This window comes from Arthrobacter sp. yr096 (assembly GCF_900108925.1).
GTDB lineage: Bacteria > Actinomycetota > Actinomycetes > Actinomycetales > Micrococcaceae > Arthrobacter.
The window spans coordinates 1-57,671 of sequence record NZ_FNYI01000013.1 but is presented as its reverse complement, the minus strand read 5'-3'; the positions used below and the strand labels follow the sequence as shown (position 1 = coordinate 57,671).

Genomic DNA, 57,671 nt, shown 5'->3' with positions numbered 1-57,671 from the left:
CGCGACACCTTGATTGGCGCCGATTTTGCGTCCGAAGACCGTTCGGCCGTTAGCGTAGGCGACCGCACGGTCAGTGAACCAGTAGCCGTCCCCAATGGCTTCGGATGCGAGCAAAATTCGTTCAGCGTTCCACCCGTCCAGTACGTATCGGAATCCTTGGCCTACCTTGCCAATGACGGCAGAGGAAGGGACCCGCATGCCCTGGTAGTAGACCTGGTTGGTGGCGTAGTTGAACATGGTCCGAACTTTGACCACTTTCAACGTGTCCGGCTGTTCGGCTCGTACTTGCCGAAGGTCGACAAGGAACAGCGTGATGCCTTCTGTCTTCTTTTCAGTTTTCGATGACGTCCGGGCCAGGACCAAAGCCAGGTCCGATTCGTCGATTCTGCTGGTCCAGCTCTTATGTCCGGTGATCACGAAGTCTTCTCCATCGTGAACGGCTTCGGTCTTAATGCTGGTGGTGTCTGAGCCGGCTTCGTCCTCAGTGATGGAGAAGGCCTGCAGCCGCAACTCGCCAGATGCAATTTGTGGGAGGTACTCCTGCTTTTGAGTTTCACTGCCGTGACGGAGAAGGGCGCCCATGGTGTACATCTGCGCGTGGCAGGCAGCAGAATGGCCACCGGACTTATTGATCTCTTCCATGATGACGCTGGCTTCAGTCAGACTCAGACCAAGCCCGCCGTACTCGACCGGAATCAGTACGGAAAGGAGCCCTTCTTTAGTGAGTCGGTCAACAAATTCCTGTGGGTACCGGCGGTTCCGGTCCGTTTCCCGCCAGTATTCATCTGGAAAGTCGGCACAAACGGCGCGGGTTCGTTCCCGTAGCTTTTCAACTTCATTCAGCTCAAGCATGCTGTCGCTCCCTTAGGACTAGGAGGTTGTTCCTCCGTTCTATAATACATAATATATTGCGGTTCTGGCTAGTGCGTTGGCCTAGGTGAAAGTGACCACGGGTCAGTGGGCAGGGACTCCTGCGACACAATATATTTCTCAGTAGAGGCCCTTGGCGCTCCGGGCATTTTGAGGGCGAGGGCTCTTGCGCAGTCGCTTCCGGCGAGGCAAGGATCCGGGCAGAGCTACTGCTCAGGAAGTACAGCGGCTGACAACGCTCAGTCATTTGATATATGTCGGCGTTGGCCAAGGAGAAGGACCCTGTCGTAGTTGTGCGCAAGAGACCAGGCACCCGGGCCGTGGCGTACGCGCACAAAAGAAACAGCCCCGAGGAATGATTCCTCGGGGCTGTTGCTGCAGAGACGATTTACAGTAGGGGTTTGGTGGTCTCACTTCAACGCAGGCACCCTGTTTCCAAGGCGCTGCCAGGTGTCAACTACCGAATCAGGGTTGAGCGATATCGAATCGATGCCTTCCTGCGCCAACCAGTCAGCAAAATCTTCGTGGTCGCTGGGTCCTTGGCCACAAATGCCAACGTATTTTCCGCGTTCGCGGCATGCCCGGATGGCCATCTGCAGCAACTTCCTCACTGCTGGATCGCGCTCGTCGAAACTACCGGCCACGATTGCCGAATCACGATCCAGGCCGAGGGTTAGCTGCGTCATATCGTTCGAGCCGATTGAAAAGCCGTCAAAGTAGTCCAGGAACTCGTTGGCGAGAAGGGCGTTAGCCGGGAGCTCGCACATCATGATGAGCTCAAGTCCGTTCACCCCGCGACGCAAGCCGTTCTCAGAGAGCAGATCAGTGACGCCCTGCGCTTCTGAGATGGTTCGGACGAACGGAACCATGAGCTTGATATTGGTCAGACCCATCTCGTCCCGGACGTATCGCAGGGCTTCGCATTCGAGGTCGAAGCTTTTCCTGAAGGCTGGATCCAAGTATCGCGATGCTCCTCGGAAGCCGATCATGGGGTTCTCCTCGACGGGTTCGTAAGAAGCTCCACCGATCAGGTTTGCGTACTCATTCGATTTGAAATCTGAAAGGCGAACTATCACAGGGGCCGGAGCGAAGGCGGCAGCGATTGTCGACACTCCCTCAGCGAGGCGCTGAATGTAGTACCTCCGAGGGTTCTCATAAGCCGCTATTCGCAGATCAATCTCCGCTTTGATTGCATCCGCTTGCTCGTCGTATGCGAGAAGAGCCTTTGGATGGATGCCGATCTGGCGGTTGATGATGAACTCCAGGCGGGCAAGGCCCACGCCGTGGTTGGGCAGCGCCGCGAAACTGAAGGCTTGTTCTGGTGTACCTACGTTCATCATGATGTTGACAGGCACCTCAGGCATCTGCTCTATTTCCGTGCGCTCCACAGCGAAGTCCAGCAGACCGTCATAAATGAAACCCGTCTCCCCTTCTGCGCAGGAGACGGTCACCTCCATGCCGTCAGACAGAACCGAAGTTGCAGTGCCAACACCTACTACCGCTGGTATGCCGAGTTCGCGGGCAATAATCGCGGCATGGCATGTCCTTCCACCTCTGTTGGTGACGATGGCGCTGGCCCGTTTCATGATGGGCTCCCAATCCGGGTCCGTCATGTCGGCAACTAGCACATCGCCCGGGCGAAATTGGGCCATTTCGCTCAGCTCACGGAGTACCCGAACGCTTCCGGCACCTATGCGTTGACCGATCGCCCGTCCTTCGCAGAGAGTAGGACCCGTTTCGTTGAGCCGGTAGCGATCCAGCTGACTGTGGGTTTTTCGGGATTCGACAGTTTCCGGCCTGGCCTGGAGGATGTAAAGTTCGCCGTCGAAGCCATCCTTGCCCCATTCAATGTCCATGGGACGGTCGTAGTGTTCCTCGATGGCAAGGGCGTACCTGGCGAGAAGTTCTACGTCTGCGTCCGTGATGCTGAATTTGCTTCGGAGTGATTTCGGAACATCGGACAAATCGATGGTTTTCTCACTGTGGTTCTCGGCGTAGACCATCTGGATTGCCTTGTCCCCGAGGTTACGCTTCAAGATGGCTGGACGTCCAGCTCTAAGGGAAGGCTTATATACGTAGAACTCATCGGGATTAACAGCGCCTTGTACCACCGCTTCACCGAGCCCGTAGGAGGCAGTCACGAGCACAGCATCACTGAAGCCCGTTTCTGTATCCATGGTGAACATGACACCGGACGCTCCAACATCAGAGCGCACCATGCGCTGAATACCCGCTGATATTGCCACATCAGCGTGAGCGAAACGATGATGTACCCGATAAGCAATAGCACGGTCATTAAACAGAGAGGCAAACACGTCCCTGACGGAGCGCAGGATGTTATCGATGCCACTTACATTGAGGAATGTCTCTTGTTGGCCGGCGAAGGAGGCATCAGGGAGATCCTCCGCGGTGGCACTGGAGCGAACAGCCCAGGACAATGAGTGATCACCGGAGTGTTTCTCGACGAGAAGGTCATAGGCCTCCCGAATGGAAAGCTCCAAGTCTTGGGGAAACGGCGCCTTTCGAATCATTGCCCGGATGTCGCTTCCCGCCGCAGACAGTGCTGCGACGTCTGCAACGTCCAACCCGTCAAGGCGCGCCTCGATTCGCGCATCAAGCCTTTCTTGAACGACAAAGCGCCTGTAGGCGTCAGCGGTGGTGGCAAATCCATTGGGGACCTTCACCCCGGACCCCGTCAGGTTTTGCAGCATTTCACCCAGCGAGGCGTTCTTGCCGCCTACCTTGTCGATGTCTCCAAGACCGATCTCGGAAAACCAAAGAATGTTATTCGTCATTTTCTGCTCCTTGCAGACGTACTGGAAGGCCCCCCAGGTCCGACCGCGCTGTTGTGGTACCGGCATCCGGGGTAGCCTATGTTGGCCCTGAGCGCATCAGCCTCGAACCGGGCCGCTCAGTGAAACGTAGGTAGAGCCTTCACAGGGTCTGAATCACACTTGTTATGAGCGCCTGTGCAGTTTGCTTTATTGGATTTGGGGCGGGCATGAACCTCGTCCGGTTCCTACGCGCAGCATCGGCCGGCTTTAGAAGATTTCGAGGGGCCGCGGAGGAGAAGAGTTTCGAACTTCCGCCCCGAGAGAATCGTCCGCGCCATTTAGTGGCATGTCGGCGATCAGACGATAGCACCGACGGCAGCCACGAGTCGCTGGAGTCCTGCCGTGAGGCTTTGCAGATCGGTGGCAAACGAGATACGCACATGTCCTTCGCCTGACGGGCCGAATTCGGCGCCTGAACGGACTGATACGCCCGCTGAGGCGAAGTGAGAGACCATCTGCTCCGAAGACAGCTTCGATTCAATTTTTGGGAATGCATAGAATGCCCCTTGCGGTGCCAGGAGGCTGACGCCGGGTACGCTGCTGAGAAGCTCTACGACGATGTCCCGTCGGGATTGATAGGAATCAGTCAGGGACTTCAGATCGTGCGCCGGAGTCTTGAGCGCCTGCACCCCTGCTTCTTGCACGAAGGTGTTGATCGCGCCGTTGATAGACCGGTGAATCAGGTTAATAGCTGCTGCGTGCTCTGGGGATGCAACAACGTAACCAAGTCGCCATCCTGTCATTGCGTAAGTCTTGGAAAATGTGCTGCAGCAAATCACTTGATCTGCAATGGAGTGCAACTGCAGAGATGAGAGAAAGGGGAGATCGTCAAAAACTATGTCAGAGTAGGCTTCGTCCGCCAGCAGCAAAAGCCGGGGGTTAGCTTCCAGGATCCTCGACAAGGCGTGTAACTCGCCAGCGGCATAAACGCGGCCCGTGGGGTTTCCAGGGTTGCACAGAATGACCATGCGCGCCTGAGGTGCCTCCTGCTCAAGTTTCTCGAGGTTAAGGGTGCCATCTGGCAAATTGGGCACCCACACGGCCTGTGCACCGACCATAGCCAAGTGGTCTGCATAGAGGGAATACGTGGGCTCCGGAATCAAGACCTTGTCGCCCGGCTCGATCAGGCTCAGGATAGATGCGGCCAGACCCGCGCTGCCGCCGTGCGTGACGACCACTTGTTGTGCCTCGATCAAACGACCAGATTTTTCGGATAGCGATGCGGCGAGTGCGTCACGTAGTTCCGGCATCCCCGTCAACGCAGAGTAACGGGTGTGACCTGCGCGAAGAGCTGCTATGCCGGCATCTACCACGTCAACAGAAGTGCCGTTGTCGGGCTCCCCCATGGCAAGCGAAATTACACCCTCTTCAACCTTCCCGAGGTTCGCCGGCCGGCGCGAGGCCTTGACGATTCGTTCTACAGCCGTGGACGCAGCCGGGGCGGGCAACGCAGGAAGAATGAGGTTCTTATTCATGATTTCGGTCCAGTTTCTTGTCTCGACTGCATTGTGCGAGAAGACGGATCCACCAGTTGAGTGGCTTGAAGTTGTGAGCAGCAGCAGTTCCACCGACAAGGAAGGAACGGTGACCTGTAAAATCACGGGTAGGCTTCGTGAGCACTAAACAGACAGCAGGCACCATTTCGAGTGGGCGGGCGAAACCGATAACCTGAATCCAGGTCCATGCTGGGTTACCTGGCGGAAGCAATGCCGCTTAGGTGGATATGGAAATGCCTTCGGCCGACCGGTGCCCTCTACGGGCTATCAAGGCCACTGTTGCCGTCCACAGTCGACGAGTTCAAGGACTGCGGGAATGGTTTCATCTCGTTTGGGCGCTCATGGGATGCACTGGTTGCGGTTAGGCCCCGAACGCCAGCGAGCGGCCACAGAGGGTCCCCCCGCAGCGCTTGACTCGGATGCCGGTCCACGTTTCCGTTCTGCACAAGGGCTCTGCTTTTCATGACAACTGCGTTCTTCCTGTGAAAAGAGTTTTGGACTAACTCCTTGAGGTCCCTTGGATCCGACCTCTGAGGTGTTCGTCTCATCTTCCTCTCAGAGCAGTAATGTGTAAAATGCGTGCATTTAGGTTATTGATGCAGGAAGTGCATCAATATGTGCCTGAGCAACGTCCGCTTGCGGGTCTTGGCCTACGACCGACGAGTTAGACCGACACCTGTGCTCGCGGTCGCTCCGTCAGGGCTGCTGCGACACGTTCGTCAAAATGTGTGGCTAGCAGTTCCCCGGCATGGACTATGTGCTCGTGCATGGCTGCGCGAGTCGCGTCGCTGTCCTTCGCCTTGATGCACTCCAACAGCTCTCCATGGTCCTCAACCGTGGCCTTGGGCCAACCTTGGATGGAGGAATAGAAGCGCCTGGGAACATAGCGCGTGATCAAGCCAAGAGTCCAGCTAATTTTTCGTGAGTCAGCCATGATGTTTATTTGGCGGTGGAAGGCATGATTCTTCTCCTCCAGCAGATCATGGTTGTTGCGGGAGGCTGCCGCAATCAATTCGTGGTGAAGAGCTTGAAGTTCGTCGATGTCCTGCGCGGAGGCATTCGCAGCCGCACGTGCAGCCAGTTCTCCTGCAATGAGCGCTTGGGCCAGGAACAAGTCACGGATGTCTTTGCCATTGAGTGGCGCCACAAGAAAACCCCGTCGAGGTACGAGGTCCAAAAAACCCTCGACACGCAGAGCCTGGAGTGCTTCACGGGCAGGCGTTGTGGAGATATTGAGGGCCTCGCCGATCGTTTCGGGGCGAACCGACGTTCCAGGACGTAGCTCACCGGAGATGATCAGACCTCGAACGTAAGCCGACGCTTCATCACTCAGCTGCGGGCGTCGACGACTTGGCTCGGTGCGACTGCTCATGATTTGGGAGTCCTTCCCGTCCTGTCTTTCAAACCTAAGGTACGGCATCACGCATGTGAAGCCGTGGCGGGCCAGGACCTATGCTCAGCGGATTGTTGGTGAACCGCCGCTGTAACGTCAGCATGACTACAGAAACCTAGCTTAGGGCAGGCCGGCGCTCAGAAAACAAGCAATCATGTCCGGTAACTGATCGTAACCCACCATCCCTTGTCTTTATTCTATTCGTCTGACGTCGGGAAGCCGAAACAGAGTGATCGTATGGAAGAAACGAATAGACAAAGAATAGACAAATAATCCGTGAAGTTCGACCATGCATCTGGTCGGCTTGGGGTCGGCGAGCATAATTTCACTCATCTCACATGATGGCCACAAGCGCTGCCCGCTGAGTGTCAGAGCGTTGCCGTGTAGCAGTGCATGTCTGTGTGTCTAACACCGAAATACTACGCCTGTGCTCGGGTCCGTCGCTTGAGACCTTAATCCTACTCGGGGAGCGCTCGGCATGCTCCGTCGTTCAAAGTTTCACCCCGGCCTCGCACCAGCAAGTACTGTGGCAGCGAAAGAGGGAGGACTCCTGGGGAAGTCACCACATAGTCACCGCGGAAGCGGGATGTCCATAGCGTTCATACGAGTCTCATCCCCCTTATACCAAGAAAGGACCTTCACGCGGACACCAACATGTCGACGTGCGCGGTTTCCTCCAAGGTCTCCGTATGGAACTCTGCCGCTGATGACGACAGTGAAGGTCGTATAGCCGGTGCGGGTTACCAGAATGCCGTGTCGGCCCTCTCTGATGGGGTACTGGATTGCCGCGTCGACGGCCTGGTTTAACTCCTCGTCGATGCGACGAGGATCAGTTGCTTCGACGAAAAAGGCCTGTCCTTCGGTGATGACCATGCTCTTATTCTTGACTATATCTGATGCCCGCTTCGGCTACGGATTTGGCCGCACGCAGCTCCCTGCCCCGTAATGCTGCTGCCGGCATTGGCGGAGCGAAAGTACGAGCTTGTCGAATGGTCGCTCTTTTCATTGCCTGCCAAACTGCTGGAGTGGCAGGCAATGAAAATGTCTTGGAACGAGTTCCAACGCGGATGCCTCGGGAGTCAGCCACTCCGGTGAATCTCCCTAGATTAGGGACTCCACACGGATGATGGGTTCGTGCTTTGCCAAGGTTTGTCCAGGTTCAACGTAAATCTCTCGGACAGTGCATTTCGAAGTTGCTAGCACAGGGTGTTCCATCTTCATGATTTCCATGACGGCAACGACGGCCCCTTGTTCCAGAATGTCTCCGGTTGCGACCTCGATGCGGGTGACCGCACCCGCCATTGGTGCCTTAATTGACTCGCCAGCTGCGGACTCCTGTGCATCCGCTTCTTGGACGATAGAACGTGGTGTATTTTCCTCCGTCTGTCTAGGCTGACCAGCCTCCATAGCGAGAAATTCGAGAGGAATCAATACCTCGACCTTCTTGCCGTTAACTATCAGAACCACAGTTTCGGTTTCCCGATATTCGTCCTTGAGCGAAGCATCAGTGTCTTGTGGCGGTAGGGTGTTTACCCACTCGTGGTCAACCCAATTGGTATAAATGCCGTACTTTCCATCGTTCGCCGTAAAGGCAGGCTCTTCCAAGATCGATCGGTGGAAGGGCACAACAGTCGGCACACCGTCTATGACGACTTCAGCCAAGGCTCGGCGTGCCCGTTGCAGGGCATGTTGGCGGTCCCTGCCCGTCACTATGATCTTGGCTTGTAATGAGTCGTAATGGTCACCGATTGTCGATCCCTGTTCAATGCCAGAGTCGATTCGGACGCCCGGCCCTTCAGGAAACACGAGGCGTCGAATCTCCCCCGGATGTGGGAGGAAGCCGGAAGCGGGGTCCTCGCTGTTGATGCGAAATTCTATGGAGTGCCCGCTTGGAATGGGATCTTGCAGCACGGAAAGTGGTTTTCCTTCTGCGATATTGAGCTGCTCATTTACGAGATCAATTCCGGTGGTCTCTTCTGTAACGGGGTGCTCGACCTGCAGCCTGGTGTTCACTTCAAGGAAGGAGACTAGTCCATCTCCTCCGACCAGGAACTCGACGGTGCCAGCGCCGACATATCCGGCGGCTCGTGCGATGTCTCGTGATGCCTGCCGCATGGAAGCTTCCTGGGCGCTGGTGAGAAATGGTGCGGGAGCTTCTTCGACCAACTTTTGAAAACGACGCTGGACTGAACAGTCTCTTGTGCCGACCACGATGACGTTGCCGTGGGAGTCCGCAAGGATTTGTGTCTCTACATGTCTGGGGTGTTCGAGATAGCGTTCAACGAAGCACTCACCACGACCGAATGCCAGTTCAGCTTCGCGGGTTGCTGAACGGAAAAGTTCAGGAATGTCCTCAAACTTGCGCGCAATCTTAATCCCGCGGCCTCCGCCGCCGTATGCGGCCTTAATCGCCAAGGGCAGACCATGCTCTCGGGCGAAGGCCTCTACGTCCTCGTGGCCGTTCACAGGGTTTGGTGTGCCGGGCGCAAGGGGGGCTCCGACCTCGATGGCGATCTTGCGCGCGGTTACTTTGTCCCCCAGAGCACGTATGGCATCGGGCGAAGGCCCGATCCAAGTCAGACCTTCAGCTAGTACGGCTTCAGCGAACGCAGCGTTCTCGGATAAAAAGCCGTATCCCGGGTGCACGGCGTCAGCTCCGCTCGACTTTGCAGCTGCAAGAATGGCATCGATGTTGAGGTACGTCTCCGCCGCTGCTGAACCAGCTAAGGGAACGGTGACATCAGCCAGACGGACGAACTTACTCCCCTCGTCCGGTTCAGAGTAAATCGCGATGCTTGTCACTCCACGGTCGCGCGCGGCGCGTATTATGCGTACTGCGATTTCTCCCCTATTCGCGACTAGCAGTCTACGGATTGGTTCCTGGGGGGTCTTGGTCATTGAGCAGTCTTTCTGAGCGATAAGGGCATGATGTAGGGCAGCATCGATCGGGCCTGGTGCAGTTGCGCGATGTAGGCCGCTGGCGTGCCCCATTCGTGGTCATGGACGGAGCGGGCCGGGTAGCCATCGGTGTTCCACCGGTGTGGTGTGACCTTCGACGCCAGGGTCGGTGCCATTTTTCGCCGTTTGAGTGCCGCGATAACGGCCGCGACAGCGATAAGTTCTTCGGGTTTCAACTGCCCGTCTGCTGACAGAAGAGTCGAAGTGCGGTGGTTGGGCATGTTCATCACTGAACCAGGCCGGGATATTTGCGGGCTGGACCGAGAACCGACGTCTTATGCTCAAGACGAAGGAGTGACTCGATCAGAGAAGCACGTGTGGCGCGAGGGGTAGTCTGTGTTTGCGCGGGACTATTCTCATCTGCTGGGAGCAAATGCAGGATCTCGTCGGCTGCGTTCACGCCCATTGTCAGTGTTCCGTCGTTACTGCTCGGGCGGGCCAGAACTGCAACGAGCGGAACGGTCAGCATTCGGTACTGTGCTGTCAGGGCAGCCATATTCTTCAACAGTTCATAGTCGTTTTCGGCTGCTCCGGGCATCAGCCCTGGAGCGTCTGTGAAAGAGATGACAGGCAGGTTGTACGTATCACAGAGACGGAGAAACCTTGACGTACTGCGCATGCTGGTGCTGTCCAGATGACCGAGGTCGGTGAGAGGGTCGCTTTGAACGATCCCGACAGGACGTCCGGCGATACGCGCAAATCCCACATTCAGTGCGGCGGGTTCTGCGTTCCCGAGAGTCAGTAAATCCTGGAAGTCAACAAAACACCGGACCGTTGCGCTGAGATCATAGGGTTCGTTTTCCAGGGTATTGATCTCGAGCAGGGCTGCGGTGGTTTGACCTGAGGCAGTTTCAGCTTCTTCGTCGTAAGTGTATGGAAGAGCCGGCGGGCGGGTCCGGTTGTTTGACGGGAGATAGGACAGCAAAGCCCGCACTGTTTGTGCGGTTTCCTCGAGGGTTTCACTTGTCAGGTCCAGCCCGTTACGGGACTCTCTGGGGAGCGTCTCTCCATTGATTTTAGCTGCCTCCTCCGTAGCAATTGCAGCGACAGTGGCAGGACCTCCGATGCCGATGCGAAAATCCGACATTTCCAAGAGAAGGGCTTCCGAGCCATTCAGCGGACCGGTTGTAATGCAGATCTGTGGGACCACGCCGGATGCGCGGAGGATGGCCTGCAAGGCAGGTTCCAGATGGGCTGAACGGGGGGTGGAGAATTCGGCTGGGTCGGAGACAGGGCGCGTAGCCTCTTCGATGACCGTAATGACGGGGTGACCGGTCAGGAGTGCTTGATCGATCACGAAAGGTAAAGACCCGCCCGCATGGCGATTCTCAGGGGACCTTATTACATTTAGGTCCAGAACGTGGAAGTACGCCCCGCGACCTCTGATGAAACCGAACCCCAAGGGGCCTGTCTGGCAACGATTGTCATCGCCAGAAGGTAGGAGGTCGCTGAAGGTGCCATCGTCGAAAAGTGCGTCGATCCAAGGGTGGCTTAGCCTCGTACCACTCGGGGATTCGAAGGCAAGCTGAACATTTGCTGTCATGGTGTTGCTTTCATGGAATTCATTGGGCAGTCCACCCCATGGGCCGCCAAAGCAGCTGCCGCCCGCGCACGGATATGTAAGAGCCTGCTGTGGTCGGCCCGCCTTTGTGCAATGGCTATGGCAGTATCTACGAGGCTAAAGGCCACTTCCGCCATTGGACTGGCCTGCGCCAGGATGTCCAGTCCGCGGGAGGTGGCAATAGCAATGATGGGGTATCCAGCCGTTACTCCCCTACCGCGGTGTAGCGCCAGTAGCTCATCACCGGGGGTCACTTCGATCGCGCCGATTGGTGTCCCCGCCGAGAGGATCTCGGCGGTGCTTGCCCGTTCCGGGATGTACCCGCGCAACCGCAGCCCGACATGGTCACTTTGGGCACTCACGGTGTAGCTCGAGCCGTAGAAAGCGTCCAGCGACGAGCTGAAGTCGTCATATTGTGGCCCTGGCGTCACCTCCACTTTTGCCTGACTAGCGTGTACGGCCTGGCTCGGAGCGGCTATCCGTATGAAAGGTCTTTTTGGGGGCGTTATGACAGAAAGAGATTCTCCCGAACCCAACACCTGTCCCAATTGGAGTCCTCGACCGATTCCAACGTAAGCATCCGGTGCGCAGCTTCCCAACACCCTTTGGACGTCGAAGGATCCAAGAACGGCCAGGTAAACCCTCATGCCATCGCGAATGTCCGTTATGGCAAGCTGCTCTCCGCTGCGTACGAACAGAGGTTCCCCTGTCAGATGGTGCCTACCGTCGATTGTCACTGTTGACGTCGCGCCCGTGATCGCCACAACGCAATCCGATAGCACTGTAAACACCGAGTCCATGGCCACCAGTTCGATGACAGCGTCGTCCAAGGAGTTACTGACTAGGGCGTTGGCCAAGCGGGCGGATGCCTGGTCGAGGGCACCGTTACGAGACTGTCCAAGATGCGGTGCGCATCGGCCCATGTCAGTAATCACGCCGAGTCCGGGCTGGTCCACGCGTAAGATCTCAGTCATCGAGGTCTCCGATGGCCATCTTGGCGTAAGAAGACCACTCGTCCTCGGTAATGGGTGCGTACCGAATGATGTCTCCCGGAGCGTAGTTGATAAGTGATGAGAGGTCGTGGTTGATCAGGTTAAGGGGTGTGCGGCCAATCACCTGCCAGCCTGAGGGCGAAGTTGTAGGCAGGATTACAGCCTGAGTGCCCGCGAGCATCACCGAACCTAGCGGCACTCTCGTTCGCGGTTCAGCCCGGCGTTTGACGGGTTTGGGCAGAGGAGGACCGTCAAGCATGATCGATCCGTGCTGGGCCAGACAGCGGATTGGATGTTCCATTCCAACGTGCAGGTTAACGACATCTTTGATGCTTAGGCCTTGCTGTTCTGCGGTGTCAGTCAGGTCAGGTCCTGCATCACCGCCATAGAGAACGGGTACGGTGAATGTTCGACCGGCGGGACGTTGAGTGATCTTTTCTGCTGTTTGCGATGCCAGCCATGACCGGGCGAAGGCGTAGACAGTCGAGTGGTCCGTCGCCAGCGGATCGAATTCCACCAGTACCTTGTCGTAAGTCGGGATGGTGCCCAGCACGCCGGGCGGTCTAAAGGCCAGTAGCCAGTCAGAGAAGTTGTGGACCAACGCCCAGGCAGCTTCCGAGCTAGCCTCGCCCGCGGTGAAGGATACCGCCTGGGTTGTTCCTTCCCTCGTTTCGATATTGGCAGTCAGCAGGGCTGCGGACTCACCGTATTCTGAAAGTGAGAGCATCAGGTTGCAACCTTGGTAGACACCACTTCCGGCAGGGAAGCGATTTGGATATCTGCTGCCTCCAACGCCTTGCGGACCGCCCGGGCGGCTGCAACAGAGCCGGGCTTGTCGCCATGCAACAGCACGCTGTCTGCCTTCACCGGGATGAGCTTGCCGCTAGCGGAGTGCACGTTTCCCTCAAGAACCATCTGCACGGCGCGATCAGCTATCTCGTTGGGGTCGTGGATCAGCGCACCCGGTTCGCTGCGACGAATGAGCTGACCGTCGTCGGCGTATCCTCGGTCCACTACAGCCAGGTGGGCGACTTTCATCCCCAGAGCGGTTGCGGAGCGCGTTAGTTCCCCTTCTTGGCCCACAACGATGAGCGTGGGCTCCAACGAGTAAATCGCTGATGCCACAGCACCGGCATACTGCGAGTGGGTCACCATTAGATTGGCCAGCCTCCCATGCGGGGTCACATGGTTCAGAGGAACGTTCCGGCTCCTACAGAATCCGTCGAGTGCGCCGATTTGATACGTCACGTCCGCGCTGATTTGTTCCGGCGGCAAGTCCATAGCGTAGCGGCCGAATCCGCGCAGATCGGGAAACCCTGGATGAGCCCCAATGGAAACACCATACTTTAGGCAGAGATCGACGGTCTTCTTCATGATCGTGGGATCGCCGGCGTGGAAGCCGCAAGCAATGTTGGCCGAGCTTATGAGCTCTATCATTGCCTCATCGTCCGCGGCCGTGTAGGAGCCGAAGCCCTCTCCGACGTCGGCGATTAGATCGACCATTTTCGTGGTCACGCCGTTTCCCTTCCTTCCAAGACCGGAGTACCGGCACCGGCGGATTCACGTGCCTTGGCCCTCGACTCGAGAATCCGTGGGGCCGTCTCTTTAGTGGCGACGAGGACAAAGAAGGTTACCAATGCCGCTGCGATGATGTAGAAGCTCGGAGAGGCTGTAATGCCGGTGTTTGCAATCAGAAGGGTTACCAAGAAGGGTGCTGTTCCGCCGAACAAGGAGGCTGACAGGTTGTATCCCAGGGAGAATCCGCCGTAACGGACTTCGGTGCTAAACATTTCATTCATTGCAGGTAGGACAGGGCCAAGGAATATGCCCAAGATGATTCCCAATCCAACGTGACCTGCGATTGCCGCGACGCTGCCTTGCTCCATAAGGACGAACAACGGGTAGGCCAAGACAATGGCGGCAACGCAGGAAGTGCCAAGGACCTTCTTGCGTCCTATACGGTCAGAAAGCGCGCCCGTCAACGGGATTACGATGCAGACTGCCACCATTGTGATGACCGAAGAGATGGAGCCAATCTGTGCTCCATATTTGAGGTTGCTCGAGATGTGAGTAGCAAGGAACGTGAGGATGATGTAGACCGCGGCGTTCTGGAACAGGGCAAATCCGCCGACGACGAGCACTGCTTTCCAGTGGTGGGTGATCGTCTGCTTCAGTGGATTCTTGAGCACCTTCCCAGAGCTTCGCAGTGCTTCGAATTCTGGGGTTTCTTCGAGCTTGTTGCGAATGAAGAGCCCAACGAGTCCCATTGGGGCGGCCAGCAGGAACGGAATACGCCATCCCCACTCGAGGAGGTCATGTTGCGAGAGGCTGAAGTTGAGGGTCAACACCACTACAGAGCCCAAGAGGAAACCCGCTATAGCGCCCATCTCGACGAAGCTCACCAGATATCCGCGCCTCTTCGGCGGCGCGTACTCGGCGACAAATGCAGATGCGCCTCCAAGTTCACCGCCGGCCGAAAATCCCTGCAAAAGCCGTAGAAGGACCAGCAGGATGGGAGCCAGAATGCCGATGCTCGCGTACCCCGGAACAATGCCGATACCGAATGTTGCCGCGGACACAAGCAGCAGGACGGCCGCAAGTGTCTTCTGGCGGCCGATGCGGTCACCCAGCATTCCGAAGTAGAGACCGCCGAGAGGGCGTACGACAAACGCCGCACCAAAAACAGCGAAGGAGCTCAAGAGAGCCACGGTGGGATCCGAAATGGCAAAGAAGACTTGGCCGATGGTGGCAGCTAGATAGCCATAGACGGCGACGTCAAACCATTCGACAACGCTTCCCACTGCCGCCCCTATGGTGGCTTTTCGGATCAGCGCCGGCGATGGCTGAGATTTTTCTTGGTTGTGAGGCAAATAGGACATGATTTTTCCCTTCGTGGGACGCAGCACACGTCACTGTGTGGCGTCTATCACAAAAGAGTAGAAAAATCGTCCGACGATGTCAAGGGCCACAAGTCAGCGTATTCTTCTCATCGTCTGATGATCAGATTTCTGAGAAGTCAGCGAGAAGCAGTTCTTCGGATTCGTGAAGGTATATACGCAACGCATCCGCTGCGCCAGCCAAGTCCCCGGAACGTATCTGGTCCGCTATGCGAACATTCCTCTCCAGGTAAGGCGCATGGTAGGCATAAGGGCTGCTCATGTATTGGTACGAAAGCCGATACTCGGTAAGGACCTGGCGCATCATAATGTTCAATCGCTCGCTGTCCGCGAAAGCTACAACAGCTTCATGAAACCTGATGTTTGCAGCCGCCACCTTCTGCCAATCCCTCTGTTCCACGCCCTCCCGACCCTCGGTTACAGCCCGGGCCATGGCCTGCAAATGCTGTGGTTGCAGGGCTGTAGCCTCAAGTAGTGCGGCGCACTCAATGGTCCTCCGCGCTGTGAAGACGTCAGCTATGTCAGCTCGTGAGAGCTCCCTGACAAAGAAGCCGCGGCTGAGGACGTGGACCAAAAGCCGCTCCTGGATCAGGATCTGAAATCCTTCCCTCAGTGAACTGCGAGAGACGCCTAGTTCACTCCTCATGCGCTCCTCGGGCAGACGAACACCTGGCACGAGGGTGCCGTCAATGATCTGATCGCGGATGGCGGACGCCACGCGGTTGGGCGCACTGGCGGGCCCTTGGACTTTTGGGGAATTGAAGGTCAGGCCGCTCATGGACATTCACTATACTTCGCGCAGCTCAGCGCGTTGTCGCTTTTCGTCCGACGATTTAGCAATTTTTCGTCCGACGATCTGATAGACTCGGTGTACGTCGTATCACCCTCACCTTTCACCGCCGGAATTCCGGAACGCAGCCGGGGTGGCGAACTAAGAGAACCCAGGAAATGCCTATGTCAGAGCCAAGGGAAGTCATCAAGAAGCTGCGGGCTGTCGTGGTAATGCTAGAAGGCCTTGATTGGAAGGTGCTGCAGCGGGACATAGGGGCGACAACCTTTGAGCGTATGACCCAATCACTAATGTCGTTTAGGAACTACGTTCCGAGCGGGGTCGGCGCTCAGCAAAGATGGCGTGAATTGGACACGGGCCGGCACAGCTTCTTACATACATCGTCGGGATCACCACAACCATTCGACAGTTCAGTTCACGTAGCACTAAGAGATCGTGGCGTGAACGTGTGGAGCATCAGGGGCAATCCGGTTTCATTCGAGGGCCTCCGCGAGGAAGACACTCACGGCGCGGGCTGTGATTTGCTGCCGAGCAAATCCCATGCCTGCTTGCCTGGCTTGGCGCGAGGACTGGACGTCATCCGTGCGAATGCTGAGAAAGATCCATGGCTCGTATACATCGACTGCGTTGCTCCTAGTGCGGGCGAAAGTAGTCTCTCGGACTCGAAGCAGCATTCCGCCGTGGCAGATACCGCCCTCGCTGGCTCAGGACCACAACTGCCGCTCGCTTCGATAGAAGAAAATAGACAAGGTGGCCGGCGAAGTGGGGTGAACAGCAACCAAATCTCCCCGTACGACCATGCACTCACCAGTATTCTGGACTGCCTGGACGAGCTCGACTTGTGGCAGGAAACCCTCGTTGTCGTAGGTGGGGCTCACGGTCAAGGCCCAGATTCTCCCCGAGCGTACGGCTTGCCCATAAAGATGCCTTTGTTTATTTGGGATCCACGTGTCGCAACTTCCGGGGAAATTCGTAAAAGTCTGGTTCAGACCACAGATTTTGCTCCCACCCTTCTTGATTTCTTTGAAGCACCCAGGGCGAGTGACGTTCAAGGCAAGTCACTGGAGGCCCTCATTCGATCCGACATCCCGGTCCGCGACGCAGGACTATTCGGGACCTTTGGATCCCGGATGAATGTGACGGACGGACAGTATGTGTATATGCGTGGATGCGCGACTAGGGACAACCAACCACTGTTCGAGTACACGCTTTCGCCACTCGATATGCCGGTCGAGTTGTCTCTGGGGGAACTAGCAGGGTCCACCTTGGCAGAGGAGTTCTCCTTCAGCAGGGGTATTCCGTTGCTCCGCATTCCAAGATCGTCGAAGGCATTTCCTAACTGCGGGGGCTCATTTCTCTTTGACCTTGCGTCCGATCCTCGTATGGCGAATCCGATTGTCGATGCGGACTTGGAGCTACGCATGGCTACCTTGATCGCCGAACTAATGTGGCTGCACGAGGCCCCAACCGAACAGTATGAGCGTGTTGGTTTACCGAGGGTTGAGGCCGTGACTCGACAGCATCTCCAGATATCCAAAGACCTAGGAGCGGGTTCTCCAGAGATCGGCACCTTTGCACCTAGTTGATTCGCGGGTAGTATCGGCGATCGTATAACAAGTGCTGAACGTCATCGCAAGTTTGCATATGATGCCGGGCGCAGGATGAGAAAGTTCATGCCAGCGGGGCCTAACCACGTACTCTTCCGCGCAGAACGACGAAAAAGCCTAGCCTAGCCTCCGCTCACAGCACGAATTTGTTTGATCTGAGGGTACCTAGAGGTTAGAACGACATATGGGTGCTTATCGGCGCGCACCTTGTCAGGTATTCCCTGGCACGCGGGTCCTCACGTTGCAGGGGTCTCGTGTTGTGGGTGGTCTGGCGAGGTTGTCAGTCTTCGTTTTGGCGGGCGATGAAGGCAGCCATTCCCGGGACGGTGAATTGTATGGATCCGTATTCCGGTGCGTAGATGACGCCTTTAGCGATGAGCCGGGACCGGATGACCGCGAGCTTGCCGGTTGATTTCCCGAGTCGTTCGGCGATTTCTCCTGTTGCGGAGGGCTGGTCGCCGTCCTGGGCCATAGCCCTGAGGTACAGGCGTTCTGCGTTAGTGGCGCGCTGCCATCGGGCTTCGAAGAAGCCATGGTCGAGGTCACTGGTGCCCAACCGTACAGCTAGTTGGGCGTCCTCGCCGCTGATGACCTTTTCTGAGGCAGCTTCCCAAGCGGAGCGCCCGTAAACCTGGAGGAAGAAGGGGTAGCCGTTGGCTGCCGACAGGAGTAGTGACAGTGCATCCGGTGTCAGCGATGCTCCGAGCCTATTGATGGGCAGGGCGAGTGCTTCGGTCGCGGCTTCGTTGTTGACTTGACCGATGGTTCGGTAGAGGAAGAGTCTCTCCCCATAGGTTCTTGCTTCGGAGATCTTGCCGGGAAGGTTGGGCAAGCCCGCGCCGATGATGTAGAAGGGCCAGCCGCGCTGGCCCGCGAGGTGCTGGATTGAGAGGAGCACGGTCAACAGCTCTTCATCCAGGTCCTGCATTTCATCGATGAACAGACCGAACCCGGCGCGTGCTTTCCGCATGGCTAGGGATACGTCCTCGACCAGTTCCTCGAGGTCGATGTCGAGATTGCCGGAGTCCGCGCGTCCTTGTTGCTTGGTAGTGACGGAGGCCGAAAGACCGGTCACTCCGAGACTGGCAGAGATATTGCCGATGCTGGCCAAGGCGCCCTGAAGGAAGTTCCAAGCGGGTTTGCCGCGAAGCCTACGGGTGCCCATGTCCAGTTCGCGGGCGAGTTTTGCCCGGGTGGCCGTCTTGCCGGCCTCCCCGGGTTGGGCTTCGATCTGGATGACCAGCCAGTCGTTGCGACGGGCGTGTTCGGCGAAGACGTTGAGCAGGACGGTCTTACCGACACCCCGAAGGCCGGAAAGCACCATGCCCCTATCCCCCACGGTGTTGGACTTTGACCTGGCGACCAGCAGGTCGAAAGCATCAATCTCACCGTCGCGACCCACAAGCTCGGGCGGCCGGACGCCCGAGCCCGGGTTGAAGGGATTCATAGCTGGGTCCATAGACCAAGGATAACCACTTATAACGACTTATAACAAGATTTGTTATAAGTCGTTATCTTTGGTTAGCGATCTTTGGCGTGGAACTTGCCGGACGGTTCACCGGACCTTGGTCCACTTGGGTGTCATGACAATACGGCTGGATAAATAGTGCCACAGCCTGTGGCGCTATTGGGGAGCTCTCTCCTGCGTGCGAGATGCTGCAGCCAGGGAGGGCACGTTTGCTGCCGGCAGTTAACGGCGACTCACTGCTGCAGGTCTCGAACGTCCGGGAACCAGCCCGCGGGGGCTTTGCGGGGTTCGAGGTGTTCGGGTTCGCGGTGTTCTTTCATATCGCAGTTGTAGCACGGGCCCTGCGGATCAAGGAGCACCCGCATGTGGTGGTCTGCGTGGTCCTTCCACCAGACGCTCATGCCGGTCGCTGGATCCAGTCGCAGATGCTCCCAGGCCCGCCAGAGCGCGGCAACGCGGGAGACGGCCTCGGGGTGGAAATACCATTCGACGCACCACTTGGCCGACTTTCCTGTGACGCTGCGAACATAGGTGGGCAGCAGCTGCTCATGAAGGAACTCTTCGGCGGATCCGTACACGAGCACCGGAGCCTTCTCCGCACCTTGGGCCTCTGCAACCGGTGGCGGCGTATCCGTGTCGTACAGGTCAAAATCATTCGCCATTAGAACAGGTCCTTCCTACTTTGTGACCCACGGATTGGCCACGGGTGCAGCCGACACCGCAGCGGCTGGTTCTTCGGGACGGGGGCTGTACTTCCTGATGGACGCCTCAACCGTTTCCTTATGAGGCCCGGTGTACCAGGGCATGGTCCGCACGAGCGTGGCGGGGGCGCCGGAGGCCAGGACGACGGCGCGGCCACGGTCCAGTTCGGCGAGGTTGGAAACATCAAAGATGCGTTCCTTACTCTCCTGGCGGGAGCGGCTGGAACCGGACTTGCCTGAGGAAGTGGAGACGTTGATGTAGCTGTAGTCTCCGATCAGGTCCGAGAGTGCCCGGAGGAAGCCTTCTTCTGCCACGCCGCCGCCGTAGACCTTCACGTTCGCCGCTGACCAGATTTTCCGCATGTTCGCTTCTCCCCACAGTTCCACGCCCTGGGACCAGGACTGCAGGATGCCCATAACAATCAGGCCCTTGGAGCCGTAGTGGCTGAACTGGTCTGGCAGTCCGGCCCAGCGGACGACGTTGGCCAACTCATCCAGAGCGAACAGTGCGGGCTTGGGGAGCCGGCCGCCGCTGCGCTCTGCGCGTTCTTCCATGGCTTCTGCAATGGCCACCGTGAGGGCTGTGGTGAGCGGTGCGGCGGAGCCGGCACCTTCCTTGGAGAGAATGTAGATCGTCTCCTGAGACGCGGCGAAAGCATGCGGGTTGAACTGGCGGCGGGCATCCGTGGCCACCGTTGCCCCACCGGTCGGAGCGACCCAGCGCAGCGTGTTCCGGCTCTTGAGGCATTGGATCATCTTCTCGGCGGTGCCGAAGATACCGTCGCGCTGCTTATCAGCCAGTTCGAGCGTGGATTCAAGGCCCTTGTACTGCAGCTCGTAATCGTGCTGTTTCAGGATGTTGATCGGTTCCCGGTTTACCTGTTCGGTGACCCAGATGTAGACCTGCGTGATAGGAAGCTCCCCGAGCGCGGCGGCGAGGAAGTACGAGGACAGAATGTCTTCGGCCTTGGGATCGAAGTAGGCATCAGGCTTGGACCCAGGCACGCGGGAACCGACCGAGAAGTGCTGGGTGAGCTTGTACGCCTTCTCCTCGTCGGTAACGTAAGAGAGCGGATTCCACCACCAGTCCGGTTCTTCCTGAGCGATCTTCTGCGGATCAAACACCCACACCGGAGCCGTGGCCTCGCGGACGCCTCGAGTGCCGTCCACGACGTCGCGCTTGTTCGAGGTAGAGACCACGGCGCCGGGTGCGTCCAGAATGGCGGGCATGACCCGGGAGGTGGATTTACCGGTACGGGGTCCCCAGATGTCGAGGCTGAGGTCTTCCCAGGACTGGATGAACTTCTGCCCGGTGGAGACGACCTTGCCCACGACGATGCCGGGAGTGTCCGTGACGCCCAGGCGCTCGGCGGTCGCTTTCGCTCCCTTTTCCGAGAACGCGGCCAGCGACTTCCCGCGACCGAGGTACCGGGCGGCCTTATCGACGCGGGCACGCTTGGACGCACCCTTCCGCCACGCCACGAGGACAACGATGGTCAGGGCCAGGACCAGGCCGGCCATGAGACAGGCGACAACGGTGGCTTCGGTGGGCCACGGCACGCGGCCCTTGGCCAGTCCGGCGATCAGATCGATGGGATGGGCTGGCGGGGCGGCGATGCCTGCCATCCACGATCCGAGGTGCAAGGCACCATAGGTGCCGCCGCCGAAGATGACGATGAACCCGATGGCCAGCCATACCAGCAGGGCATCGCCCATGCCCATCCCTTTGCGGTTTGGCGCGCTCACAGTGAACCTCCTTCACTGGGCAGGCTCGGTGCTGCCGTTTCCAGCAGTGTTTCAGGGGCGGAGTGCCATTTGCCGTCGGTGTCGTTGACGCCTTCGGGGCCCTTCTCCAAGGAGGTGAGTCCGACCTGGACGGGGATCCCGGGACGGCCGCCGACCTTGATGAGGAACTTTCCCCGGCCCGGAGGTTCGACGTCGACGCCGCGTGAGTCCCACGCGGGCGGGTCCTGCCAGCCAATGAGTTTCTGCTGTTCCTGTCGGGAAAGCGGAATGGCTGAGGTCAGCAATGGCATCTCCGAGGCCGGGAGGCCGCCGCAGATGACCATGCCGGAGCGTTCGACGAAGCCGCGGGCCTTCATCCTGTCCTCTTCTGCCGGCAGTGCCAGCAGGTCGGACATGGTGTGGGAAATCATGATCTGCCCGACACCCACCGAACGGTTCAACCGGGTCAGCGCGTCCACACGGTCCACCATGCCCTTACCGGCCCGCAGCGCACGCCACAGCTCGTCCAGAACCACAAAGTAGTTCCGTCGCGGTTCCAGCCCGGCATCGGCCAGGGCGTTGGCGACGTTGACCGTGCCGAACCCGTAGGACCAGCACGCCAGAAGGATGGCGGCCTGTAGGTCCGTTTCGGTCTCGTCAATGCTGGAGACGTCGAAGACCACGGCACGGTCACGCTTCATGGGCTGGCTGGTTTGGCGGGAGAAGATTTCTCCCAGCTTCCCGCCACCGGTCAATCCCAGCAGGGTTGCCTCCAAGGCCCGGGTTTCCTGCAGGTAGATGTTCATGTCGCCCCGGTCCAGGGCGACCTGCCGCAGCTCGTCAGGTGCGGAGACGATGACATCCAGCAGGTCCTTCAACACCGGCACACCGTCGAAACGGTCATCGAGGACCCGCAAGGCCCGGTCCAGGATGGTTTGTTCCTGATCGGTGGGCGGGCTGTTCCGGCTGATCGTGATCAGCGAGACCACCATGGTCAGGCGGCGTCCGTGCGCGTCGGCCCGGACGCGCGCTGCGTCTTCAGGATGGCCGTTTTCTTCAAGAAGCTGGGCGGCTTCAACAGCCTGACCCGGGTCAAGGATGTTCAGGTACCCGACACCACGACCAAGCCGGATGACCTGCCCGCCGAGTGCCCTGACGGCTTTGACGTGCTCGCCTTTGAGGTCACCAAGGATCAGCGGGTGAACTCCTTGTGCGGAGAGTCCGATGAACATCCGCCGCACCACGGTGGACTTCCCCAAACCGGGCTTGCCCAGGATGAACGCGGAGGGGTTGGAGATCAGCCGTGCGCGCTGGAACCAGCTGATCGGGTCGCAGCAGACCGTGGCCTGTGTTTCCTCGTGGCGGCCCAGCGGGACACCGATCATGGGTGAGGACGCCCCGGAGGAGAACGGCCACAGACCGCAGACCTGAACCGTTGTACCCCGGTACTGCTTCACGGTAGGGACGAGCTGGGCCATGCCCCCTCCGCGACCGCGCCAGCCACGGGCACCCGGACCGGCAGGGCGGGGCTGCTTCTCAGCCTTTTTCGGCGCAGCCTTGGCCGGAGCAGTGCTGTGCTTCGAGGAGCGGGTGAAGAGTTTCGGGAGGGCCATTACAGAGCGTCCTTAATCTCAGATGGGACCATGCTGTGCTCGGGCAGCACCAGGCCCAGAGGCAGGGATCCGGCGAACACCGTGTCCTGTGACCCGTATGCGGGACGCAGCAGCAACCTGGCGCTACCGGAACTCTGTTCCACAGCAGCCACAGCGTCTGGAAGGCGTTCCCGGTCGGTCACGGTGGCCGTGACGACTACACCGAAGTTCACCAAACCGGCACCCTGGGCTTCTTCCTGCGCGGTCTGTTGCGCTGACCGGGCATCCACCAAGGCACGGGCAGATGGCCGGTTTCCGGAAGTGATACGGACGTTGGCGTTGTTCTGATCCTGTTCGACCACGGCAGCGGCGCGGGCCGAATCCATGGGACGGTACAGCAACGAGACGCGTTTGCGGTCAACGTCCCCGTGCGGGGCCAGCAACCGGGACAGTACCGACGAATTCACCGATCCACGCGGGGCACCGGTCATGGTCCACGAGACTGAGAAGGCGGAATCGTGCCGGTAGTTCTCCCAGTTGGACTGGTGTGCGGTGGGGCCGACCTCGCCCCAGGTCAGGGACACCGGGGACCCTGCAGCATGGGCTTCATCGATGATCAGCGCTGCGGGCGGATCGTAGGCGATCCGCACGACCTCGCAGAGTTCCTGCGCTGTCGTAGGACGGGCGATCCCGGCACCCGTGGACTGCAGCCGTGCCGACAAGCCGGGGATCCGGGAGGCAAGGTCACGGGCGACTTCTTCAGGGGTCCGCTTCTTCGCCCCTGTACGGATAGCGGCCTTGAACGTCAACGACACCCAAGCACGGACCGTGGCTGATCCTTCCGGGTAGGTGGCCACGACCTCGTTCAGCATTTCCCGAGCGAACGCGGGTGCTTCCGGGTCGATGTTCATCAGTACTTCGTTCCGCAGCCGATACCCCGAGTCCGGGGCCGTTTCCACGGTCACGGCTGCGGAGTCCAGCCCTGCCTCATCGGAGAGCCCGGCGAGCCAGCCGCCCCAGTTCGCCACCCACGCATCGACCTGCTCAGGGTCCACCAAGGAGGCCCCATCGGGTTCGGTGGAAAAGATCACGGTGAAGTGACTCGTGGTGGGCACGTGCAGCATGGCGAAGGGACGCTTGTAAGAGTCGGTGAATTCGTACAGGGTGGACTTCGCAGCCAAGCCCGGAAGCTGGTACATGCCCCACGGCGTTACGCCGAGCGGGCCTGAACGGTAAAGATTCGTGCCCGAGGACCGGGAGACTTTGAAGGCCAAACGGGTGCCGGCGCGGTCAACGATGGACTGGCCATGCTTGTCCTTGACTGTCAGCAGCAAGGCGCTGACACCGGCAAAGGCAAGAACGCCCAGGCCAACGAACAGGCCCCAAATAGCGAAGCTGATAATGCCCGCCAACAAACCCGCGAACACGATGGCGGTGCCGATCGCGCCGAGGTTGGCCAGCCCGGCTGATCGCGGTACGCGCCAGTTGCCGTAGGACGGTTCTTTGTATTCGGTGTTAATTGCTGCCACTGGGGCCCTCCCCGGTTGAATCCTGCGCGGTCTTTTCGATTGCCTGCGACGTCGTGGACGCCACCTTTGCTCCTGTAGCTACAGCCACACCAGCCACACCTACGGGACCAGCTGCCGCCGCTCCTCCACTGGCTGCCGCTGCCCCTCCACCGGCACCAGCTGTCGCTCCAGCGGATCCGGCACCGGCCATACCTGCCTTGGCCGCTGCCGCTGTGCCGGCCGATCCGCCCGGTCCCGTAGCGCCCGGGGTAGGTTGCCCTCCCCCGCCTCGTGGGCCGGATGTTCCATCACTGCCTTTTGGTGAACTCCCGATTTGGGTGCTCTGTGTGCTTGTTGATGACGCGGGAGTTGGGGACGCGTTGCCCCTGCCGCTCCCCCCGCGTCCAAGGGAGACGGCCCCTGTGGCGATGGCCCCAACAGCCGCACCTGCCCCAGCACCGCCACCGGAGGCAACAGCACCAACCATTGGGGTGACGAACCGCATCAGAGCGGGTAGCGCGAACAGAGCCACGAGCATCAATGTGAAACCGGTAATGGAACCGATCAAGGCGTCCTTGCCGCCACTGTTACCCATGAGGAGGAACGCCACTGAGTAGACGATGGCTGCGGCTGGTTTGTAGAGGATGAATGCGATGGTCCAGCCCACTGCTTTCTGGAACCACTGGCGTCCCATTTCGGTGTTCGTGAACGCGGCGGTGGTCGGCAGAATGCCTGCCAGGATCACCAACATGCCGCTGCGCACGACCATCAGCACGATCTGCACCAGCGATGCGAGCAGCCCGATCAAGCCCAGCACGATCAGAATGAAGACCCCGATACCGGGCTGGTTCACCATGACCAGGACATTCATCGACTCGGCAAAGCCCTTGCCGTCCGTGGACCGATCGATGATCGCGGCAGAAAAGGCATCTGCCGCGATCACCAAAATCGAAATCACCCCTAAGCCCAGACCGGACACCAAGGTGAGCGTCAGCAGCGACCGGAGCAGGTCCTTTAGGGGTGCTCCGCGCTGTTCCCAAATCAGCCTGATGCCGCCGAGGATGACGGCCAGAACTGCCAGTGCCAGCGTCCATGGCATCAACTCACTATTGACCGCAGAAACAATAGGGCTAGCTGTTGAGCCGTCGCCGCTGGTCAGATTCACGGTGGGCATGGAAACCCAGAAAGTAGACAGAGTCGTCACCATCTGGCTCATGCCCTCCATGATGGACTTCGCTAGATTCCCGATCGCGTCGTCAGTCAGATCGGAGACGGCATTACCAATGCCGCATCCTATGTCTCCAAAACTGCATTCAGCCATGTCAGACCCCAGACCAGAGGATAAAGCCACTCAGGTCACGGATCTGCGTGGGGCCGTTGTAAGTTTTGCCGTCGTCGGCCGGCATGACTTTCCAGTCTCCGTCCATCCACCGCATTGACAGAGTCAGGTGCGCTAAGGCCCCGGAGTTGGTTTCGAATGCTAGGTCAACGGTCGACTCCGAAGGTGCGTAGGCCTTGATCAAGAAGCCGCGCACCTGGATGGAAGTTGCGCTAGGAGAAGCGGGCTTAGTGTCGGCCTCACGCATGGCGTTATCGCGCCCAGTCCCCGGCACCAGCAACTTGTCGGCAAGCTTCGCGACAATCTCCGAAGATCCGCTCGACCCGAGGGCGGCCACGTTCACCGCGGCATAAAGAGCCCCAGTAGGGGACTGGGCAAAGCAGGACCGGAAACCGCTCTCATCAGTGTTGCCTGGTCCGAAGGTTTTCGGATCTGTGGGCGTTGCCATGCGTCCTACCAGCTCCCATTTGGAAGTAGGGGCGGAACCCAACGACTTCTCAGTCCCGGCAGGAAGCCCGCAAACACTCTTCCCGGCTGCTGCGGATGCGCTGGGGTTAGCTCTGACGGCGCTGCTTGACTCTGCCGGTGCTGGTTGTGCGTTTTCCTGTCCTTTGGGGAGCAGGAAGATCACGACGGCTGCTGCGATCAGCGCGACCACCAGCGCGGCAGCAATGATGAAACCGGGTTTGGTGAACGGATTGCTTTCGGTGGTGCTCTCTGTTGACTGGCTCAAGGGTGAACCTCCCGTTGTTGGTGCTGGCTTAGACGAAGGCGCGGACGATGCCTGCGGCCCCGGTGATGATGATGCAGCCGAGCAGGACCCAGCCGAGTTTGGCCAGGGACTGGCCGCCTTCGCCGCGCTGGAGCTGGATGACCATGGTGATGCCGACGATGATGACGCCGAGAACGCCTAGAACGAGGCCGATACCGGAGGCCCAGTTCAGGACGGTGAGCAGTCCGCCGGCTTCTGCGGGGACGACCGGCGTGGGGTTGGGGATGGTGCTGGTGGTGATCGCGGTGATCGAATTCATGATGAGTGACCTTTCAGTGGTTGGTGCTTGGGTTGGTTTCGGTAACCAGGGCGGTTACGTCCGTGATGAATCGTTGGTATTCGCGGGCCGCTGGTGTGGTGGTGGAGTCTCCGTGCCGCCATGCCTCGACCCAGGGAAGCGTCCAGAGACGGGGCGCTCCCCCGCCGACGATGGCCGTGAAGTCACGGAGCGCTCTGGGTGTCTTTCCCGGCGCGTCCGCGAGGACGGCGAGGCCGAGCAGCTCCACAGCAGGTGCGGCTCCTGAGGCCCATTGGGTAAGGGCGCTTTGAGCTGTGGTGAGTCCGCGCATGTCGGCGCGGCAGACCAGCAGCACACGGGGCTTGCTGCCGTCCTGCAGGACAGGCCAGCAGTGACCGGTGGGGCGTGCCCCATCGAGCAGGTCAGCGGTGCGGCTTTCACCGGCCCCGCCATGGCTGCCGACGACCCAAAGGGCTGCGGTGCCGGTGATGGTGCGGCTTGCCAGACGATCTGCGGTGTCAGGTTCGACCATGCCCTTGAGCGGTGTGCTGATCACGGCAGCCGGCGGGACGTGCACGTCAGGTGTTTCTTCTTCGATGCTCTCGGCCGGGCTGGTGACCCAGGGGTTCAATGACAGTTGCATGGTTCCTCCTTTCTTTCAGTCGGCGGGGAAGGGTTAGAAGCCTTTGGCGACGGCGGCAGCTGCGGCCAGCCATGCCCGCTGGGTTGCGGGCTGGAGAGCTTCGTAACGGATGGGTCCATTCACCAGGGCGGGGTCGTAGGGAATACGGACGACCGCGCGGACGAACGGCTCGAAGCCATCCGCGATGCGCTGAGCTTCGGCTTTCGCGCGTTTGAGTGCGTCCCCTGTCATGCTGCGCTTGGCGTCGGTGGATTCGGAGACGATGACGACGGCGTTCCGGGCCAGTTCAGCGTCGTGGCCACCACGGGACTCAAGGGTCTGCAGCGTCAACCTCGCGGCTTCTGCGCGGTCCTCGATAGCGGTGACCGGAACGACCAGCTGGTTGGTGTGATCGATCATCCGACGCCAGTTCGCGGCCCGCGCGGTGTTACCGGAGTCCATGACCACCAACCGGTAGTAACGGGTCAGCACCTGGTGGGCGATGTCGACTTCCTCCGCGGTGACTTCGTGGTCGCCTTCTTCGTTCTCATCCGAACGGAGCACGTCGAACTTGTCAGCCGTTTGGTGGTGCACGAATTTCGCGATCTCAGCCGCGTTCGTGGACGGGGAGAGCAGTTCAGTGGAGGAATCGATCAGGTCCAGGACGCTGCGGTTGTGCGCGCCCTTTTCCGTGCGCCAGCCCAAGGTGCCTTGGGATTCGTTGTTGTCCCAGGCCACGGTTGCCGCTCCGCTGTAGCGGGCGAGAATGGCCGAGAGCATGACGACGGTGGGTGTCTTGTTGGCCCCGCCTTTGCGGTTGACCACGGCGATGGTCCGGGGGCCGGGCCAGTGCTGGCTTACGGTGCGGATATCTTCGCGCTCGGACAGCTCTTCCAGTGAGGGGTCCATGCGGAACCCGAGCCGGGTGAGTGTTCCCCGCCAGCCCTGTGTGGCCGGTTCCAGGACCGGTGCGCTGACCAGGAAGGACGTTTCCTTCAAGCTGCGCCGAGTCAGTGGAGCCTCCGGCGCGGCCACAGCTGCCTGCGGCAGCTCTGCGTCGGTGATCCGCTGCCCGTTCGCGCCGGTGACCTCAGGCGTGGCCTGGAGATCCGTGTTTGCTTCGGGCTCCGCTGGAGTGGGCGGCCACGGCTGACGGTCCACTGCCGCTGCCGTTTCTTCAACGGCGGGCTGCGCGGTAGGGGCTATCGGCTCAGGAGCCGCGACGGGGACGGCCTCGATGATGGCCGGTGCCACTGTCTCGGGCGTGGTTTCCGGGGCCTGTGCCCGGCGACGGGCAGGGCGCGGTTCGTAGGAGACGGATTCGATCTTGTTGTCCGGGTGGACGATCAATTCGCCGTGCCCTTCGGGGTCCTCGATCTGGACCCTGACCGGGCGCTGCAGGGTCTGCGCTTCGCCCACAACGAGGGCGAGGGCGTTGTTGCGGAGGTCCTGCAGCGTGTCCCCGTCGGGGACGACCCGGGAGTTACCGGCAACGACGACTTCAGCGGTTCCGTTGTCGCGGACGATGGCCTTGATGCTGGGAAAGGCCAGGACCTCGGTTGGTGTAGTACCCATGAACTTTCTTCCTTTACGTGTGTGTGAGGTGAAGAGGGGTTAGGCGCTTAGGAGGTTGGTGGGGTCAGTCGGTTGACCTTCCACGGTGCGTCCTTGCCTGTGCGGAGCAGCTGCAGCGTGTAGGTTCCGGCATTGGTCGGGACAGATGCTGTGACCCCGTAGCCGTTGGCTTCATCGACGGTCAGTTTGGCCGGGCCGGTGACGCGGTTGGCTGGGATATTGGCCGGGTCCACTGCCGAGTAGTCGGCGGTGGCCTGCGGGGTGAGCCAGCGGGCAAGGTCGTTTGCCCACTGCTGGTCACCTACGGTCGGGCGGGCGAAGTCGGCCATTGCCTTCTGCGCGACGTCCACGGCCTGATCCTTGCTGGCTTGATCCCAGGAGATGCCAATGGTGGGAGGGACGGTCCCGCCCGGTGCCTGCGGGCCGCTATCGACGCTCAGGGAGACCGGAGCCGAGGGCGTGGCCGTAGTCTCTGCCGGTGCTGGCGAGGTGTTCGACGCCGGGGCACAACCAGCACACAACAGTGCCACCGCAATAAGAACGAGAGCGGGTTGTTTCACTTCTTTGCCTCCAAGCCGGGCAGGTACAGGAACGCGGACGGAACACTGCTGCTGACAGTGCGGGTGTAGTAGGTGTGGTCATCTGGGGGCGGGTTGCCGTTGTAGCCCTCTTCGACGTAGGTCCCGTCCTCCTTGACTTCCTTGACGACGGCCACGTGGCCGAAGGTCGGGTCCGAGCCGCCAACACCGGGTGAGTACCAGACCACTGCACCGACTCGGGGTGTTTTGCCGGAGGGCCAGCCCTTGGCGTCCCAGCCGGCCTTCCACGTCACCGCAGAACCGAGGCCCTGGCCGTCCGGGCGGAAGTTGCCGTTGAGGAACTTGAACGGTGCGCTGGTTGAACCCATTTGCTGGTTGACCCGCCAGAGGGCGAAGTCCACGCATTCGCGGTAGAACATGCCCAACGGTGATGCTGCCGCTGATCCTGCTCCGACCTGCAACCAGGTCGGAGAGTCTTTCCATGGGTAGTCATCCCCCGCACCGGACTTGCCCGGGATCCCGCAGTCGCCGCCTTCAACGGAGAACTTACCGTCCGAGAGTGCCTGAACGATCTTGACCGCTTCGGGCCAGTACTTCTGATAGTGGTAGGGGTCCGCGTTGCGCTGGACCTTGTTCCCGGCAATGGTCGGTTCCAACTGCTCCCAGCCCGGTACGGCCTGCAGCGCGTTGATGAAGTTCGTGGCACTGATGGTCGGGTCCATGCGGTCCGTGTAGGAACCCCATGCGCCGTTGTCGCGCTGCTGGAACAAGCCACGGGAGTCTGGCCCGACACCGTCGCCGTAGTCCAGGACGCGCAGCCCTGACTCCCCCAGGGCCACCATGATGCTGATGGTCTGGCCCTTTACGGAGAGGTTCAGCGCTTTGCCGGCTCCCATAACAGCGGCGGCATTCTTTAACTGCTCCGCGGAATACCCATCGACTTTCGTGTTGCCGTCAACGACAACGGACACCGGGCCGCAATCGGCGGCAGCGGGCTTGGCCGGGGCCAGCAACAGGATGAAGGAGAAGATCAGCCCGAAGAACAGACTGGGGATGGCAACAAGTGCCACCAAGCGTAGTGACTTACGACCCATCACGAACGTGCCCCGCAGGCTGCCGTTCTAGGCTTCTGCACCCGAGCGAACAATGCACGTTCCAAGGCCGTGGACGTCCACGAACGCAAATACAGATCCTTTGGCACTCTGCCCTCCCCCTGGAACATCGCTTCAACACTTACCAGCCGCCACCGACTTAACTCCATCGATTGGTACAGCCCGCATTGTCCACAGTTTTCGACAAAAACGCTTGTCAAGAGCCTCGAGCATGTGGACATCCAGTCGCATGCCGTCTCATGTGAGTCTCTTGCCTGTGTCACGGTTAAGACATTACAGTAAAACGACATTAAATGTTGTCTATCAAGAAACGTAGAGAAACGGTAGGAAGTGACAAAATGATGGGATGCCCCGTTACATTCGCCCGCCTAGCGCCCTCCCGAGGGACGTAGAGATGGCCATCGAATCCTTCGGGACGATGTTCTCGCGCGCAATCCTGCGCCACTTATCACTCCATGGCCCTACCGGAGCTGCGGACTTGGCCCGAGAACTCGGGACAGACTCCAACACGGCGCGGCGAGCCCTGCGGGCACTAGAGGAAGCCGGCTTGGTCACCGCGGATGCCCCGGCCGGACAACGACGTGGCCGTGTTGTCACATTCGCGATCCAGCCAGAGCGCTTAGAGAGCCTGTTGGCGGCACTGAAGGACTACTTGCTAGGACATTAAGTGTTCTTACTGGCGACACGCCGCGAACGATACCGGTACCGGCCCGAAGATTAAGCAAGGATTTGGAGCATGAGCGCAAATCCTCAGTACACCACTCCAAAGCTGGACGGTCATCGTGTCGCCTTGCGTGGGCGGCTATACCCGGATCAGCATAAGCGCGCCCATGAGGCAGCCAACGCGCACGGACTGTCTTTGAGTGACTATGTTGGTGCGCTCATTGATCGCGACAACGGTCTCCCTAACAAGCTCGACGACCCAAACCAGGGGAGTTTGCCTATCGCTAGGGCAAGTTAAAAGCAGAAGGCCCGCACGTGGCGGGCCTTCGTCTAAGTATTCGTTCAGATCCAGTTCTTGGCGGGGCCAGATCTGAACTATTCATCACCCACAGGCTGTGGGTGCCCTTTGCTTTACCTAAAAGAAAAGGAACTGCTGCCCTTTATGGTACCGGATGCTCTTTCGGCGTCAACGCACCCGCTTGCGAGTGTCGCCCCTCAAACCACCCCTGAGCAGGCTTGGGCTCTTGCTCCTCTCTTAGCCGGCGGACCCTCACTCAGATTCGGTAGATGGATCGGATCCAGGTTCCAGTACCCGCGCCCGACTCACCGTGCCAAGATCACCAGCCGGTTGCCCGAGCGTCCGGCCGCGGTCATGATCCACGGGGCAGATGGCCGTGTCGCGACTTTGTGCTTGGATCTTGATACATCGAAAGCCCTCAAAGAGGTCGTTGACGCCGACGCCCTTCGACTGGGCAAACTGCTTCAGGAATGCGGTCTAGCATTCATAGAAGATTTCTCCCCGAGCGGCGGCCGGCACCTGTACATCCCGCTCCGGGAACGCTTGGATGGGTCGGCCGCCCGCGAGCTTGTCGAGGCTCTGGCTCTGCGATCCACGAGCCTGGACCCAAGCCCCCACCAGAACTTAAGCGATGGCTGTATCCGCGTCCCAGGATCCCGTCACAAGTCGGGCGGCTATCAAACGCTTATTACCCCTCTATCTGTGGCATACGACTACCTGCGCCGAAGGAATCCACCGTTGGCGGTGTTGGCCCTTAAGGCCGCTCTCGCACCGGAACTGAAGCGTCTCCAGGCGCACAAAGCTCGGCAAGCCAAGACAGCCTCGGCTCAGCGCAAATCAGCTGGTCTGTCGCTGCCGCCGAACGCCGGCGGCGACTCACCTCTACGCAGGATCGCCCGTACAGGGCTTTACGACGCCTCGCGGTACAAGAGCCCTTCTGAGGCGCGGATGGCCGTCCTAAACCACTTCGCGGCCTGCGGCTGGACCCGAGAACAGGTAGAGAACGAACTCAACGGGCAATTCCCCGGGCTCGCTGCTCTCTACAGCAGTGCCAACAAGCAGAAGCGGCTACTGACATTCGAGTGGACCAAAGCGCAGACCTACGTCAACGCGACAAGGCAAAAAACTCCAGCTCCTAGAACAAGGGAGAAAACTGCACCTATTAACAACACAAGCCGAACAAAACTCACAGGGGGGGCCCATACTCCTAGCCGCCGCTCGATCCACGAGCTTGTCAACGACCTGGAGAACGTTGTCTACGCTGTACTAGACCATCGCCTTCAAAGTCGTGGCAGGGAAGGCATCAGTTTGAGACTTCTGATGCGCGGATTATTGGGTTACATGCGTGCAAAGGAAACTGATGTCCTGGATGTGGGCTGCCGAACGCTGGCTGCCGCAATGGGCAAACACCACGTTACGATCGCAAGGCTCCTGCCCGTTTTGGTCAAAGAATCAGACGGGATCGTCACGAAGATTGCCGACGCAAGGCACAAAGCCGCCGATATCTACCTGGTCCAACTGCCCGACCACTTCAAGCAACTTGCCCGTGAATTGACTTGGAGAAAGGGGAGAGTGCACGCTGTTCGTCCTGTCTTTCGGGCGCTAGGTGATTCCGCAGCACTCGTTTATGAGGGCATCGAACGAGGTCGCTACTCCCCCACTACTGCCGACCTCGTACGGCTGACTGGTATTAGCCGTAATGCCACTACGAAGGTGCTTTCAGAAATGGAAGCCATGGGCATGGTTCGTAGAACGGGACGCCAATGGAGAACCACCTCAGTTAGCCTCAGCGGTCTTGCCGTCCGCCTGGGGGTACTGGAGGAACATCAAGCCCAAGTCAGCCGCAACCGTCGGGACCGAGCCGCTTGGCACGCATATTTGGATCGCTTTGTGGACCGTGCCTTGGAAGAGGTCGACATGTTTGACCCGGATCGAGAAGATCACTGGATACCGCCAGATGACGAGAGTATCTGGCATGCAGCATGAGCGTGGGTAATGGTGCCTGGTAGCCGGCCGTCTCTACAAAACAGCAAACTCGTCGCGACAGTGGATCGCATGTTGTCCGTTGATGAGTCGTTGTTACGAACTCCACTTCTCATGTGCGGACTGGCGGCTCATCCCTAGGGCAGAACCGATAAGCGCCCAGGACACACCGGCTTTCCTTGCTGAGGCTACTCCCCTGTCCAAACGGCGTGCGGCTTCTTCGGCTGCTCTGACGGCGGCATTAAGTTCAGACATGGCGGCAGCAGGAAAGGCATGTTTTTCCCACTCAAGACGGAGAGCTTCCTCAACGCCCACTGAGGGCACAGCGAAGCCAAGTGAGGGCAGGTACGCCAGACGCTTCGAAAGAGCCGCCCGTCGCGACGTATCAACTCTGGACCAGCGAGGACCTTTCCAACCGCACGTGCAGGCGGCACACCATCCCACAATTTGATCGTCAGGCACCATTTCGTGTGTCTTAATGTTTGGGTGGCGCGGAAAGTTTCCGGATATACCCTCCACTACGACAACACCCATACGAACATCCTCAGAGACTCGGCCGTCAGGAATGATGGCGCTGAGACTCCCCTCGTGAAGCCCGTCCCGCATGTCCCATCTCAATGGTGGCCACCTTTCTGTGCTTTGCCTTCACCAGGATGGCAGGCCCACCTAGATCGACGTCAGGAAATCCTGACATTAAGCTAGGTGAGTTACCCAATCCCCTGCGCTTGTCCACGCTGCGCTTAAGTTTCGGCTCAACTGCTATCGAAACGATACTGAAATGCTTGCAAACGAATATCCAAACCACAGCCTCACGTGCACGACCTGGCTCAGGGCCGTCGGAGGCGCGATGTGCTGAAGGCCTTGGAGTCGATGCGGCGTGTGGTTTCAAATCAGTATCAAAGTGCTAGTGGTTTGGTATAGGTGTTGGCTGGCGTCCATTCAGCGCCGCAGAGTAGCGTTTCGTTAGATATCAGTCCGTTTGATATCACTTTGATAGTGATACTAAACCAGTATCATTTCCACTCCCGCTCAATGTGAGCTTGATGCTTCGATTGAGCCACTCCCCGGGGCATGATGGCTTGACTGGAGGCAGGGGCCGAAGGAGGCGCGATGCACTGAAGGCCCTGGAGTCGATGCGGCGTGTGGTTTCAAATCAGTATCAAAGTGCTAGTGGTTTGGTATGGATGTTCGTTGACGTCCATTCAACGCTGCAGAGTAGCGTTTCCTCGGTCGTCAATCCTTGAGTATCAGTTCGATAGTGATACCTCTTCGATATCACTATCGAAGTGATATCAAAAAGCTAGCGTGTCGCTAGCTATCTGATACCTAGCTGACGCTAGTTTGGAAGCATGATCATTGTCGTTGGAAGTGAAAAGGGTGGCGTGGGGAAATCCACTGTCGTCACGAATCTTGCTGTCGAGCTCGCAAAACGGGGGAGGCGGGTGGCTGTCGTGGACGGTGATCGCCAGCGTTCCACGGCGCGGTGGGCGGTGGACCGGGAAGAGGCGGGCCATCAGCCCCGTATCTTCGTGGTCGAAAAGCTTGGCAGCTTGCATGAGACCCTGCGTGAACTTGACGGGGGTTACGACGTCGTCTTGGTTGACGTCGCGGGGAAGGACAGCAAAGAAATGCGCACGGCCATGACTGCAGCGCATCAGCTCTTGGTCCTCACTCAGTCGAGTCAGTTCGATCTGGATACTCTCGTTACGGTAGACAAGCTGATTGAAACGGCGCGTGACTTCAACCCGGAATTGCGCGTTCGTGGCGCCCTAACGCGCGTGTCCACCAACGCTTTTGAATCCGAGAGCGCTGACGCAAGGGAATACCTGTCTGACTACCCCAGCATCGAGCCGCTTAGGACGGTCCTGTACGAAAGGAAGGCTTACAGGGACGTCGTGGGGGAGGGGCTTGGCGTTGTTGAGTGGAAGAACCCAAAGGCGGCGAGGGAGATTCGCGGGTTGGTAGAGGAGTTGATGGGCTAGTGGCAATCAAGAAGCGTTCCGCGTCGGATAGAGCCAGGGACGAAGCGATCGAGGCTTTCGGCAATGGAGCGGAGCCGTTGCTTGCACAACCAATTGCGAGTATCGATCGCAATGCTCCAGTGAGGCCAAAGGTGACTCCCGAACTGAGCGATTCCAGGGATAAGGGAAATCCTAGGACAATGCTGCTTCGCTTCGACGAGGATCGCGAGTTGGTTGACCTGTTGGCTGTTGTAGCAAAGCTGGAGGGAAGGAAAAAGCATCCCATGGCGTTGCGAGCTCTGAGGATTGGCTTGGAGCAGGTCCGTGACAGTTATGAGTGAGTCCATTCTTACTGGGATGCATTCAAGTTGATATCATTTTGATATTGATTTAATAGCTTTCCTGAGGTGAATATCCCAGCAGATCATGGCAAGAAACCGCCGTGACAAGCGAATGCCTTCGATCCCCGCTAGCGTGACCTTCGATGCAGAAGAAGGTCACCAGGGGGAGTAGTCCATGGCGGGACGTAAGACGCAGATTGATGGCCAGCTGAGCTTCGACGCTCTGTGGGCGGCACCAGAGGAGGACCGCAATGAACAAGTACGGCAGGCAGGCTCAGGAAGCCTGGAAGGCAGCGAGCCCGACTCGGTACAGCCAGATTCAGAACCCGGACGAGTTTTTCACGGATCTGGGGGAGCAGGCTCAGGAGCAAGTGGACGAGCTGCAGGTCAGGATCGCGGGACCGGACCCGAAAGGGGAGGGGTATCTGGAGAAGGTCGGCCGGTTGAACGCGGCACGGAACCAGGCCGAGGAGATCGTCCGGTACGACCTGCTTTCGCCGCCGGAGACGGAGGGCGAGGACGAGGAGGACGAGTACGTGAATCCGAGTATTCAGGAGTACCTGGATTCGATGAGGGAAGTGGACAAGCTCCGCGAACAGCTCTACTAGCCGATGAAGCGGGCAGGTTCCGCCCGTCGTCTCAGGAGGATCTGGCACCGTCCGGTGCGCGGAGTCGCATCCGGGCGAACCTTGAAGCCCTCGAAGTACTCCAGACACTGCAGGCCGAGAACCGGCCCGCCACAGAGGCTGAAAAGGCTTCGCTTGCGCGGTGGGGGAGTTGGGGAGCGCAAGGCGTCTTCCAAATCTTCGATGAAACCCGTGAGGAATACGCAGGGGACCGCGAACACCTGCGCAGCCTCCTGAGCGAGGCACAGTACGACGCTGCCCGCCGCACCACGATCAACGCTCACTACACCGACGCCGCCTACGTGCAGGCCATGTGGTCAGCGGTGCAGGACCTGGGATTCGACGGCGGCACCGTGCTGGAACCGGGATCCGGCGTCGGAACCTTCATCGGCTTCGCTCCCGAGAACGCGGAGATGACCGGTGTTGAGCTGGACCCGACCACCGCGGCCATCTCCCAAGCTCTCTATCCCGAAGCCACTGTCCGTGGGGAGTCCTTCGCGGACACGAAACTCCCCACCGGCCACTTTGACCTGGCCATCGGCAACGTCCCCTTCGCCAACGTCACACTGCACGATCCCCGCCACAACGCCGGCGGCCACTCGATCCACAACCACTTCATCCTCAAATCCCTGGAACTGACCCGCCCGGGCGGCATGGTGGCAGTGCTGACATCAAGCTTCACCCTGGACGGAACCAACCCGGCAGCACGCCGGGAAATGAACCAGCTGGCCGACCTCGTGGGGGCTGTCCGCCTGCCCACCGGCGCGCACCGCAAAGCGGCCGGCACCGACGCCATGACCGATCTGCTGATCTTCCGGCGCAGGGAACCCACGCAAGAACCGGCCTCCACACTCTGGGAGACCGTCAGCGCCCGCCGGATCGACGGGACCATCACCCGCCTGAACTCCTACTTCGATGAGCACCCCGACCGTCTGCTGGGGGAGCTGCACGTGGCCCACGGCATGTACGGGGCCGAAACCCTGCAACTGACCACCGATGACCTCTCGGCCGTCCCGGACCGCCTGGAAACAGCGTTGGCCGACGTCGTGGACGAGGCCAAGTCCGCAGGACTCGTCATCACCGAACGCACCGCAGAGCAGGACCGCCAGCGCGCCGCCTACGTCCCGGCAGCAGCCACGGAATGGGAAGGCCATATCAGCGCCAGTGACAACGGCTTCACCGTTGTCGAACACGGCTCCCACACCGAACTCGCCGTCCCCAAAACCCAAGCCGCCGAACTACGCGCCCTTCTGGGGCTCAGGGACGCCGGCCGGAAGCTCCTTACCGCAGAGGCCGACAGCCGCGATGACACCGCCGACATCGACACGCTCCGCGCCGAGCTGAAGTCCGCTTACAGCCAGTACGTGGACACCTACGGCCCGATCAACCGCTTCACTCTCCGGGACACCGGGCGAGTGGACGAAGAGACGCAGGAGCCCATCCAGGCCCGCACGACGCCCAGGGCCGTGTCGATCCTCAGCCGTGACCCGTTCGGGCCCCTGGTCAAGGCACTGGAGAACTTTGACGAAGCCACGCAGACTGCCACTCCGGCTGCCCTGCTGTCCAGCCGCCAGGTCCAGCCCCGACGTCCCGTCCTGGGCGTCGACACCGCAGAAGAAGCCCTCACCGTCACCCTCGATACCGTCGGTGAAGTTGACCTGGACTACGCCGCGTCCCTGCTGGGAATCAGCCCGGAAGAAACCCGTGCGGCCATGGGGGAGAGCATCTACCAAGTCCCCGGCCCGGAGGAAACCTTCCAAACCCGCGCGGAATACCTTTCCGGGAACGTCCGCGAAAAGCTTGAAATCGCCCAAGCCGCCGCGCTCAGCGACGAGCGGTTCAACGCCAACGTTCAAGCCCTCACCGAGGCCATTCCGGAACCGCTGCGCATGGACGAAGTGGAAGCACGCCTCGGTGCCGTCTGGATCGACGCCGACACCCACCAGGCGTTCGTCCGCGAAATCCTCAATGACCCCTACGCCACCGTCTCCAACGCGGCAGGGTCTATGTGGGACGTCAAAGCCAACCGCCACACCCTCGCTGCCACAAGCAACTGGGGCACTCAGCGGATGCCCGCCTCCGACATCCTCAAACAGGTCCTCGAACAAAGGCCGGTGCGCGTCACCGACGAAAATGAAGACAAACGCCGGATCCTGAACCCCACAGAAACCGCAGCCGCTCAGGAAAAAGCGCAGCTGCTGCAGGAACGGTTCAGCGAATGGGTGTGGGAAGAACCCGAACGGGCAAACCGCCTCATCGACGAATACAACCGCCGCTTCAACTCCATCGTGCTCCGGGACTACAGCACCGAAGGGGAACGCCTGACCCTGCCCGGCATGGCCAAAGACTTCTCCCCACGCCCGCACCAGAGAGCAGCTGTGGCGCGGATGCTCTCCGAACCAGCCGTCGGCCTGTTCCACCAGGTCGGTGCAGGAAAGACCGCAGAAATGGTCATGGGAGTGATGGAACTGCGCCGACTGGGCATGGTCAACAAGCCCGCCGTCATCGTCCCGAACCACATGCTCGAACAGTTCGCCCGGGAATGGCTGCAGATCTACCCGCAGGCGCGGATCCTCGCCGCCTCATCGGCTGACCTCGCCGGCGACAAACGCCGGCAGTTCGTTGCCCGTGCGGCAGCAAACCAGTGGGACGCCGTGATCATGACCCGCACCGCCTTCCAACGAGTGAGTCTCAGCCCGGAAGCCGAAGCCGCCTACATCAACGCTGAAGTCATTCAGATGCGGGCGGAGCTGGAGGCTGTCAAGAACAGCGACCAGGACAACGGCCGAGCCAACGCCAGCATCGTCAAACGGCTGGAAAAGGCAGTACTGGCCCAGGAAGAAACGCTCAAAGCCAAACTCGACACTCCCGCCGATCCGGGGATCAGCTTCGAGGAAACCGGCATCGACTACCTCGTCGTGGACGAGCTGCACGACTACAAAAACCTCCGGACACCGTCCAACATCCCCGGCGCCGCAATCCAAGGCTCCAACAGGGCATCGGACCTTCACATGAAGACCGAGTTCCTGCGCGAACGCGAGGGACGGCGCGTGATCACCGGGGCCACGGCAACACCGATCGCGAACTCCGTCACGGAAATGTACGTCATGCAGCGCTACCTGCGCCCGGACCTGCTCCAAGCAGCCGGGATCAAGGACTTCAACACCTGGGCCGCCACGTTCGGTCAGGTCGTTGAAGAGATGGAACTCTCCGTCGCCGGAGGTGACCGGTTCAAACTCAAGAGCCGGTTCGCGAAGTTCCAAAACGTCCCCGAACTGCTGAAGATGTTCCACACCTGCGCGGACGTCAAAACCGCCGAAGACCTCAAACTGCCTATCCCGGCTCTCGCCCCACGGGACGGGGACGGGCTCCGCCAGCCGAACATGCTGGTCGTTGACCCCAGCCCTGAACTGCGGGAGTACATCCAGGACATCGGCGACCGCGTCGACGCCATCCAGGGCCGTCTCGTGGCCTCTGAGGAAGACAACATGCTCAAAGTCTCCTCGGACGGCCGGAAAGCCGCCCTGGACATGAGGCTTGTGGATCCCGCTCTGTTCCAGCGCGGACCCACCAAGATCAGTGCCACAGCCGACCTGCTGGCCAGCGTGTACGAGGAACACAAAGACCGCATCTACACCGACCCCTCCACCGGGGAACCGGATCCGGTCCCAGGCGCCCTGCAACTGGTCTTCTGTGATTTCGGCACGCCCTCGGAGAAGTGGAACGTCTACGGCGAGCTCAAAGACCAGCTCCGCCGCCGTGGCGTTCCCGAACACATGGTCCGGTTCATCCACGACGCCAAGAACGACAACGAGAAAGGCCGGCTGTTCGCAGCCGCCCGTTCCGGACAGATCGCCGTGCTCGTCGGATCAACATCGAAAATGGGTGTCGGGACGAACATTCAAAAACGTGCCGTGCACCTAGTGGACATGGACGCCCCGTGGCGGCCGGCCGACGTCGAACAACGTCACGGCCGAATCCTTCGCCAAGGCAACCAGAACCCCGAAGTCCGCATCTCCCAGGTCGTCACCAAGGAATCCTTCGATTCCTTCATGTGGCAAGGACTGGAACGCAAATCCCGGTTCATCAACCAGATCATGCGCGGACGCCTCGACGTCCGGGAAATCGAAGACATCGGGGACAACACCCTGAACTTCGCCCAGGCCAAAGCCATCACCAGCGGCAACCCGCTGGTCCTGGAAAAGGCCGTCGCGGACCAGGAACTGGCCCGCCTGTCCCGCCTGGACCGGGCGTACAACCGCAACCTGGTCGCGGTGCACCACACCAAACGCGGGGAACAAGCCGCAGCTGACGCAGCAGCCCAAGACCTGCCACTGATCCACGCCGCCGTGGCAAGGACCGTGGACACCACCGCGGACGCCTTCAAAACCACCATCGGAGGCCAAACCTTCGACAACAGAACCGACGCTGCCGAAGCCCTCCGGGCGTGGGCAGGCAGGCAAGGCCACCGGCTCATGAACCTCTACGGATACGACGAGCTCGGCACCATCGCCACCCTCGGCGGCCACGAACTCCGCGCCAAGCTCGTCCCCGGACGGGACCTCGACCGCTCCACGGTAGAGGTACGTGTCGAGGGTGTGCCCAGGGCGATCACCCAGATATCACGCAAGGGGCTGCTCTCAGCTGACCTTGGCACGATCAGGCAACTCGAAAACAGAGTGTCCTCGTTGCCAAGGCTCGCCGCTGACGTCGAGACACGACGGCAGGAAGCCCTCACCCGCATCGAACAAGCAGACAAGGCACTGGCAGAGCCCTTCAAGCACGCCGAAGCACTCAAAGCCGCCCAAGCCAACACAGCCCGCATCGACCAACTCATGGCCGAAGCCGCAAAGCCGGACGATCCACCCCAGCCCGAACCGACCCCGGAAGTAGATCCGCGCCTGGAGAAAATGCGACGGCTCATGAACGCATCATTCCCACAACCACCCAGCGCCACTGCCCAAGCGACCTCAGCCGCAGTCAGTAACCAAAGGATGCAGGAACAGGATCGTGGCCAGGATTCCGACTACGGACGATAGGTGTCGGAGTGGGCCGATAGCAGTCGTGGTCGAATTCCAAGCAAACTTTTTCAAGTCGCGTGGATGATGCCGATCCCCGGCAGGAGATGGGGGCGCAGTCGGCGATTGACCTTTTGGAATTCTTAAAGGGTCTTTGGACGGTAATCTTATTCGGAATTCTTTAACGGTCCTTGTATACCACACGCTGAAACCGCATCTCACTAGATACAGCTCGACTGCTCGCTACGCTTGAAGGTGCTTAGATAAGTCCATGGAAAACCACCTCACCGAGCTTCAGGACAAGTCGGTCCAGAGCCTCTTGGAAGACTCTAAGCGGAAGAAAAATGTTGCCATCCGGACCGACTTTGTCCAACTTCAGGAAAGGAAAACTCCCGGGCAGCTCGGAGCTCTCATCAACTCAAGCAACGGTCGCTCCTTGGATCTGTATCTACTTCACCGACTAGCGGCCTCTGCAGCGCCCTGGGACACCAAGCGTGACGCTGCAGTGTGGTCCCGTGCCATGGGACTAGGCGACAAAGCCTACGGTAAGGACGCCGTTTCAAGGTGCTGGGCGAAACTTGCTGACCGAAAACTCATCCGCCGTGAAAGAGAGTCCAAACAAGCCAAAATTACGACCCTCCACGAGAATGGGAGCGGCGACCCGTACACGGCCCCGACGGGCAGGTTCTTCACCCTGCCTTTGGAGTACTGGTCTGAGAATTGGTACCGAGACCTCACCGTTCAAGGCAAAGCCGTGCTTCTGATTGCCCGCTCTCTGCGCCCAGGTTTCTACCTACCAAGTCGGCTTGTTAAAAAGTGGTATGGATTCTCGTCCGATGTCCTTTCCGCTGGCCTCAAGGACCTTCGCGACAATGGACTGATCACATGGGAAGACCGAACGAGAGAGGACTACGGAACAGCACAAATCTCCTTCACGGAGCGTCACTATTCTCTGAAAGCACCATTTGATAAGCCAGACAAGGGGCAAATGGACTTGAGCCAAATCTACAAGTCTGGCCTCTTCGCCCAAGTAGGGAGGTGAACATGCAGCCAAAGTGGTCAGCAATCGCATCTGAGGATCTTCGGGCCATTGGGGACTCATTAGTCGCAGCGGAGGTCTTCCATATTGCGTCCGAAGAGTTGCGGCCCGATACTGACGACGCCATAGAGGGAGCTCTCCAAGAACATGAAGGCATCAGATACAGGCGTTGCGTTCGGGTTGCTGAACTGCCCAGCTACACGTCGTTTGATCTTGAAGACGATGTCGACGACTTCCAACACCAGGCTTGCGAGTACATCCTGGTATATCGCTGGCTAACGAAGGACGAACAGATAAATCTGAAGCTTCGGGGCGGGTTGGTGATCCTGAAGGTTGTTTCGAACGTAGAACTTGTGCCGCTTCTTACGCGTAGCCACCCCGATAGGTGATATCTGCATCGACCGCTACTTCTTCGGGCTCGCGAATTTCGCTGAGGGGCTCTTCCCCGGTCAGTTGGGGTAGGGAGTCCAACACCGCCCCGAGCACAGCAGACTCTACCTGCGCGTCGGCTAGAGGGGTGATGAGTGCTATGGGTCGACCCTGCCGGGTGATGAGCGCGGGCTCGCCAGACTCATTGATCTCTCGAAGCACCTTGGCGGTGTTCTGGTTCAACTCACGCATGGTGTACCAGTGGGAACTGGCAATCCGTCGACTGGTTTCCATCTTCACTCCTTCGCGCGTCGGGTGGAACGTTTTCGAGTGAACCACGAGACTAACACTGTAGTACCCATGTAGTACATAGCAAGGAGACTAGCGTGGATATTCCTCCCAGCCCAGGCAAGGCTTCATCCCTGACGTTTGCAGCGCGGGGTGAGAACCTGAATAGCACTCTGAAGTGGCTTGTTGCCTCCGCCGGCGCGATTGCGGCCGCCATCGTTGCTGGGCTTCAACTGACGGCCATCGCCAATCTCCAACCCTGGGCAGCCCTTATCGCTGCTTGTGGAGCGACTGTAGCTCTGATAGCGATAGGCGTAATTCTGCTTGGGGCCACACGCGTCCTTGCCCTTCAGGGCAAAACGGTGAATGAGCTGTCCAACGATGAACTGGATGCGGGGGTTTTGGATCCAAAGCCCAACCTCGATGCTGCCAAGTTACCTCCTCAAATTGCATGGGTCCACGAACGACGGACATTCCTCCTCGGAGATGCAACTTCTATCACGAGCCTTTACGCGGATGGCATCGTCGGAGCAAAGCGCGCATTGGATGCTCTCAGAAGGGGCGAACCATCCACATGGTCCCAGCGGGATCTAGATCCAGCTGTGGACGTGGCTTGGCTTGAACGAGAATATGCGGCCACAACAGCCCGAGTAGAACTTCTTGAAGAAGCCGCCACCTATTGGCAAAAACGTGACGCCTACTCCCAATTGCTTGACAAGGCGCCGCGTTGGTTCGCTCTCTTCGTTCTTGGAGTTGTCATCTTTGCCATCATGCCAGTTTGGGGGAGAGCTAACCCAGCCGCTGAAATAACAGATCCCCTGCCCGTGCAGATCTATGTGAAAGACGCCCGGGTAGCTGGTGTGCCTGATGGCTGCCCGGCGACGCTTTCGGGCCGGATGGTCGGGGGCTCCTTGCAGCAGCCCATTGTCGTCACGTTGCCGATCGAGTCGTGCCCAGCGCTCAAACTCAAAGCCCAGGACAGCGACGCCTTGATCATTGTGCCCAACCCAGCTGACTCTTCGGGCAGCTCGCGCTGAGCTGACGTGCAGCTCGTGATACCCCAAGATTGGGGCGGGTCAAAAACGACCGTTTTTGACCATCATCGGCATGGCTCCGTAAAAATGCCCCCCAACGCCCTATATACTTGGTCAAAACTGGTTCTCGAAAAGAACTTCGGCCAAAACCGGCGCGAAAGGGTTTTTGACGTGTCGCGGAATGTCATTGGATACGCAAGGGTCAGTACACGGGGTCAGTCCTTGGACGCACAAGTAGATGCTCTCGCGGCCGCCGGAGCGTTGAGGGTGTTTCAGGACCACGCGTCTGGAGCAACCCAAGCGAGGGCGGGATGGAAGGAATGCCTCGGCTATCTTCAGCCCGGCAATATCCTCATGGTGGCGGACCTGACCAGGCTAGGCCGCAGCACCTCTGACTTGGCCGACATCGTAACGGTTCTTGGGCAGCGGGGGATAGGGTTCCGTTCACTCGCGGAGCCTTGGCTGGACACCACCAGCGCGCACGGGAAGCTCATCTTTGACATGTTCGCATCGCTTGCTGAATATGAACGATCCAGGCTGTCAGAACGAACCAAGGCGGGTCTGGCTGCTGCCAAGGCCCGAGGTCGCTCGGGCGGAAGGCCTACGGTGATGACTGCGGGAAAGCTGGAAACGGCAACGCAGTTACGTCAAGAAGGAAAAACTTTGCATGACATCGCTGAACGGCTTGGAGTAAGCGTCTCGTCACTGACGAGGGCATTGGGCCCCAAAACCATTAGTCAAGGCGAACATGCTCCACGGAAGGCGGCTCTCGTTTCATGAAGCTGACATCTTGCTCACCGGATGTGATGGGAAAGACCGCCGAAGCCCTAGGATTGCCAACATGACTGAAGCCACCGTTCAAGGGGATGTTCTTGAGTGGGCGTTGGAGGACTCCGGCGTTAACAGAGATGAGATCCTCGAAGCAGTCGGACTGGCTTGGCGCGCTGCACAGTCCATACAGCTAACGGGTCCTCTCACGATTGACGAGGAAGACCTTAAGTACATCGCGAAAGCGACTCGACGCTCGATCTACTTCTTTGCCCTTCCGGCGCCCCCCGCAACGAGCCGGCACTCTGTGGACGCCAATTTTCGGGCTCCAATGTCCAACACTGGTCAGGCGAGATCCCTCAACCCCGACGAACGCGCCGCAGTCAGAGACGCTAAACGTCGCCAACAAGCAGCCGCCAAAATAAGCGCAGAGCTGGGGCATCTTCCTGTCCAACTGCCCACTATCCCCCCAAATATGGCGGCAGAGCACGCCGCCGGCCGCGTCGCCGATTGGTTGCAGTGGGGCGATATTCGGGACCGTCGCAAACGCATTCAGAGCAAGTCCCGCCTGTTCGTGGCCATCAGGGATGCCTTAGAAGGCCATGGCGTCATGACAAACGTTCTGCCGATCGAGGGCGACGCGTTGCGCGGTTTCACTCTCCATCATGACTACGTGCCCCTGATATTTGTAAACGGGGAGGTAAAGCACCCGCAGGCGCGCTCATTCACGCTCCTCCATGAACTGGCGCATCTTCTACGGGGAGTGGACAAAGCCTGCGATAAGCACGACTTGCAGGCACGCACAAGCGAGGAAGCCTGGTGCAACCGATTCGCGGCCGCCTTCCTGATGCCCAGGGCGGAACTCGATACCTACATGGAGAAGTACCTGAAAAAGGACTTCATCCAGGACAGCGATGTGGACGCCGTTCGTCGCATTGCAGGGTATTTTTACTGCAGCCATTACTCCGTGGCTATCCGCCTCAAGCAGCTGGGACTTGCTAACGCCGGCTTGGTGGATGCGGTGTCCGGAGACTATGTAGAGCCTGAGGAAAAGGGCTTCGTCCCTGGGGGTCAAACTCGGCCGCAAAAGCGACTCGCAGCCTACGGATCTGGTCTGGCGAGACTGTTTGGTCAGGCCCTTCAGTACACGGCCGTGTCTGAGATCGAAATCCGGAAAACCCTCAATCTCCACTCTAGGGCTGAGCTCCAGAGCTTCCTTACTCTCGGCCGGGAGGCCGTGTAACGGTGGATCAGATCTATGTACTCGACAGCTCGGCCCTGCAGACCTTGAACGAGTTGGCAACGGACGATGACACGCTCACCGAACGACTAACGGAACTTCGAGACAATTCGCAGGTCATCTACTGCGAGGCTGCGAAGAACGAACGGCAGCGGTTTGCCAAGGGTGATCCTGTAACGATATGGGCGGCTTCGGGCTGGAGAAGCTTGAAAGACGCGGCTGAGGTCCGGTGGCCTGCAGTTAGCGCAGTGTGTGTGGAGTTTGGGATCCCCACCCCACCAGACCTGCACATTTTGGATCCTGATAACGAGGAGACCGATCAGCAGCAGGCAATCGTCACTATCGCCCTGGCGCGAAAAATGACGTCCAGTTATAACGTCATCGTTGTCTCAGACGAGGACTTTACGCTGGAAAACCGATGCACAGTTCCAGAAGCCTGCACGGTCTTGGGGATGGAGCACTGCACAGTCAAGGACTTCCTGGAATCCGTGGATATCACGGTCGTCACGAAAGCTCCATGACAGGGTCGCTCCCTTTGGTGTAGCGAACACTCCTGGTGCTGACCTTGTCGAGGTACCGCTCAAGCCACGCCACGTCTGCGTATTTTCGAGCGCTTAGGACGTCCAAGACAGCCTTGACAAAAAGCAGCATTCCCGCTCCGTGGTCTGCCCGGACGTGATCACCCAATGCTGTGTTGATGGGCCACCAGAAACCGTTTTCTGTTCCCCCGAGTTCGGCAATCGGGCGGGAATTGCTTTCGCCTGGTTTCGGTGCGAACGGCATGGAGATTCGGTAGCCGTCCGCCGACGCCGGATCGCGAATTCCGAACAGGGAAGAGTTGTTTACGAGAAAAAAGTCGGGCCGGGCGTCCTCCGGCATATCGAAGAACCAGTTCGCAACGGTCTTTGGATGAGAGGTTGCATCGTGTGCGAAGACTGCGAATACAGGCAGTTGGTGTCCGGGGCTGACGAGCTTTTGGTGCTTCCTGATCTTCCCCGGGATGTCTGTATCGACATCCTTCTTGCTCAAGCCACCCTTTATCTCGATAGCGAGCAGCACAGATTCGACCGGGAAAATCAGTTCATCGGGAGTCTGGGCAAATAGAATCGGATGCGAGGTGTTACTTAGGATCAATGCATCCATTTGAGCGGAGATCGACCCATCGGCGTCGATTATTTCGCCGTTGGAAACCCGCGTCGAAGGTGGCAGAACCTTGCCGAGCAGCTTGATTATCGAGTTCTCATCTGCGGTGCCTCTAGTTCCCAGGTGCGTGACCAGGCCAGCAATATCTTCTGACTCGATACGCAACATATTGGACACGGCATTCCAGTACCTCTGGACTGCGGGCGGGGCTGCGGGCTTCGGCGTCGTCATGATAGGGATTCTACTGACCGCAGGGGGCGGTATTTCCCCATGGAGACACTGCCCTGACCCTTGTACCGGCGCGCCTTCACATGGTGCACACTGACTCTCTTTGTTCCATGCATTGTGACGATCTGACCGGCCGGATGGGCGGAAATCGGGAAAGAACGCGGCGAACCTGTAATGAGTCCGCCCAGGACATTCGCTTTGCGGGCAGAATGGGCTCATGTGCGGCAGATACGTGATGTCCAAAGCAACGAGCGACCTTCTGAGCCACTTTAAGGCCAAAGAAATTGAGGGCAGCCCTTCGGGGCCGAGCTGGAACGTGGCGCCGACTCAGAACGTGCCGATAGTGGCCGAACGCCTGGACGAAGGCACTCTTGACCGGCGCCTGCTGATCGCCAAGTGGGGTCTGGTGCCGTCTTGGTCAAAGGATGTCAAAATCGGGTCCAAGCTCATCAATGCCCGGAGTGAGACGATCCTGGAGAAGCCGTCGTTCCGGTCAGCTGCGGTCAAGCGCAGGGCTATCGTTCCTGCCGAAGGTTATTACGAGTGGCAGAAGTCCGAGGAGGGCAAGAAGATCCCGAACTATCTGTTCTCGGAGAAGGAACCGTTGCTGGGCTTCGCCGGCTTGTACGAGTTCTGGCCCGATCCCGAGCTGCCCGAAGACGACCCCGAACGCTGGCTACTGACCTGCACAGTCCTGACCACAACGACACAGGATGCGCTGGGGCACGTCCACGACCGTTCACCGGTCATCATCCCGCAGGACCGCTTCGCGGAATGGCTCGACCCTGACCTGACCGACAAGGCCGACGTCCAACATCTGTTGGACTCCTTGCCGGAACCGACTCTGACGCCCCGGATTGTCAGCACCCGTGTGAATAGTGTCCGGAACAACGGACCCGAGCTGATTGAACCAGCCGAGTGAGGTACCCGGGCGGTTAGGATGACCTCGTTAGGACAGTTCCCCGTATTGCCGCCCGTGGGGGTGGGCACCAAGAAGGAGGATCACGCATGGCAGGAAAGTTCGAAGTTTACAAAGACAAGTCCGGTGGTTTCCGGTTCCGGTTGAAGGCCGGCAACGGTGAGGTCATCGCCAGCAGTGAGTCATACACCACCAAGGCCGCAGCCCTTAGTGGCATTACCTCAGTGAAGAACAACGCCGGTTCCGACGTCGTGGACCTGACCGGCTCCTAACCACAACGATCCGCCAGGTATAGAACGCGAGGCCCCCGCAAGCTGCCAGAGAGCAGCAGTGGGGGCCTTGTTGGCTCGTGCACGTTTCCCGGCTCTGGATATTGTCGGTGGCTCCTGACAGACTTCCTGTCAGGAAACCCTGACAGGAAGGCGTGAAGCCATGGGCTGGACATCCAACGACTACCAACACGAGGGCTACGTGGCTGAAATCGCACCCGACGGACGCCTCTCAGGAAGCTCAACCAGTGCGGGAATACTCTTCCACGGGATCACCGGACACTACCAACCGGCAGGGGAATCCGACCCCAATGAGGAGATCGTCCCGCACGACCTCATTATGAGCTGGCGTGGTGCCTGCACCTGTGGGTGGCAGGGAGAACTGTGGCGACGGGTCTTCACGCCTGAAGAGGCTGACATTGCTACGCGCAAGGAATACGTCCCCTTAGGGGACGCCGCGTATGTCTCGATGGAGGTGGAGGACGCCGTTCAGGAGGAATGGCATGTCCACATCGCACCGTCCGAGGCAATCCTGGGTGTGGAAGCAGCGGCGAAGGAGCACCGACAGGCCGGGCACAGGCTGGATAAGACCGTCGCGGCCGCGAAGGCAGCCGGCGCTTCCTGGACCGACATCGGGCGGGCCGCCGGGATCAGCCGCCAAGCCGCACACGAACGCTGGGCCGACAAGTAGCCTTGCGAGTCAGCTCGAAGGCTTGGGATCAGGGGTGCGGTCCCATCCAGGCATACGTGTGTTGAGTTCTTTGATACGGCCAGGGTATTGGCCCTTGTTGGCATACACTTTTTGCCTCGCGACCCAACCGGCCAGTGCCCTTTCGGTTGGGTCCCCGGAGTTGCGGTGTGGTCGTCTGCCGTTCTCGTTGACCCAGTTGATGAACTCCGTCGCCCGAGTTTGCCACTGACGTTCAATTTTGAGTGTGGTGCCGTCCGACCAGGCCGGGAATACTGAGTCGAGTATCTGTATGGCTTCGTCCGCGAGACGGCCGCGCCGCTTCTGATGTCGTAGAGCAACGAGAGCTCCGGCGAGGCGTTCAGCCTCACTTCCACTCTGACCATCGGAGGTAGGAAGGCCGCCAGTGCGCTGAACGTAGGCGGCTATGTGGTGCGCCGATTCCACGTACGAGCGTCTGTTAGCTCGTACGGATGGCAATAGCTTTGGAACCTTCCGGGATCAGTGTTTCGGCGGCCGCTTTGGCGTTCTCGTACGTCTCGCCTTCGGCGTCGACATGGCTTAGTTCGCCGGTGCCGGCCTCTACTGTCAGGGTTACTTTCACTCCCATATTTTAGGCCGCCTTTCCCGGGAAGGTCCGTTCGAGCCCCACGAGCAGGGCCGATGTCCTGTCGCTGCGTCGGAGGTCCACGGGCCGAGATCCCTGCAGGGCGGGAGAGGGGAGCATCATCCAGAGCGCGAAGTAATTGTGTGGGATCCGTAGCTCCATGGCCCGTTTGAAGAGTTCCAGCACCACCGGGTCCAAGGTCAGGTCTGGGCGGAACTGGAAACCAGGGCAGTATGTCCCTTCGTCGTCGATGAAGACGCGGACCAGCTGCCGCATCATCGGTTCGGGATCCTCGTGGATGGCGGAGAGCCTTTCGTGGACCTGCTCCAGGGAAGGCAGCTGGAACTCGTTGCGGATCCGCTCCCACAATTGCTCGGGGATGGGGGATCGGTACAAGTCAGCCGGCACTAGCTGATGCATTCCAGCTGCCACCCGGTAGCCAAAGGCTCCCGCCGCAATGTGAAGGTTCGAAGTTCCGCGTTGGCGGACGGCAGTTTGGCTTGGACCTGCCAGTGCTCGATGCTGACCAGGTCGCCGGTTCCGATCGCTGCCCGGTTCCGGGTTTCCCACCATGAGTCCCTGGTGAACCAGTGCGCGGTGTGGACGTCGGGATCGACCATCCAGATCCGGCCGTCGTGACGGATCGCCAACGGGGTGCCGTCGGGGCTGAATCGGACATCGACGTCGTGGCCGGTGGTGGGTGATTCGGGTGCAAGAGTCATGGTGGTTTTCTTTCTTACCTTGGCGCCGGTCAGGCGGCCTTGACGAGGGGGAGTTCGTCCCAGTGGGTGGTGTACCTGGGGGAGAGCATGTCGCGTTTCATGGACCAGTCCGGCCCGCCTTTGATCCCGGCATGGCCCAAGCCGATGGAGCCACGGCCGTACCGTTTCGTCACGTCCTCCAACAGGATCCCAATGCCCCGTTCTTCGTGGGGGTTCTCGAACAGTTCCAAGGGTTTCTGGTTCCCGGAGGGGCGCAGGTCGGTGACCATGATCCCGGCCCTGACGTATTTCACGCCCTCGTGGACCTGGGGGAGCAGTGCGTGGGCTGCCCGGGTCAGCAGCACCGGGTCAGCTGTCGGCATCGGCAACGCAAGACAGACAGAGGGGAAGGACTTTTCGTTCGGGTTGAAGTGCGACGTCGCCGCGAACGCCGTCAGCACCTTGGCTTGCAGGTCGTGTTTGGCCAGGCGTGCGGAGGCCATTTGCGCGTAGACGCTCATGACCTGCCGCAGCCCTGCAGTTGTGGTGATCGGTGTGGAGAAGGATCGGGAGAAGATCAGCTGGTCCCTGCCGATCCGTTCCTCTTCCATCGGGATGCAGGGTGTTCCCTGCAGTTCCAGGACGGTGCGCATCATGACGATGGAGAACTTGTCCCTGATCGTGACTGGGTTCGCCCGGGTCAGGTCCAGGATCGAGAAGATCCCCATCGCGTTCAGGCGTTTGGTCAGCCTGGTGGCCACGCCCCAGATTTCGATCACAGACAGCTTGGCCATCAGCGCTTCGCGGTGCGTGGCGGGCACTGACTCCCACCGGCAGACTCCGTTGAAGGCAGGGTTGTTCTTCGCCCACTTGTTGCATAGCTTCGCCAGGGTCTTCGTCGGGGCGATCCCGACGCAGACCGGCACGCCGACGTGCCGCCGGCACGCGGCCTTCATCGTCCGGCCCAGTTCCAGCAGCTCGTCCGGTTCGCCCTTGACGCCCAGGAACGCCTCATCGATGGAGTAGACCTCCAGCCAGGCTGAGTAGCGGCCCAGCAGCTCCATCACCCGGGCCGAGATGTCCCCGTATAGCTCGTAGTTGCTCGACAAGGCCACCAGGCCCCACTCCTTGGCCCGGGGCCGGAGCTTGAACCACGGATCCCCCAGGCCAATGCCCAGGCGCTTCGCTTCAGGGGAGCGGGTGACCGCGCAGCCGTCATTGTTGGAGAGCACAATGACCGGTTTGCCCTCCAGGGAAGGGTTGAAGGCACGCTCGGCCGAGGCGTAAAAGCAGTTCACGTCCACGTGCGCGATTTCCTGCATCCGGCGCATCACCGCGGGCTTAGACATGGTGCAGGCACCTCGTGGCCACGCCCCAGATGGTCAATTCCGACAATGGCGGAACCTTGATATCGGGGAAGCGGGGGTTGTCTGCCTGCAGGATCACGCCCGAGGGTGTGATTCGTAGCCGCTTGATCGTCAACTCACCGTCGAGGACCGCGACGACCACGGAACCGTCCTTCGGTTCCAGTGCCCGGTTCACCACCAGCTCGTCACCGTCGCTGATGCCAGCCCGTTCCATGGACTGGCCGGTGACCCGGACGATGAAGGTGCTGGTCACGTCTTTGACCAGGTGTTCGTTGAGGTCGATCCGGCCGTCGAAGTAGTCCTGGGCGGGAGAGGGATAGCCGGCGGCCACCGTAACGGGTGCCAGTAAAGCTGTCACCAGAGAGAGTCCCGCGTCTATCACACGGGGGCCAACTACCACGCCCACAACACACCCTTTATTCGAATCTATGTTCGATTAACCATACTCCAGGGGGCCGACAGGATAGGTCCCTGAGTTTTTTTGGAGGGCTTCTCGAGGGGGTCGGTAGGAGGCCCCTCTACTCGGCGGCTTCAACTTGCCCCACCGACGCGGCCGGTTGCAGATCGCAGTGCCCTTCTGAGTAGGGGGCAGTGTAGGAGATACCAACTATCCGAAGTCGCTCAAGCCAGAGGCTACGACGCTGGGAAGCGCTGGGGCGCAACTCTCGTACACTACGAAAGTTCTGGGCTGCGACGTTCCTGCTGTATGAAAGTTCTGTACTAGATCTTTCATACAGTACGAAAGCTCCACCACTTCTCACACCATAAAAAGAGTGAGCCATAAGTTCATGAAAAATTATCGGATCACATTATTAGAATCATGAAAAATGTTCTCATGAAGATTCATGTTTATTTTTTCATGTAAAACATGATTGCATGATCACATGATTGCGATACTCTATAAGTACCGCGTAACCCTATGATCCCGAGGTCAGCGACCTAGGCAACGGGCTCATCTGGGGAAAGACAGCGTGGCGGCCCAGCGGGAACTGGACCACCACGCGTTTGATGGGTTAACCGATCAAGTCTTTCACTGCGGTAGCGAGAACAACAGCAGCCGTGCAGACGCCCATTGCCAACCTAAGCAACTTGAGGCGCCGCACGGCTGCTTGCTTTTTAGCTAGCTCCGGATCGACATCACAGATAAGACCCACCCCCTTTCAGCCAGAACCCGCCATGGGATGGCGGGTTATCCGTGCCCCAAGGAGTTGGGGTAACACAATGATAAACCCATTCTGAGCTTTAGGGAAATAGCAAAAGAATGCGAATTCAACAGGGTTGGCCCTGCCTCCAGACTTCTTTCATAAACTCGCAAGTTTTGGCGCCGCCGGCGAACTCACCCCCTTCGAGTGGGTTGGGGGTCGGGGTCCGACCCCCAACCACGGCGAGGCTACTCTGGACCCCGAATCCCTTCGTCGATTCAGTAGCGAACCGTGCACCGCTCTTCTGTCGGAATTCCGACAGCTCTAGTGCTCCGGCGTGGCGGGACATGGACGGGTTGCACGCCAATAGGGGACAGCTTTGAGCTGTGCGGAGGGCTCCACCTGCCCCCAGTGGGCACAACCCGTCCACCGCGACCGGAAGGGTTACCGGTCTTTAAGGTGTGGCGGTAGTTCGACGTCGGCGGGGTCGAGTTCGGGTCTGGTGCGGAGCAGTTTGATTGGGTGGCGGTAGGACTTGCCGGTCCATGCGACGTCGGACGCGATTTCCACAACGATCGGTTCGATCAACGTCAGCCGTACTGTCCCTTTGTCTTTGCTGAACCGGTTCAGCGAGGTTTCGGTGATTTCTGCGGGCCAGGGATGCCCGGGCTGCGCCGGTCGGAGCTGGCGGCCCAGCTCGCGCCCTATCCGCGTTGAAAGCACCGTGGAGCGGCCTACGATGCGCAGCTGCCCATCGACCGGCAGGCCGGCGATGATCGCCTGTGGCTGGCTCAGTGGGCCGATGACGGCCGCGCACACCACGTCGGTGACGTCTTTGTGCTTGACCTTCAACCACGCCCTGGCCCCCGGCTCGTAGGTCTGGGCTCCGCCTTTGACCACGAGGCCTTCCACGCCGGTGGCGGGCAAATCCCGCAGCCAGGCCTGTGCCAGCTCCCGGTCTGTTGTGGTGGGGGAGAGGTTCAGCGGGGCGGTCCATTCCTTTGCAAGCTCCTCGAGTAAGGACCGGCGGCCAGTGAACGGTACGCTCCTGATGTCTTGCCCTGCGACGGCCAAGACGTCGAAGGCCGCGAAAGAGGCCGGCAACTGGTGAACCAGAGCCGGCATCGCCGCCCGGGCCGTGACCATTCGCCGCTGCAGCGCGTCGAAGTCCAGCCGGTCCCCGTTCCAGATGACGGCTTCACCGTCGATAACGCACCCGGGCGGGATCTGCGCTGCAGCGGCGGCGGCAAGGTCAGGGAATACCCTCGTGAGGTCTTTGCCCTGCCGGGACCAAAGCGTCACGGATTCGGCGTCGACGACAAGGACCGCCCTATAGCCGTCCCATTTGGGCTCGTAGTAGGAAGCGCCCGGGAGCGCATTAGAGCCGGGAAGAGCCTTGACCAGTTTCGCCAGGGCAACAGCAACCGGGGGTTGCAGTGCCGCTGGGATGGACTCGGCCATGACTACTGCTCCTGCGGATTGGGCCAATCGCGTGCGCCACCCATCCGGCGTTGAAGCGACCGGAGCATCCATATGGTTTCATCGTCCTGGAAGCCGGTTGTGATGGACCAGTCGAGTCCTGCGCCCATAACGTTGCTGGCGAAAACTATCTCGGTGGCCAGCAATGCCCGGCGCCAATCGGCCTTGCTGAGGGGTCTGCCCATCCGGATGTCCTCGCCGATGCGATCACCTTCGAGCAACAGATCGTCAACGTCGCTGAATCCAATGGCGACCGCCATTGCGTCTGTGGGGCGGGCAGGCCCACCCCATTCGAGAAAGCCCCGCCACAGGAGCAGCCGTTCCTCATCGCTGAGGTCGAATTGAATCTTCTTTGCCGTGGTCATCCCGCCGGGCTAGTAGCGTTGCTGGTCCGGGCGGCGCATGATCTGAACCGCGCTTGCGAGGCAGACCGTGCCGGAAGCGACCAGGATTGCGGCGGAAGCGATGAGGTACCAGGTGCCACCGGTTGTCAGTGCGCAGTAGAGGCCGTACAGGAGGAAGCTGGTTCCCAATAGCGCCCAGGTCAGCGCTGCTTTCTTCTTGTCCATGGCCCCAGCGTAAAGGACCAAGACCAGAACGGACCTTCGCTGCGCTTCGGCCTGTAGCCCTTCTTTGCCTTACATGTGGCTGGGTTGTTCTCCGTACAAGGCCACTGATCGTAGCCGTCCGGGGGCCCGACCCGTCAACCCACGCAACCGGCCAATCCCACGCGGTCGCTGCGCTCCCTTATTTCGCGGGATTCCCCGGTCACTCTTCGGGGTTGACGGCCCACCCTCGACCGGCTGGACCAGTGGGGGCCTCGCACGGCGGGGCAGGAAGGAGGTGGCTACATGAGCATCGACGAAGCGATCAAGCTCGCGACTTCGGTCGTGAGCTTGATGACAGCTGTCATCGCTCTACTCTCCCTGCGGAACGCGCGCTTAAAGAGCAAACGCTCCCGAGCTGGAACTCGGAAGCGTAAGCGTAAAGCAAGGAAGTAGGTGTAGCTACGAAACCCGGTGGTCGTGACCGCTTCGGTTGCGGCCACCGGCTCCTTCTCAGATTAGGTCCTACTCACCGATAAGGAAACCTCATGGAACCGCTGACCATCGTGAACTTCGTTCTCTCGCTCACAGCACTGGGAGCTTCGATCATGGCGTACCGCGCCAATTCCAAAGTCCCCAAGGAAGACGAAAGCTAGCCGGATCCGGGGCGGGCCCGCCACGCGGCTGCCCGCCCTACCGGGCCGGGCTGTCCTTCGGACCTTCAGCCGTGTCCTTCATGATGCGCCCAATCGTCGCGGCAATCGCCCGCACCGCCTCCGGGTCCTCCGCCCAAGAGCGCCCGTTACGGCTGCAAGCGCGAAACGACGTCACCTTGGAATCGTCGATGGTCTGCCGCAGCTCAACCCACGCCGCCTCCAGGTCGGAAGATTCCGCGGTCTTTCGGCGCCTGCTCAGAAAGTCTCTCAGTCCCACTACCCACCACTCCTTCTGACAACACTCGGAGAACAAGCATGCTCGCAGGGCTCGCACCCCTTTGGGCGTCCATTCCGCTTCGCTCCATGGCCGGCTGTTGGGTCCATGGCGCGCCGTCGCAGAGCTCCGGACACCCTGGCCCTGATGTGTCTACGACGTTTTTTGGCTGCTGTCCTTCGGATTGTACGTGTCCGCTCCACCCCGTCTAGCCCCTCCGCAGGCTCCGGGGCCTGCGGAGCAGGAAATGTCCCTCCGGCGCTCCTGCGTCGCTTATTTCCTCCGGGAATTTCCCACACCTTGCCCAAGGGTAGACAGGCCTCCGTCGGCCACAGCTCCGCAAGCTTCGCCAGCAGCCAAAAAACAACGGGGGAGAGGGGAAGCTGGCCGGTCACCTAGGTCGCCCCACCCACCCAACTTCTCGGACAAGAAGGACAAACACCACATGAACGCAATCACCACCACCACGGTGACCACCGAGGACACCGGCGAAACCATCGACGGCGTTACCGTGCTGGGCGACTACCACATGAACGACGGCTACGACTGGATGGGACTCATCTCAGAGCACGGCTGGGCCGTGATGCCCAGTTGGGGTTCCGAGGGCTGGGACTTGGGCCAGTGGCCCTACGTCATGGTCGCCGGGATCCGCACCGCCGATGAAATCGGCAACCTGTTCGGCTTGGCCACCTATTGCGAGGGCGACGTGAAGACGACGTTTTACCGGACCAAAGCCCGGTACTGGGATGCGATCAGTGAACAGGCATTCCTCCACTGGAAGAACGGACAAGCCCACGGCCCGGCAGAGCTGCCCGAAGCCGCCGCAGAGCTTCCTAGCCGCTACCGGATTCCGCCCGTGTTCCAAACAGCCGCCGCCTAAGACCCCTCGACTCCTTGCCGGGCGGAACCCCCACCGCCCGGCAAGGCCCCAATCCCAAAGCAAAGGACCCAGAACAATGGCCGAAAACCGCACCATCGCCAACAGCCCCGCCCAAGCCGTGGTCTTCCTCGAAACCCTCGCCGCGATCGTTGAGAAGTCCCCCGTGGCCTACAGCACCGACTACGCCGCAGACCTCGCCGCGCACATCCGAGGCATGGCCGACGCCGTCACCACCGAGGCCCGCGTCAACCGCGTCGAACTGGACACCACCCGGCAATACGCGGCACTGGACTGGCACAACGAAGCCGTAGCCATCCTGTTCGCCGCAGAACACCGCCCTACGTTCCTCTAAAAGGAGCCGGTGGGCCGTTCGCCTTGGTGGGCGGGCGGTCCGCCGCGGGTGGTCGCCTGGGTGGGTGGTTGCCGGCGACGGACCGCCGTTCCCGCAACCGGCCGGCACCACGCACCTGGTGCGTGCGGCAAGCCTTGGCGGGGATTGACCTGGGTGGATCCGCAGGGGCCAGGGCAGAGCATGCTCGCAGGGCTCGCACCCTTT

At 59.8% G+C, this 57,671-nt stretch carries 55 protein-coding genes (1 of these 55 running past the window's edge); 17 read left to right on the top strand and 38 right to left on the bottom strand.

Annotated features, from left to right (window positions below; translation table 11 throughout):
• From BMY91_RS21785 to BMY91_RS21725, 13 genes are all read right to left on the bottom strand, one after another.
• Positions 1-852, bottom strand: the 5' portion of a protein-coding gene (locus BMY91_RS21785) for an acyl-CoA dehydrogenase family protein (protein WP_090825900.1). Its footprint begins 309 nt before the window's first position; 852 of the gene's 1,161 nt are visible here — the first part of the coding sequence; it begins with the start codon at positions 850-852; its stop codon lies off the left edge, out of view.
• Between the two features lie 428 nt (positions 853-1,280).
• Positions 1,281-3,665 (bottom strand): phosphoenolpyruvate synthase, encoded by a 2,385-nt coding sequence (ppsA, locus tag BMY91_RS21780; protein ID WP_090825897.1) that lies wholly within the window; start codon positions 3,663-3,665, stop codon positions 1,281-1,283.
• 335 nt (positions 3,666-4,000) lie between these two features.
• Entirely contained in the window at positions 4,001-5,305 is a 1,305-nt protein-coding gene (locus tag BMY91_RS21775) for a pyridoxal phosphate-dependent aminotransferase (protein ID WP_090825894.1), read from the bottom strand.
• 559 nt (positions 5,306-5,864) lie between these two features.
• Positions 5,865-6,572 (bottom strand): GntR family transcriptional regulator, encoded by a 708-nt coding sequence (locus BMY91_RS21770; RefSeq protein WP_090825891.1) that lies wholly within the window; start codon positions 6,570-6,572, stop codon positions 5,865-5,867.
• 591 nt (positions 6,573-7,163) lie between these two features.
• Positions 7,164-7,466 carry a hypothetical protein gene (locus BMY91_RS21765; RefSeq protein ID WP_090825888.1) on the bottom strand — a complete coding sequence of 101 codons (303 nt, stop codon included), beginning with the start codon at positions 7,464-7,466 and terminating at the stop codon, positions 7,164-7,166.
• Positions 7,467-7,694: 228 nt separating this feature from the next.
• Positions 7,695-9,491 (bottom strand): acetyl/propionyl/methylcrotonyl-CoA carboxylase subunit alpha, encoded by a 1,797-nt coding sequence (locus BMY91_RS21760; RefSeq protein ID WP_090825885.1) that lies wholly within the window; start codon positions 9,489-9,491, stop codon positions 7,695-7,697.
• On the bottom strand, positions 9,488-9,772 hold the full coding sequence (locus BMY91_RS21755; protein ID WP_090825882.1) for a hypothetical protein: 285 nt from the start codon (positions 9,770-9,772) through the stop codon (positions 9,488-9,490). The genes BMY91_RS21760 and BMY91_RS21755 overlap by 4 nt, the downstream gene beginning before the upstream one ends.
• A gap of 5 nt (positions 9,773-9,777) precedes the next feature.
• Entirely contained in the window at positions 9,778-11,094 is a 1,317-nt protein-coding gene (locus BMY91_RS21750) for a carboxyl transferase domain-containing protein (protein WP_090825879.1), read from the bottom strand.
• Positions 11,091-12,086, bottom strand: coding sequence for a 5-oxoprolinase subunit C family protein (locus BMY91_RS21745; RefSeq protein ID WP_090825876.1), 996 nt, complete (start codon positions 12,084-12,086; stop codon positions 11,091-11,093). The genes BMY91_RS21750 and BMY91_RS21745 overlap by 4 nt, the downstream gene beginning before the upstream one ends.
• Positions 12,079-12,831, bottom strand: a complete 753-nt coding sequence (locus BMY91_RS21740) for a 5-oxoprolinase subunit B family protein (protein ID WP_090825873.1) — start codon at positions 12,829-12,831, stop codon at positions 12,079-12,081. The genes BMY91_RS21745 and BMY91_RS21740 overlap by 8 nt, the downstream gene beginning before the upstream one ends.
• Positions 12,831-13,619, bottom strand: coding sequence for a LamB/YcsF family protein (locus tag BMY91_RS21735; RefSeq protein ID WP_256212864.1), 789 nt, complete (start codon positions 13,617-13,619; stop codon positions 12,831-12,833). The genes BMY91_RS21740 and BMY91_RS21735 overlap by 1 nt, the downstream gene beginning before the upstream one ends.
• The gene (locus tag BMY91_RS21730; RefSeq protein WP_090825870.1) at positions 13,616-14,983 is read right to left on the bottom strand and encodes an MFS transporter; all 1,368 of its coding nucleotides are present in this window, start codon (positions 14,981-14,983) and stop codon (positions 13,616-13,618) included. The genes BMY91_RS21735 and BMY91_RS21730 overlap by 4 nt, the downstream gene beginning before the upstream one ends.
• Positions 14,984-15,104: 121 nt before the next feature.
• Entirely contained in the window at positions 15,105-15,779 is a 675-nt protein-coding gene (locus BMY91_RS21725) for a GntR family transcriptional regulator (protein ID WP_177179981.1), read from the bottom strand.
• 692 nt (positions 15,780-16,471) lie between these two features.
• Between BMY91_RS21725 and BMY91_RS21720 the strand changes: the two genes are divergently transcribed.
• Positions 16,472-17,377: a sulfatase/phosphatase domain-containing protein gene (locus tag BMY91_RS21720; protein WP_371261071.1), complete on the top strand. Its 906-nt coding sequence runs from the start codon at positions 16,472-16,474 to the stop codon at positions 17,375-17,377.
• Between the two features lie 301 nt (positions 17,378-17,678).
• Here the strand turns inward: BMY91_RS21720 and BMY91_RS21715 are convergent, their stop codons facing one another.
• The 12 genes from BMY91_RS21715 to BMY91_RS21660 form a co-directional block, all read right to left on the bottom strand.
• Positions 17,679-18,845, bottom strand: coding sequence for an ATP-binding protein (locus BMY91_RS21715; RefSeq protein ID WP_371261070.1), 1,167 nt, complete (start codon positions 18,843-18,845; stop codon positions 17,679-17,681).
• A 254-nt stretch (positions 18,846-19,099) separates the two neighbouring features.
• Entirely contained in the window at positions 19,100-19,528 is a 429-nt protein-coding gene (locus BMY91_RS21710; protein WP_090825859.1) for a DUF4913 domain-containing protein, read from the bottom strand.
• Between the two features lie 15 nt (positions 19,529-19,543).
• The gene (locus BMY91_RS21705; RefSeq protein ID WP_090825856.1) at positions 19,544-21,313 is read right to left on the bottom strand and encodes a TraM recognition domain-containing protein; all 1,770 of its coding nucleotides are present in this window, start codon (positions 21,311-21,313) and stop codon (positions 19,544-19,546) included.
• Positions 21,310-22,905 (bottom strand): helicase HerA domain-containing protein, encoded by a 1,596-nt coding sequence (locus BMY91_RS21700; RefSeq protein ID WP_090825853.1) that lies wholly within the window; start codon positions 22,903-22,905, stop codon positions 21,310-21,312. The genes BMY91_RS21705 and BMY91_RS21700 overlap by 4 nt, the downstream gene beginning before the upstream one ends.
• The gene (locus BMY91_RS21695; protein ID WP_090825850.1) at positions 22,905-24,413 is read right to left on the bottom strand and encodes an SCO6880 family protein; all 1,509 of its coding nucleotides are present in this window, start codon (positions 24,411-24,413) and stop codon (positions 22,905-22,907) included. The genes BMY91_RS21700 and BMY91_RS21695 overlap by 1 nt, the downstream gene beginning before the upstream one ends.
• The gene (locus BMY91_RS21690) at positions 24,400-25,713 is read right to left on the bottom strand and encodes a TrbL/VirB6 family protein (RefSeq protein WP_090825847.1); all 1,314 of its coding nucleotides are present in this window, start codon (positions 25,711-25,713) and stop codon (positions 24,400-24,402) included. Before BMY91_RS21690 ends, BMY91_RS21695 begins: the two co-directional genes overlap by 14 nt.
• A gap of 1 nt (position 25,714) precedes the next feature.
• Positions 25,715-26,464: a DUF8175 domain-containg protein gene (locus BMY91_RS21685; RefSeq protein WP_090825844.1), complete on the bottom strand. Its 750-nt coding sequence runs from the start codon at positions 26,462-26,464 to the stop codon at positions 25,715-25,717.
• 28 nt (positions 26,465-26,492) lie between these two features.
• A complete protein-coding gene (locus tag BMY91_RS21680; RefSeq protein ID WP_011777317.1) occupies positions 26,493-26,762 on the bottom strand; it encodes a hypothetical protein in 270 nt (89 codons plus the stop codon).
• Positions 26,763-26,775: 13 nt separating this feature from the next.
• Complete coding sequence (locus BMY91_RS21675; protein WP_090825841.1) at positions 26,776-27,384, bottom strand: DUF6668 family protein; 609 nt, start codon at positions 27,382-27,384, stop codon at positions 26,776-26,778.
• A 33-nt stretch (positions 27,385-27,417) separates the two neighbouring features.
• Positions 27,418-28,938 (bottom strand): chromosome partitioning protein ParA, encoded by a 1,521-nt coding sequence (locus BMY91_RS21670; RefSeq protein WP_090825838.1) that lies wholly within the window; start codon positions 28,936-28,938, stop codon positions 27,418-27,420.
• 47 nt (positions 28,939-28,985) lie between these two features.
• Positions 28,986-29,498: a hypothetical protein gene (locus BMY91_RS21665; protein WP_090825836.1), complete on the bottom strand. Its 513-nt coding sequence runs from the start codon at positions 29,496-29,498 to the stop codon at positions 28,986-28,988.
• Entirely contained in the window at positions 29,495-30,571 is a 1,077-nt protein-coding gene (locus BMY91_RS21660) for a CHAP domain-containing protein (protein ID WP_090825834.1), read from the bottom strand. The genes BMY91_RS21665 and BMY91_RS21660 overlap by 4 nt, the downstream gene beginning before the upstream one ends.
• Before the next feature lie 364 nt (positions 30,572-30,935).
• Between BMY91_RS21660 and BMY91_RS21655 the strand changes: the two genes are divergently transcribed.
• The 5 genes from BMY91_RS21655 (at position 30,936) to BMY91_RS23575 (ending at position 36,443) form a co-directional block, all read left to right on the top strand.
• Complete coding sequence (locus tag BMY91_RS21655) at positions 30,936-31,256, top strand: ArsR/SmtB family transcription factor (RefSeq protein ID WP_090825831.1); 321 nt, start codon at positions 30,936-30,938, stop codon at positions 31,254-31,256.
• 687 nt (positions 31,257-31,943) lie between these two features.
• Entirely contained in the window at positions 31,944-33,536 is a 1,593-nt protein-coding gene (locus tag BMY91_RS21645) for a bifunctional DNA primase/polymerase (RefSeq protein WP_256212863.1), read from the top strand.
• A gap of 1,346 nt (positions 33,537-34,882) precedes the next feature.
• The gene (locus BMY91_RS21640; protein ID WP_090825822.1) at positions 34,883-35,515 is read left to right on the top strand and encodes an AAA family ATPase; all 633 of its coding nucleotides are present in this window, start codon (positions 34,883-34,885) and stop codon (positions 35,513-35,515) included.
• Positions 35,515-35,835: a hypothetical protein gene (locus BMY91_RS21635; protein ID WP_090825819.1), complete on the top strand. Its 321-nt coding sequence runs from the start codon at positions 35,515-35,517 to the stop codon at positions 35,833-35,835. Before BMY91_RS21640 ends, BMY91_RS21635 begins: the two co-directional genes overlap by 1 nt.
• Positions 35,836-36,086: 251 nt before the next feature.
• Complete coding sequence (locus BMY91_RS23575; RefSeq protein ID WP_256212862.1) at positions 36,087-36,443, top strand: TnpV protein; 357 nt, start codon at positions 36,087-36,089, stop codon at positions 36,441-36,443.
• Here the strand turns inward: BMY91_RS23575 and BMY91_RS23570 are convergent.
• Complete coding sequence (locus BMY91_RS23570; RefSeq protein WP_256212861.1) at positions 36,440-36,745, bottom strand: hypothetical protein; 306 nt, start codon at positions 36,743-36,745, stop codon at positions 36,440-36,442. The genes BMY91_RS23575 and BMY91_RS23570 overlap by 4 nt on opposite strands.
• 27 nt (positions 36,746-36,772) lie before the next feature.
• On the opposite strand from BMY91_RS23570, the gene BMY91_RS21630 reads away from it, so the two are divergent.
• Both BMY91_RS21630 and BMY91_RS21625 read left to right on the top strand, forming a co-directional pair.
• Positions 36,773-41,500, top strand: a complete 4,728-nt coding sequence (locus BMY91_RS21630; protein WP_256212872.1) for a helicase-related protein — start codon at positions 36,773-36,775, stop codon at positions 41,498-41,500.
• A 250-nt stretch (positions 41,501-41,750) separates the two neighbouring features.
• Positions 41,751-42,521 carry a hypothetical protein gene (locus tag BMY91_RS21625; protein ID WP_090825814.1) on the top strand — a complete coding sequence of 257 codons (771 nt, stop codon included), beginning with the start codon at positions 41,751-41,753 and terminating at the stop codon, positions 42,519-42,521.
• A gap of 59 nt (positions 42,522-42,580) precedes the next feature.
• On the opposite strand, the gene BMY91_RS23000 is transcribed toward BMY91_RS21625, so the two are convergent.
• Together BMY91_RS23000 and BMY91_RS21615 are read right to left on the bottom strand one after the other, a co-directional pair.
• A complete protein-coding gene (locus BMY91_RS23000) occupies positions 42,581-42,760 on the bottom strand; it encodes a hypothetical protein (RefSeq protein ID WP_143054092.1) in 180 nt (59 codons plus the stop codon).
• A gap of 121 nt (positions 42,761-42,881) precedes the next feature.
• Complete coding sequence (locus BMY91_RS21615) at positions 42,882-43,181, bottom strand: type II toxin-antitoxin system Phd/YefM family antitoxin (protein ID WP_090825808.1); 300 nt, start codon at positions 43,179-43,181, stop codon at positions 42,882-42,884.
• Positions 43,182-43,273: 92 nt separating this feature from the next.
• Here BMY91_RS21615 and BMY91_RS21610 point away from each other — a divergent pair, with 92 nt between their 5' ends.
• The 4 genes from BMY91_RS21610 (at position 43,274) to BMY91_RS21595 (ending at position 46,738) form a co-directional block, all read left to right on the top strand.
• A complete protein-coding gene (locus BMY91_RS21610) occupies positions 43,274-44,212 on the top strand; it encodes a hypothetical protein (protein ID WP_090825806.1) in 939 nt (312 codons plus the stop codon).
• A gap of 168 nt (positions 44,213-44,380) precedes the next feature.
• Complete coding sequence (locus BMY91_RS21605; RefSeq protein ID WP_256212871.1) at positions 44,381-44,989, top strand: recombinase family protein; 609 nt, start codon at positions 44,381-44,383, stop codon at positions 44,987-44,989.
• Positions 44,990-45,050: 61 nt separating this feature from the next.
• A complete protein-coding gene (locus BMY91_RS21600; RefSeq protein ID WP_177179979.1) occupies positions 45,051-46,220 on the top strand; it encodes an ImmA/IrrE family metallo-endopeptidase in 1,170 nt (389 codons plus the stop codon).
• Positions 46,221-46,222: 2 nt separating this feature from the next.
• Positions 46,223-46,738, top strand: coding sequence for a hypothetical protein (locus BMY91_RS21595; RefSeq protein ID WP_090825799.1), 516 nt, complete (start codon positions 46,223-46,225; stop codon positions 46,736-46,738).
• Here BMY91_RS21595 and BMY91_RS21590 read toward each other — a convergent pair.
• Positions 46,722-47,591, bottom strand: coding sequence for a DUF6602 domain-containing protein (locus BMY91_RS21590; protein ID WP_143054091.1), 870 nt, complete (start codon positions 47,589-47,591; stop codon positions 46,722-46,724). The genes BMY91_RS21595 and BMY91_RS21590 overlap by 17 nt on opposite strands.
• Before the next feature lie 214 nt (positions 47,592-47,805).
• Here BMY91_RS21590 and BMY91_RS21585 point away from each other — a divergent pair, with 214 nt between their 5' ends.
• The 3 genes from BMY91_RS21585 to BMY91_RS21575 all read left to right on the top strand — a co-directional run bounded on the left by BMY91_RS21585 (position 47,806) and on the right by BMY91_RS21575 (position 49,467).
• Complete coding sequence (locus tag BMY91_RS21585) at positions 47,806-48,510, top strand: SOS response-associated peptidase (protein WP_090825794.1); 705 nt, start codon at positions 47,806-47,808, stop codon at positions 48,508-48,510.
• Positions 48,511-48,596: 86 nt separating this feature from the next.
• A complete protein-coding gene (locus BMY91_RS21580) occupies positions 48,597-48,779 on the top strand; it encodes a YegP family protein (RefSeq protein WP_090825791.1) in 183 nt (60 codons plus the stop codon).
• Positions 48,780-48,939: 160 nt separating this feature from the next.
• Positions 48,940-49,467 carry a hypothetical protein gene (locus tag BMY91_RS21575; protein WP_090825789.1) on the top strand — a complete coding sequence of 176 codons (528 nt, stop codon included), beginning with the start codon at positions 48,940-48,942 and terminating at the stop codon, positions 49,465-49,467.
• Between the two features lie 457 nt (positions 49,468-49,924).
• On the opposite strand, the gene BMY91_RS23230 is transcribed toward BMY91_RS21575, so the two are convergent.
• From BMY91_RS23230 to BMY91_RS21540, 8 genes are all read right to left on the bottom strand, one after another.
• On the bottom strand, positions 49,925-50,068 hold the full coding sequence (locus BMY91_RS23230; RefSeq protein WP_177179978.1) for a hypothetical protein: 144 nt from the start codon (positions 50,066-50,068) through the stop codon (positions 49,925-49,927).
• 9 nt (positions 50,069-50,077) lie between these two features.
• A complete protein-coding gene (locus tag BMY91_RS21570) occupies positions 50,078-50,491 on the bottom strand; it encodes a hypothetical protein (RefSeq protein ID WP_090825786.1) in 414 nt (137 codons plus the stop codon).
• Positions 50,479-50,793: a hypothetical protein gene (locus tag BMY91_RS21565; RefSeq protein ID WP_090825783.1), complete on the bottom strand. Its 315-nt coding sequence runs from the start codon at positions 50,791-50,793 to the stop codon at positions 50,479-50,481. Before BMY91_RS21565 ends, BMY91_RS21570 begins: the two co-directional genes overlap by 13 nt.
• A 29-nt stretch (positions 50,794-50,822) precedes the next feature.
• Positions 50,823-52,121 carry a Y-family DNA polymerase gene (locus tag BMY91_RS21560; protein WP_177179977.1) on the bottom strand — a complete coding sequence of 433 codons (1,299 nt, stop codon included), beginning with the start codon at positions 52,119-52,121 and terminating at the stop codon, positions 50,823-50,825.
• A complete protein-coding gene (locus BMY91_RS21555) occupies positions 52,114-52,545 on the bottom strand; it encodes a LexA family protein (protein ID WP_090825777.1) in 432 nt (143 codons plus the stop codon). Before BMY91_RS21555 ends, BMY91_RS21560 begins: the two co-directional genes overlap by 8 nt.
• Positions 52,546-53,725: 1,180 nt before the next feature.
• Positions 53,726-54,742 (bottom strand): ATP-dependent DNA ligase, encoded by a 1,017-nt coding sequence (locus tag BMY91_RS21550; RefSeq protein ID WP_090825774.1) that lies wholly within the window; start codon positions 54,740-54,742, stop codon positions 53,726-53,728.
• 2 nt (positions 54,743-54,744) lie between these two features.
• Positions 54,745-55,125, bottom strand: coding sequence for a hypothetical protein (locus BMY91_RS21545; protein WP_218143865.1), 381 nt, complete (start codon positions 55,123-55,125; stop codon positions 54,745-54,747).
• A 9-nt stretch (positions 55,126-55,134) separates the two neighbouring features.
• Positions 55,135-55,329: a hypothetical protein gene (locus BMY91_RS21540; protein WP_090825771.1), complete on the bottom strand. Its 195-nt coding sequence runs from the start codon at positions 55,327-55,329 to the stop codon at positions 55,135-55,137.
• Positions 55,330-56,680: 1,351 nt separating this feature from the next.
• Here BMY91_RS21540 and BMY91_RS21525 point away from each other — a divergent pair.
• Both BMY91_RS21525 and BMY91_RS21520 read left to right on the top strand, forming a co-directional pair.
• Entirely contained in the window at positions 56,681-57,115 is a 435-nt protein-coding gene (locus BMY91_RS21525; protein ID WP_090825762.1) for a hypothetical protein, read from the top strand.
• A gap of 76 nt (positions 57,116-57,191) precedes the next feature.
• Entirely contained in the window at positions 57,192-57,467 is a 276-nt protein-coding gene (locus BMY91_RS21520) for a hypothetical protein (RefSeq protein ID WP_090825759.1), read from the top strand.
• Here the strand turns inward: BMY91_RS21520 and BMY91_RS23325 are convergent.
• The coding region (locus BMY91_RS23325) for a hypothetical protein (RefSeq protein ID WP_218143864.1) at positions 57,464-57,671 on the bottom strand (208 nt) is incomplete at its 5' end. The genes BMY91_RS21520 and BMY91_RS23325 overlap by 4 nt on opposite strands.

Coding starts and splice junctions, on each gene's coding strand:
- ppsA (WP_090825897.1), bottom strand. CDS start 3,665: ATGACGAATAACATTCTTTGGTTTTCCGAGATCGGTCTTGGAGACATC.
- BMY91_RS21770 (WP_090825891.1), bottom strand. CDS start 6,572: ATGAGCAGTCGCACCGAGCCAAGTCGTCGACGCCCGCAGCTGAGTGAT.
- BMY91_RS21765 (WP_090825888.1), bottom strand. CDS start 7,466: ATGGTCATCACCGAAGGACAGGCCTTTTTCGTCGAAGCAACTGATCCT.
- BMY91_RS21760 (WP_090825885.1), bottom strand. CDS start 9,491: ATGACCAAGACCCCCCAGGAACCAATCCGTAGACTGCTAGTCGCGAAT.
- BMY91_RS21755 (WP_090825882.1), bottom strand. CDS start 9,772: ATGCCCAACCACCGCACTTCGACTCTTCTGTCAGCAGACGGGCAGTTG.
- BMY91_RS21750 (WP_090825879.1), bottom strand. CDS start 11,094: ATGACAGCAAATGTTCAGCTTGCCTTCGAATCCCCGAGTGGTACGAGG.
- BMY91_RS21745 (WP_090825876.1), bottom strand. CDS start 12,086: ATGACTGAGATCTTACGCGTGGACCAGCCCGGACTCGGCGTGATTACT.
- BMY91_RS21740 (WP_090825873.1), bottom strand. CDS start 12,831: ATGCTCTCACTTTCAGAATACGGTGAGTCCGCAGCCCTGCTGACTGCC.
- BMY91_RS21730 (WP_090825870.1), bottom strand. CDS start 14,983: ATGTCCTATTTGCCTCACAACCAAGAAAAATCTCAGCCATCGCCGGCG.
- BMY91_RS21725 (WP_177179981.1), bottom strand. CDS start 15,779: ATGAGCGGCCTGACCTTCAATTCCCCAAAAGTCCAAGGGCCCGCCAGT.
- BMY91_RS21715 (WP_371261070.1), bottom strand. CDS start 18,845: ATGAATCCCTTCAACCCGGGCTCGGGCGTCCGGCCGCCCGAGCTTGTG.
- BMY91_RS21710 (WP_090825859.1), bottom strand. CDS start 19,528: ATGGCGAATGATTTTGACCTGTACGACACGGATACGCCGCCACCGGTT.
- BMY91_RS21700 (WP_090825853.1), bottom strand. CDS start 22,905: ATGGCCCTCCCGAAACTCTTCACCCGCTCCTCGAAGCACAGCACTGCT.
- BMY91_RS21690 (WP_090825847.1), bottom strand. CDS start 25,713: ATGGCTGAATGCAGTTTTGGAGACATAGGATGCGGCATTGGTAATGCC.
- BMY91_RS21680 (WP_011777317.1), bottom strand. CDS start 26,762: ATGAATTCGATCACCGCGATCACCACCAGCACCATCCCCAACCCCACG.
- BMY91_RS21675 (WP_090825841.1), bottom strand. CDS start 27,384: ATGCAACTGTCATTGAACCCCTGGGTCACCAGCCCGGCCGAGAGCATC.
- BMY91_RS21670 (WP_090825838.1), bottom strand. CDS start 28,938: ATGGGTACTACACCAACCGAGGTCCTGGCCTTTCCCAGCATCAAGGCC.
- BMY91_RS21660 (WP_090825834.1), bottom strand. CDS start 30,571: ATGGGTCGTAAGTCACTACGCTTGGTGGCACTTGTTGCCATCCCCAGT.
- BMY91_RS21655 (WP_090825831.1), top strand. CDS start 30,936: ATGCCCCGTTACATTCGCCCGCCTAGCGCCCTCCCGAGGGACGTAGAG.
- BMY91_RS21640 (WP_090825822.1), top strand. CDS start 34,883: ATGATCATTGTCGTTGGAAGTGAAAAGGGTGGCGTGGGGAAATCCACT.
- BMY91_RS23575 (WP_256212862.1), top strand. CDS start 36,087: ATGAACAAGTACGGCAGGCAGGCTCAGGAAGCCTGGAAGGCAGCGAGC.
- BMY91_RS21630 (WP_256212872.1), top strand. CDS start 36,773: ATGTGGTCAGCGGTGCAGGACCTGGGATTCGACGGCGGCACCGTGCTG.
- BMY91_RS21625 (WP_090825814.1), top strand. CDS start 41,751: ATGGAAAACCACCTCACCGAGCTTCAGGACAAGTCGGTCCAGAGCCTC.
- BMY91_RS21615 (WP_090825808.1), bottom strand. CDS start 43,181: ATGGAAACCAGTCGACGGATTGCCAGTTCCCACTGGTACACCATGCGT.
- BMY91_RS21600 (WP_177179979.1), top strand. CDS start 45,051: ATGACTGAAGCCACCGTTCAAGGGGATGTTCTTGAGTGGGCGTTGGAG.
- BMY91_RS21590 (WP_143054091.1), bottom strand. CDS start 47,591: ATGACGACGCCGAAGCCCGCAGCCCCGCCCGCAGTCCAGAGGTACTGG.
- BMY91_RS21585 (WP_090825794.1), top strand. CDS start 47,806: ATGTGCGGCAGATACGTGATGTCCAAAGCAACGAGCGACCTTCTGAGC.
- BMY91_RS21580 (WP_090825791.1), top strand. CDS start 48,597: ATGGCAGGAAAGTTCGAAGTTTACAAAGACAAGTCCGGTGGTTTCCGG.
- BMY91_RS21575 (WP_090825789.1), top strand. CDS start 48,940: ATGGGCTGGACATCCAACGACTACCAACACGAGGGCTACGTGGCTGAA.
- BMY91_RS21570 (WP_090825786.1), bottom strand. CDS start 50,491: ATGCATCAGCTAGTGCCGGCTGACTTGTACCGATCCCCCATCCCCGAG.
- BMY91_RS21565 (WP_090825783.1), bottom strand. CDS start 50,793: ATGACTCTTGCACCCGAATCACCCACCACCGGCCACGACGTCGATGTC.
- BMY91_RS21560 (WP_177179977.1), bottom strand. CDS start 52,121: ATGTCTAAGCCCGCGGTGATGCGCCGGATGCAGGAAATCGCGCACGTG.
- BMY91_RS21550 (WP_090825774.1), bottom strand. CDS start 54,742: ATGGCCGAGTCCATCCCAGCGGCACTGCAACCCCCGGTTGCTGTTGCC.
- BMY91_RS21545 (WP_218143865.1), bottom strand. CDS start 55,125: ATGACCACGGCAAAGAAGATTCAATTCGACCTCAGCGATGAGGAACGG.
- BMY91_RS21540 (WP_090825771.1), bottom strand. CDS start 55,329: ATGGACAAGAAGAAAGCAGCGCTGACCTGGGCGCTATTGGGAACCAGC.
- BMY91_RS21525 (WP_090825762.1), top strand. CDS start 56,681: ATGAACGCAATCACCACCACCACGGTGACCACCGAGGACACCGGCGAA.
- BMY91_RS21520 (WP_090825759.1), top strand. CDS start 57,192: ATGGCCGAAAACCGCACCATCGCCAACAGCCCCGCCCAAGCCGTGGTC.